General features: G+C 47.4%; 25 protein-coding genes and 1 pseudogene (1 of these 26 running past the window's edge). 17 read left to right on the plus strand and 9 right to left on the minus strand.

Annotated elements, in window-relative coordinates; translation table 11 throughout:
* Nucleotides 1-153: 153 nt before the first annotated feature.
* Together cdaA and folP are read right to left on the minus strand one after the other, a co-directional pair.
* On the minus strand, nucleotides 154-996 hold the full coding sequence (gene cdaA / locus I5M27_RS09905) for a diadenylate cyclase CdaA (RefSeq protein WP_200506052.1): 843 nt from the start codon (nucleotides 994-996) through the stop codon (nucleotides 154-156).
* The gene (gene folP / locus I5M27_RS09910) at nucleotides 993-1,853 is read right to left on the minus strand and encodes a dihydropteroate synthase (protein WP_234462475.1); all 861 of its coding nucleotides are present in this window, start codon (nucleotides 1,851-1,853) and stop codon (nucleotides 993-995) included. Before folP ends, cdaA begins: the two co-directional genes overlap by 4 nt.
* 44 nt (nucleotides 1,854-1,897) lie before the next feature.
* On the opposite strand from folP, the gene I5M27_RS09915 reads away from it, so the two are divergent.
* The 7 genes from I5M27_RS09915 (at nucleotide 1,898) to I5M27_RS09945 (ending at nucleotide 11,719) form a co-directional block, all read left to right on the plus strand.
* On the plus strand, nucleotides 1,898-2,443 hold the full coding sequence (locus I5M27_RS09915) for a DUF1599 domain-containing protein (RefSeq protein WP_200506053.1): 546 nt from the start codon (nucleotides 1,898-1,900) through the stop codon (nucleotides 2,441-2,443).
* A gap of 235 nt (nucleotides 2,444-2,678) precedes the next feature.
* Nucleotides 2,679-3,770, plus strand: coding sequence for a BT_3928 family protein (locus tag I5M27_RS09920; RefSeq protein ID WP_200506054.1), 1,092 nt, complete (start codon nucleotides 2,679-2,681; stop codon nucleotides 3,768-3,770).
* 89 nt (nucleotides 3,771-3,859) lie between these two features.
* Nucleotides 3,860-4,924, plus strand: coding sequence for an ABC transporter permease (locus I5M27_RS09925; RefSeq protein ID WP_200506055.1), 1,065 nt, complete (start codon nucleotides 3,860-3,862; stop codon nucleotides 4,922-4,924).
* Nucleotides 4,925-4,926: 2 nt separating this feature from the next.
* Nucleotides 4,927-5,457 (plus strand): shikimate kinase, encoded by a 531-nt coding sequence (locus I5M27_RS09930; protein ID WP_200506056.1) that lies wholly within the window; start codon nucleotides 4,927-4,929, stop codon nucleotides 5,455-5,457.
* A gap of 60 nt (nucleotides 5,458-5,517) precedes the next feature.
* On the plus strand, nucleotides 5,518-6,126 hold the full coding sequence (locus I5M27_RS09935; protein WP_200506057.1) for a sterol desaturase family protein: 609 nt from the start codon (nucleotides 5,518-5,520) through the stop codon (nucleotides 6,124-6,126).
* A gap of 427 nt (nucleotides 6,127-6,553) precedes the next feature.
* Nucleotides 6,554-8,866: a T9SS type A sorting domain-containing protein gene (locus tag I5M27_RS09940; RefSeq protein WP_200506058.1), complete on the plus strand. Its 2,313-nt coding sequence runs from the start codon at nucleotides 6,554-6,556 to the stop codon at nucleotides 8,864-8,866.
* 648 nt (nucleotides 8,867-9,514) lie between these two features.
* Complete coding sequence (locus tag I5M27_RS09945) at nucleotides 9,515-11,719, plus strand: T9SS type A sorting domain-containing protein (RefSeq protein ID WP_200506059.1); 2,205 nt, start codon at nucleotides 9,515-9,517, stop codon at nucleotides 11,717-11,719.
* 83 nt (nucleotides 11,720-11,802) lie between these two features.
* Here the strand turns inward: I5M27_RS09945 and I5M27_RS09950 are convergent, their stop codons facing one another.
* The 7 genes from I5M27_RS09950 to I5M27_RS09980 all read right to left on the minus strand — a co-directional run bounded on the left by I5M27_RS09950 (nucleotide 11,803) and on the right by I5M27_RS09980 (nucleotide 26,008).
* The gene (locus I5M27_RS09950) at nucleotides 11,803-11,988 is read right to left on the minus strand and encodes a hypothetical protein (protein WP_200506060.1); all 186 of its coding nucleotides are present in this window, start codon (nucleotides 11,986-11,988) and stop codon (nucleotides 11,803-11,805) included.
* Nucleotides 11,989-12,474: 486 nt separating this feature from the next.
* Complete coding sequence (locus tag I5M27_RS09955) at nucleotides 12,475-14,385, minus strand: T9SS type A sorting domain-containing protein (protein ID WP_200506061.1); 1,911 nt, start codon at nucleotides 14,383-14,385, stop codon at nucleotides 12,475-12,477.
* 245 nt (nucleotides 14,386-14,630) lie between these two features.
* Complete coding sequence (locus tag I5M27_RS09960) at nucleotides 14,631-18,839, minus strand: T9SS type A sorting domain-containing protein (RefSeq protein ID WP_200506062.1); 4,209 nt, start codon at nucleotides 18,837-18,839, stop codon at nucleotides 14,631-14,633.
* 211 nt (nucleotides 18,840-19,050) lie between these two features.
* Nucleotides 19,051-21,027 (minus strand): T9SS type A sorting domain-containing protein, encoded by a 1,977-nt coding sequence (locus I5M27_RS09965; protein ID WP_200506063.1) that lies wholly within the window; start codon nucleotides 21,025-21,027, stop codon nucleotides 19,051-19,053.
* 75 nt (nucleotides 21,028-21,102) lie between these two features.
* A complete protein-coding gene (locus tag I5M27_RS09970; protein WP_200506064.1) occupies nucleotides 21,103-22,611 on the minus strand; it encodes a T9SS type B sorting domain-containing protein in 1,509 nt (502 codons plus the stop codon).
* A 582-nt stretch (nucleotides 22,612-23,193) separates the two neighbouring features.
* Entirely contained in the window at nucleotides 23,194-24,930 is a 1,737-nt protein-coding gene (locus tag I5M27_RS09975; protein WP_200506065.1) for a hypothetical protein, read from the minus strand.
* A 232-nt stretch (nucleotides 24,931-25,162) separates the two neighbouring features.
* Nucleotides 25,163-26,008, minus strand: coding sequence for a LexA family transcriptional regulator (locus I5M27_RS09980; protein ID WP_200506066.1), 846 nt, complete (start codon nucleotides 26,006-26,008; stop codon nucleotides 25,163-25,165).
* Between the two features lie 227 nt (nucleotides 26,009-26,235).
* Between I5M27_RS09980 and I5M27_RS09985 the strand changes: the two genes are divergently transcribed.
* The 10 genes and pseudogenes from I5M27_RS09985 to I5M27_RS10025 all read left to right on the plus strand — a co-directional run.
* Nucleotides 26,236-36,051: a Tc toxin subunit A-related protein gene (locus I5M27_RS09985; protein ID WP_200506067.1), complete on the plus strand. Its 9,816-nt coding sequence runs from the start codon at nucleotides 26,236-26,238 to the stop codon at nucleotides 36,049-36,051.
* 343 nt (nucleotides 36,052-36,394) lie between these two features.
* Complete coding sequence (locus I5M27_RS09990) at nucleotides 36,395-43,807, plus strand: SpvB/TcaC N-terminal domain-containing protein (protein ID WP_200506068.1); 7,413 nt, start codon at nucleotides 36,395-36,397, stop codon at nucleotides 43,805-43,807.
* A 409-nt stretch (nucleotides 43,808-44,216) separates the two neighbouring features.
* Nucleotides 44,217-44,462 carry a hypothetical protein gene (locus tag I5M27_RS09995; RefSeq protein WP_200506069.1) on the plus strand — a complete coding sequence of 82 codons (246 nt, stop codon included), beginning with the start codon at nucleotides 44,217-44,219 and terminating at the stop codon, nucleotides 44,460-44,462.
* A gap of 238 nt (nucleotides 44,463-44,700) precedes the next feature.
* Nucleotides 44,701-45,780 carry a hypothetical protein gene (locus I5M27_RS10000; RefSeq protein WP_200506070.1) on the plus strand — a complete coding sequence of 360 codons (1,080 nt, stop codon included), beginning with the start codon at nucleotides 44,701-44,703 and terminating at the stop codon, nucleotides 45,778-45,780.
* Nucleotides 45,781-45,919: 139 nt separating this feature from the next.
* Nucleotides 45,920-46,417 carry a hypothetical protein gene (locus tag I5M27_RS10005; RefSeq protein WP_200506071.1) on the plus strand — a complete coding sequence of 166 codons (498 nt, stop codon included), beginning with the start codon at nucleotides 45,920-45,922 and terminating at the stop codon, nucleotides 46,415-46,417.
* Nucleotides 46,418-46,421: 4 nt separating this feature from the next.
* The gene (locus I5M27_RS10010; protein ID WP_200506072.1) at nucleotides 46,422-49,379 is read left to right on the plus strand and encodes a LamG domain-containing protein; all 2,958 of its coding nucleotides are present in this window, start codon (nucleotides 46,422-46,424) and stop codon (nucleotides 49,377-49,379) included.
* A gap of 111 nt (nucleotides 49,380-49,490) precedes the next feature.
* The gene (locus tag I5M27_RS10015) at nucleotides 49,491-50,294 is read left to right on the plus strand and encodes a peptidoglycan-binding protein (RefSeq protein ID WP_200506073.1); all 804 of its coding nucleotides are present in this window, start codon (nucleotides 49,491-49,493) and stop codon (nucleotides 50,292-50,294) included.
* Between the two features lie 223 nt (nucleotides 50,295-50,517).
* A complete protein-coding gene (locus I5M27_RS10020) occupies nucleotides 50,518-51,525 on the plus strand; it encodes a patatin-like phospholipase family protein (protein WP_200506074.1) in 1,008 nt (335 codons plus the stop codon).
* A gap of 111 nt (nucleotides 51,526-51,636) precedes the next feature.
* A pseudogene (locus I5M27_RS18880) lies at nucleotides 51,637-51,762 on the plus strand (hypothetical protein); the annotation flags it as partial.
* A 1,284-nt stretch (nucleotides 51,763-53,046) separates the two neighbouring features.
* On the plus strand, nucleotides 53,047-57,671 hold the beginning of the coding sequence (locus I5M27_RS10025; RefSeq protein ID WP_200506075.1) for an IPT/TIG domain-containing protein. 10,096 nt of this gene lie beyond the right edge of the window; 4,625 of the gene's 14,721 nt are visible here — the first part of the coding sequence; its start codon is at nucleotides 53,047-53,049; its stop codon lies beyond the right edge, outside the window.

The following is a 57,671-nucleotide window of genomic DNA, read 5'->3' on the forward strand; positions in this document are numbered from 1 at the left end:
GCTTCATAAGTTTCCTCATCAGCTACGCTGGGTCCTCTCGATACTCGTCTCAGGAATGCCTGGAATGACAAGAAAGATGATAAAATCAACAATTGACAATGAACAATTGTCAATACAATCATTCTCTCATTCAAGAACTCAACAATTCAATAATTACACCGCCGGCTGGCCGATCTTTTCGAAAGCGGGTTTGCTGTGGCGGCCATCGAAGAGGAATTGATTTAGTTTGGAACGCAGGTCGGAGGAAGACAGGTTGCGGTACACGGCGCCTTCGTTCACAATACTGATCTGGCCGGTTTCCTCGCTTACTACTAAAATTACGGAATCGGTTACTTCGGAAAGACCGATGGCGGCGCGGTGGCGCAGGCCTAAAGAAGCCGGCACATCGTCGCTTTCGGTTACGGGCAGAATGCAGCGCGCGGCTTTAATGCGGTTGGCGGCAATAATCACGGCACCGTCGTGCAGCGGACTGGTTTTATTAAAGATGGAAAGCAGCAGGCGTTTGGAAATGGCTGCATCCAGGAAATCGCCGGAATCGGCGTAAAATTGCAATTCGGAACTTTTGGCAAAAACGATCAGGGCACCTGTGTTTTTGCCGGCTAAGCTTTTGGCCGCTTCAATAAACGGCGTCAGGTTCATGCGGTCGGTGGTTTCTTCTTTGCGCCACGGAAAACCACGGAACAGCTTTTCGTTGTTGAAAGCCGTGGTTTTACCGATCAGGAGCAGGAATTTGCGGATCTCCTGCTGAAAAAGAATGATGCCCGCAATTACGCCCACGCCCATAAACTGGCCCAGGATAGCAGTCAGCAATTCCATGCCGGCGGCTTTTACGATCAGGTAGGTGAGGTAAATGGAAAGGAAACCGACGAAGATCTTCAGGGCAACGCTGCCCGTCATGAGTTTATAAAGCTGATACAATAGTATGGTAACCAGCAACACATCGAGCACGTCGATCCAGCCGATATCCATAAAACCGATTGTAAACAGCTTTATCACGCAGTTTTTGTTTTGGTATATAATTTAACGGTTTGCACCGCTTCTTTTACGTCGTGCACCCGCAGTATCTTTGTGCCTTTGGTTAAAGCCAGCATGTTCAGCGCAGTAGTGCCGTTCAAGGCTTCTTCCGGGCCAATGCCCAGCGTTTTGTATGTCATCGATTTTCGCGACATACCGGCCAGAACCGGCAGTTCCAGGATCCGGAAAATTTCCAGCTGGTTCAGCACTTCGTAATTCTGTTCTACCGTTTTGGCAAACCCGAAACCCGGATCGATGATAATATCATTTACGCCTAATTGGCGCAGTGCGTCCACTTTTTCGGCAAAATACCGTAGCATTTCCGGCAGCAGCTCGTGGTACTGCGTAAAGGTTTGCATGGTTTGCGGTGTGCCGCGCATATGCATTAAAATGTACGGAACCTGCAGCGCGGCTGTTGTAGCAAACATCTTGCCATCTATGGTTCCGCCCGAAATATCGTTAATAATGGCAGCGCCGGCTTCTATGGCAGCTTCGGCCACTGCGGCCCGGAACGTATCTACTGAAATAACGACATCCGGAAATTCCTGCTTCAGACTTTTTATGGCCGGAACGATACGGTTTTGCTCTTCTTCTTCTGAAATGTCTAACGCGCCGGGACGACTGGAATAACCGCCAATGTCTAAGATCGCAGCGCCTTCGGAGAGCAGTTTTTCAGCCCGTTCGAGCACTGTTTTTTCGGAAGTAGTGCGGCTGCCGGCAAAGAAAGAATCGGGCGTTACGTTCAGGATTCCCATGACTACAGGCTGGTGCAGACTCAGGATTTTTCCCTGGCAGTTGAGCGTAGTTTTAGGAGAAAAAAATGTATCTTTCGCGTTCAAAACCGGTATTTTGGTTCAATTGTTTTAAAAGTAAGATTAAAAACTTGATAAATCAAACCCTTCAGGAATATAATAAGGTAATTGCTGTTTGCCGCGATACTTTTGTGAAAAAAACGCAGGATTACGGCACCGCCTGGCGCGTGCTGCGTCTGCCGAGTATCACCGATCAGATCTTCATCAAAGCCCAGCGCATCCGCTCCATTCAGGAGAAAGGCGTGCAGAAAGTAGACGAAGATATTACCTCGGAATTTGTGGCCATCGTGAATTACTGCGTGATCGCGCTCATGCAAATGAAGCTGCAAAACGATCCGGAAATGACGCTTTCGGCCGAACGCGTGGAGGAAATGTACAACACCGAAATTGCCGAAACTTTAGCCCTGCTCGAAAACAAGAACCACGACTACGACGAAGCCTGGCGCGACATGCGGGTAACGTCCATAACGGATATTATCCTGATGAAACTCTACCGCACCAAGCAGATAGAAGACAACCAGGGTCAGACTTTAATTTCGGAAGGCGTGGAAGCGAACTACCGGGATATGATTAACTACGCCGTTTTCGTTCTGATCAAGCTGGGGTTCGGAAATTAGTATCTGGTAGCAAATATCTGGTATCTGGACTTTTTGAGCCTGAAAGCATAGCGTTTTCAGCTGGCAATAGAAACGGAAATTAAAAACTAACTACTGCCGAAGCTCCCCTCCTGGGCAGGAGGGGCTGAGGGTGGTTGAGACTACAACGGAAGAAACTAAACTAAAAACTACCTGCTCCAAAATTTCCTTCCTCTTGAATTAAGGGAATGGCCGGGGCGGGGTAAAACAAACGATTATGAAGTGGATAACGCGTTTTTGCTGGATCTTTGTCGGAGTGCTTTTTATTTTTTCCGGCTTAATCAAGATCAACGACCCGGCGGGTACTGCTATTAAGCTGGAAGAATATTTCGAAGTGTTCGGGCATGATTTCGGTTCGTTTTTCCTGAATTTCAAACCGATGAGTCTGGTGCTGGCCGTGATTCTGAACGTGCTGGAAATTGTGCTGGGCGTGGCTCTGCTCATGCGCTGGCATTTAAAAACGGTACTGAATTTCCTGCTGGCACTCATTGTTTTCTTTACCTTCCTCACCTTCTATTCCGCGTATTTCAACAAAGTAACGGACTGTGGCTGCTTCGGCGATGCCATTAAACTCACGCCCTGGGAATCGTTTACCAAAGACATTGTGCTGCTGGTCATGATCGTGATCCTGCTGGCTACCAAACGCTATATTCCGGCGCCGAAAAACTATGCTGCCGGCGCTTTGGTTACCGGTATGGCTACGGTATTTTCGCTGGCGGTGGGCATGTATGCCATTCTGCACGAGCCGATTATCGATTTCCGGGCCTATAAGATCGGCAACAACATTCCGGCGCTCATGAAACCTTCCGAACCGCTCCGCTACAAATACATTATGGAAAAGAACGGCGAAGAAAAGGAATTTGAAGTTTACCCGACCGATACCACCTGGGTGTACAAACAAATGGTTGCCCTGAACCCGGAAGCCGGCCCGAAGATCACCGATTTCAGTGTGTGGAACGACGAAGGTACGTTTACCGAAGAAGTTTTCACCGGCAACAAACTGTTGATCCTGGTGCACGCCGTAGAAAAAACCGATAAAGATGCTTATGAGGAAATAAACAAACTGGTTGCCGGTTTGCAGAACGCACCCGTTAAAACCTGGGCCTTAACTTCCAGCAGCAAACAAGCCTTCGACGTTTTCCGCCACGAACAAAACCTGGCCGTGCCTTTCTACTTCACCGATGCTACCGTGCTCAAAACCATGATGCGCTCCAACCCGGGCATTATGCTGTTGAAAGATGGCGTAGTGGTTGGCAAATGGAGTAGAAATGATGTGCCAACGGCAGAGGAGATTAAAGCGAAATTGTAAAGTCGTTGTTCGTTGTTCGAAATCTTATAATTCGGTTTTTCCGAATAACGGGTAACGAACAACGAACAACGAATAACGAACAACGAAATTTGAAAACGGTATCCTTTTTACTTAAAAGACTCGCGCACGGCCTGCTGATCTTGCTGGGCGTGGTGGTAACCGTTTTCTTTTTGTTCAACGTATTGCCCGGCGATCCGGTAGCCATGCTGGCCGGTCAGCGCTCCGATCTTTCCACCCGCGAAGCCATCACCAAAGAACTGGGGCTTGATAAACCGCTGCCGGTACAATTGCTTTACTACGTGAACGATATTTCGCCACTTGGTATTCATGCTGCAGATTCGGTTACGCAGGCCAAATACGAATACACCAAAATGCTAGGGTTTCCGGGCGAAAAAGTGCTGGCCTGGAAAACGCCTTACTTGCGCCGTTCCTTTCAAAGTAATAAAAACGTCACCGATATTTTAGTCGATCATTTTCCCGGAACCCTTTGGCTGGCTGGCGCGGCCATGCTCATCGCTTCGATAGTTGGAATTTTATTTGGCGTTTTTGCCGCCCTGAAGCCGCATTCTTTCCTCGATCACGCGCTTATTTCCACGTCCATTCTCGGAATTTCGGTGCCCAGTTTTGTAGCCGCTATTCTCATTGCCATGACTTTCGGGTTTTACTGGAGCCATTATACGGGCCTGAATTTAACCGGGCAGCTTTTCGAGATTGATCCGTTTGAAGGCCGCCAGCTGGAACTGAAGAACTTGATTTTGCCCGCTTTTGCCTTGGGCATTCGGCCGCTGGCCATTATCACGCAGCTCACCCGCAGCTCCATGGTAGATGTGCTGAGCCAGGATTATATCCGCACGGCCAAAGCCAAAGGCCTTTCCAAACGCAGCATCATTCAGAAACACGCCTTAAAAAATGCCCTGAACCCGGTAATTACCGCCGTTTCGGGCTGGCTGGCTTCGCTCATGGCTGGCGCGTTCTTCATCGAATACATTTTTAACTGGAAAGGCCTGGGTTCGGTAACGCTGCGCGCGGTAGAGAACCTCGATTTTCCGGTGGTAATGGGCGCAACCTTGTTCATCGCCTTCCTGTTCATTCTCATCAACATCCTCGTCGACCTGCTTTATACGGTGCTCGACCCGCGGGTAAAACTCAGCTAGCCATGCACATTTATTTAATTGGAATGCCCGGCGCCGGAAAAACAACCCTGGGCCGGAATCTGGCTGCGCAGCTGGGGCGCACTTTCCTGGATCTGGATGAAGCCATAGAAGAAGCTGCCGGTAAAACCATTCCGCAGATATTCGAAGAAAAAGGCGAAGCTTATTTCCGGGAACTGGAAGCTGAAACGTTAAAAACGGTATCCTTTTCGGCCGAAAAACTCGTAGTTGCAACCGGCGGCGGCACGCCCTGCTTCCACCAGAATATGGCGTTCATGCATGCACACGGCCTGACAGTTTACCTGAAAGTTTCGCCGGAAGTATTGGCAGAGCGGCTGCTGGCGTCCGATTTGTCAGCCCGGCCCTTATTAAAAAATAAAACTAAACCACTTGTAATGAAATATTTACGGGAAACTCTGCGCGAGCGTGCAACTTTTTATGAGCAGGCTGGTATTATTTTTGAGAACCCGTCCGTTCAGCTTACGGCAGGAGCATCGTTGGCGGCATTCATAAACCGCTACGAAAGTACTGCCTGAAAACAGGAACAGCTCTTTAAATTTTTATTCGCTTAATCTCCAACCTTACCATAAACTACTATGAAACCAAATCATAAGGGAACCGCCCAGATCTTCGAAAACCCTTATCTGGAACGTCTGACTAAAACGCACATTGCCGTACCTATTTCAATCTTTATTATTATTGCCATTGGCCTGATCATTTATGGTTTTATGAACGGCTTCCTGAATGTACTTTCGGCGCTGGGTTTGTTTTTAGTTGGCTGGCTTATTTTCTCGCTTATCGAATACATGGCTCACCGCCACGTATTTCACATGGAAACCGATACGCCTATAAAGAAAAATATTCAGTACACATTTCACGGCAACCACCACGACTACCCGAAAGACAAAGACCGCCTGGCTATGCCACCGATCGTAAGTTTATTCATCGCTTCGTTCCTGTTCTTTACCTTTAAACTGATCTTTGGCCAGTTTGTATTTGGTATTGTAGCAGGTTTGCTGTTTGGTTATGCGCTTTATTTGTTCGTGCATTATGCCGTACATGCTTACGCCCCACCCAAAAACTTCCTGAAAACGCTTTGGATCCACCACAGCATTCATCACTACAAAGATCCGAACCGCGCTTATGGGGTTTCTTCCCCGCTCTGGGATTGGGTTTTCGGTACCATGCCCGAGCGGAAAAAATAAATTGCAGCGCAGGCTGTGTAAGGGGAAACTCCATCGGGGTTTCCCCTTTTTCTTTTTCTATCAGGATAAAGCTGGCCTTTGCAAGGGCCTTCCGGCAGAAGTAGTTTGGTATTTTGGTGTATAAAAATTTAAAGAAATTTTCTTTCTGAAGTCATTTGACGGGTAAAAAAAAAAATGAAAGGATTATGCTGTTAGGCTTGGTTTTTCAGCGGTTAAAAATCTGAACATTAAATCTTTGTCTCTAGAAACTTAACATTATAAATTTTCATTGTCTTTATTGTTAAAATAATAAAATATATTTTGTCTGTTACATTATTTTTATAAAATTTTAACATAAGTAATTAAAATTATAAAAATTCGAATGATTGCTTTAGTTTTGTCGTCTCAATTAATGGCTTTAAAATTAAGTCTGGCACCGTAATTATTCATGAACGCTCCAAGCTCTTTTATTAAACTTGTTGGTAAATCTTTTTTAGTTCTTTCTTTTCTGGCAGGAATTCAGGGAGCCAAAGCGCAGGTAAATATTTCAAGCCTCAGCCCTTATTCCCAGAATTTCGATGCCTTGCCACAAAGCGGTACTTTTACCGATAATGCCACCCTACCGGGCTGGTATGTAGCCTTGACCGGCGCAAAAACCATAACCGGCAGCGATGGCAATAATGCTGCAACTGGTATCAGAAGCTTTGGTAATACTGGAGAAACAGATCGCGCTTTAGGCGGCGTAACTTCTACCACTACGGGCACGATCTCTTATGGCATAAGATTCAAAAATACCACCGGGTCTACCATTAGCCAGCTGATTGTTTCTTATACCCTAGAAGAATGGCGCGGCCTTAGCTTCTGGAATTTTGCCAACGCATCCATGAATTTCAGCTATCGCAAAAGCGCTTCCGAAACCAGTCTTATAGCAACTTCGCCGGCCTGGACTACGGTAACGGCTTTAAGCATTTCCGGCTCCGCCAATGGGGGCTGGGCTGCCGGTGCCCTGGATGGAAACGAAAATAAGACCATGGTAACGGCCGCCATCCCGGTAAGCCTTGCCAACGGTCAGGAGATAATGCTGCGGTGGCAAAATCCGGCCGTAAACAGCGGCAACTACCTAGCTCTCGACGATATTTCCGTTACCCCGATTGCCGGTAATACCAATGTGTATTACAATATTTTTGCTACCAGCTGGATCGGCACAGTTACCTTAAATAACATTACGCAAGTAGCCAACTGGAACACGAGTCCTGATGGTTCGGGAACCTCAGCTGCTTCTTTTTCCAATGGCATCTTTATCTTCGACCCGAAAGGCACTTCATATACGTTACCGGCTAACCTGGCAATAGGCACCGGTGCGAAACTGATCGTTACGGGCGCCGGCGAATTAATTGTTCCGAATAATAGCAGCCAGAAACTTACCGGTTTGGTAGACGTGAACGATAACGCCACTTTAACGCTCGAAAATGCTACCCTGCCCACATTGGGTACGCTGGGCGATCTGAGCACCGTAAACTTTAATAGCGCCAGCGATATTCCCAACGTAGATTTTGGCAACCTGCAGATCGGCAACGGCAATAAAAAACTGAAAGCCAACACCCGGGTTAAAAAGAAACTGCGGCTGAATACCAAATTAGACCTGGATAACTTCGACCTGACTCTAGAAGAAGGCGCTACCATCGATAATGCTTCTGCAGTCAATTACGTAATTGCCAAAGGCAACGGCCGCCTGAAGTTAAAAGTTAAGAACAACAGCCAGGAAGTGCTTTTCCCGGTAGGTACGGCTACCGAATACCTGCCGGTTACCCTGACGCAAAACAATGCCGCCACTGCCGACGTTTTCAGTGTGAAAGTGATAGACGGAGTATATGCTAGCTACACCAATAATGTTCCGGTTGGCCAGGCTCTTACCGAAAATGCTTTCGGGAAAACCTGGATCGTAAACGAAGCAGTAAGTGGCGGCTCTAATTTAACCATCGCCTTTGAAGTAAAAACCACCTTGGTGGGCGGCTTGTTGAACGTGATCGGTTCGCTTACCGGCTTCGATGTAAGCCAGGCCAAAATTGTGCATTACGAAAATAACCAGTGGGATTATGCCGCCTCTCTGCCAACTTTATTGTCGGCCATAACCGGCGGCTACACACTTACCCGCAGCGGTATTACTTCTTTCTCTCCGTTCAGCATGATGTCTGGCAACCCGCAGCCGCTGCCGGTAGAGTTAGTAAGCTTTACGGCCAAACGCGCCGAAAACGGTATAGTTTGCCACTGGAAAACTGCCCAGGAACTCAATAACGATTTCTTTACTGTGGAAAGAAGCAACGACGGGCAAACGTTTTCTGAGATCGGCAAGCTCAAAGGGAAAGGCACCACGTCTCAGGCTTTCACCTATTCCTTCACCGATCTGGCTGCACCAACAGAAATGAGCTACTACCGCCTGAAGCAAACCGATTTCGATGGCACAACCACTTTTTCTAAAATAGTTGTTGTTTCGGCAGCGGCGACCGCGGCACCCGTTTTTGAGCTTTATCCAAACCCATCAGCCGGGCAAGCGGTACTGCAGGTGGCGGCAGCGTTTACCGGCACCGTGCAGGTGAGTATTCTTAATCCGCAGGGCCAGCTGATAAAAGAACTGGCAATGGAGGCTTCGGCCTTAAAAAACGGCACCGGAATAGATCTTACTTCGGAAGCAAACGGCGTTTATATTCTTAAAATTGTAACCGGAAATCAGGTAAGCATGTTGCGAATGGTGAAGCAATAAGCAAAAACACTATAGGTTTCAGGCCCGAAAGTCGGTTTGCTGGCCGCGGCTTCTGAATTTGACGCTTTACTTTTTACCCTGAAAACGCTACCGTTTTTAACTCAGAGCAAAGGCAATTTCCGGTAGCCTGGCTGAAAACCAGCTAAAAAGTGTCCGGTTTTGGAATAGCTTGGGGTAGTTTTAGTCCGAAGGCTAGGGAGAAGAAATGTGTCTTGCTTTGTTATTTATGCTGAAATGCTTAAAAAGTTTACTGGATTTTTTCAGGAAATTTTTTAAGCATGCAGGCTATGGTTTCCGGCGGTAAAAGTTATAGTGTAATAATTTGTTTAAAAAGTACCGGATTTTAGAACTGCAATTTTACTTTTCTATAACGATTGGTTATTAGGGTTTTGTTGTGAAATAATGCTAAAAAATCGTTAAAATATTCGATTTTATTTGATCTTAAAAATTAAATTATTCCAATTTTTTTCTGGATAAGAGGACTCTTTATTAAAAAAATAGTTAAAAAATATATTCGTTAAATATTAATAAAATAAGATAAGTGTAGTTTGTTCTTGAATACATTCAATATAATGCAATCTTTTGTTTAGTTTTGCGATGTAAATAGTTCGATTTAAAAACGAAGTATTCTAATTCAAAATTAAACCCATGATCGCTAAGTATCTACTTCTTAATTCTGGTAAAACCCTGCTCACCGCCTTGCTGTGTTTGGGAGGTCTGAATGCTAACGCGCAGGCGCTTTTATCGGGGCCTTATTCCCAGAATTTCGATGGCTTGCCCCAAACCGGAAACTTTACCAATAACACCACCATTCCGGGGGTGTATGTAGCACATAACGGCACAAGTGCTAGCGGTGTTACTGCTATTGCAGGTGGTGATGGTTCCGTTGTAACTACTGGTTTAAGAAGCTTTGGAAACTCTGCTGATTTAGCTTTGGGTGGTGTAAGAGGTGCCGGCACAGCTGTTGGCGATCTGTATTATGGAATGCGTGTTAAAAATACTACAGGAGATCCTATTAAGTCTTTAATCATTCAGTATACAATTGAACAGTGGAGAAGACCAGGTGGTAATCCTAGCGCTACTATAAATTTCCACTATAAAAAGAACGTTACTGACTTAGGTGGCACCGGATGGACCGCACTTACTACAGGAAATACAAGTCTGAATCCAGGAGGAGGAGGAGGAGGAGCAACCGATGGAAGTGCCATTAGAACAGTTCATACTTTCGTGTTGAATATTACTCTTGCAGCTAACGAAGAGGTAATGTTACGCTGGCAAGATGCAAATACAAGCGGATTTTATATAGGTTTAGATGATGTAAGTATTACACCTAGTGTAGATCAAGCAGCACCTATTTACTACAGTAAATCGAATGCAACTGACTTAACTCTGCCAGCTAGCTGGGGCCCAGGTGCAGATGGTAGCGGTACAGCGCCTGCTAATTTCAATTCAGGTATGTTTGTTGTGGCCAATAAAACTACTGCAAGCATTAATTCCAATTGGGGGTTAGCAGCCGGTACAAAGGTTTTGATTTCCGAAGGTACTTTTACCATTCCGGCCGGGTTTTCAATAAACAATGCTATCATTGACGTGGCAGACAATGCTACGCTAAAAATTGCGGGTTCCATACCTTTGCTGGGCACGCTGGGAAGAAACAGTACCGTAGACTACAATGGTAGCGGTCCGCAGGATGTTAAAAATGTAACCTACGGTAACCTGACTATCTCGGGCTCCGGCACCAAGATGTTAAACGGGAAAACTACCGTAAATGGCACGCTCAGCTTTTTGAACAGCGACCTGCTGGCCACCGAAACTGATACGCTTTTCTTAGGGCCGAATGCTACCGTTAACGAAACTTCTTCCCACTATTTTAAAGGAAAAATGTTAAAATCGGCTACCATTAACGGAACTGGTACTACCTCTTTCGGTAATATGGGCGTAACGTTCACCAATACCGGCGGCGGAAACTGGGGCGTGGTAAAAGTAACCCGTACTACCGATGCAGCTATCATTAACCCGAAAGACGCTACCAAAGAAAGCATTAAACGTTCGTGGCATATTTCGCCGCAAACGCAGGCCGGCACTCCGGTAAACATGACCTTTAAATGGCTGGCTACTGAAGACAATGGCCAAAATTTCCCGGCCACTATTAATGCCCTGGCCCAAGCCTGGAAAAGCACCGACAATGGCTTAACCTGGAAACCGGTAGGCAATGTATTTACTTTCGATGCTAGCGGCACGGAACGGACCGTAAGTTTAACTACCAGCTCTTTCTCGATCTGGACGTTCTCCGGGCCGGGCAATCCGTTGCCGGTTAGCTGGTTATATTTCAAAGGCAAAGCGGCCAATAACGGCAATAATCTGAATTGGGCTACTGCTTCGGAGAAAAATACGGCTGCATTTATTGTGGAGCGCTCTTTAAACGGTAAAACGTTCGAAGCAATTGGTACCGTTAATGCCGCCGGCAACAGCAGCCAGGTTTTAACCTACCAGTTCACCGATAAAAAACCTGTTGCAACCGGCACCGCCTATTACCGCCTGAAACAAACCGATACCGACGGCGCCTTTGAATATTCTTCGATCATTGCCATTGCGCAGCAGCAACAGCCAACGCAATTTGCCAATGCCTATCCTAACCCGTTTGAGCAGACCTTAAACCTGGAACTGGACTCAAACCATGGTTTACAAAAAGTAGTGCTGTTGGGCCTGGATGGCAAAGAAATTTACAGCAAAGCGCTTACTTCCGCTTCGGAAGTTGCGCTGCACGATCTGCCAAACCTGAAAGCGGGGGTTTACCTCCTGCAATTGGTAAGCGAAAGCGGAATTAGTACTTTAAAGGTAGTACGTCAGTAAAAAACGCTATACTTTCCAATAAAAAAAGTCTGCCTTGTAAAAGGCAGACTTTTTTTATTGCATTTCATTGGTTACAGCAAGGTTTATGGCCTCGGGCCGCGGCCACGGATCATGCGCAGCAGCCACATAATGATCAGGATCACGATCACGATCAGCACCACGGCCGTCCACATACCGGCCTTGAAAATATCGCCGATCACTTCGCAACTCGAAAGGGTAAACGTAAGCAGCACCAACAGTGCCACAAAATAAGCTCTCAGATCTTTCATAGTTTTATTAGGTTGGTTAAAAATAATTCCGCCGGCAATATTGCCTTCCGGATATATATAACACGTTTACTGTTTCGGCGACAAAAAGGTTGAAAAACGGGCCGATTAGCTTTCAGGATTTTTAGCGTTAAAAATCAATTTCCCGCCTGGTACTTTAAAAAACGCTATGGTTTGGAAGTGAAAAAGTAAAAAGATTAATGCTTTGATTCCCAAAGGGTAAGTTTTTCGGATCAATTTCAGTTCAGGCAGCAGGAATTAGGAAATACTGGCTATTTGAGCGCCTGAATAAAACCGCTGAACGTAAAGGCAAGGCAGCAGCAAAGGGCAGTTTTTATGGTTAAAACCATAGCCTTTTCCCTGGAAAGTGATGCTGATAAAATGAAAAAGAGCCGGCTTAAAAAACCGGCTCTTTTATAGCTTACAGCTGCTAAAACAGTTTAAAACTGTTCTCAACCCCTTTTCGTTTTAACAGCTGCATGGTGTATTTTATCTACCTATCACTATCTGTTTTTGCACGAATTTATCACCCAGCTGGCACTTTAAAATGTAAATACCAGCCGGCAAATGCTGCACCGGAATCTGCATATGGGAACCCTGCGCCTGGGCCCGGTAAACCTGCTGGCCCAGGGTGTTGAGTAATTCCAGCGTGGCGCCCTGCGGTTTATTGTTTTCTTTTATAGTTACATTCAGAGTGGTTTGGGCCGGGTTCGGGAATACTGCCAGGTTAAAGGCGGCTTTTTCTTCTTTCGTTCCCAGGGCTGTCTGAACGCGGAAAGCCTCGGTAAAGCCGCAACCAAAATCGCCGTTAAAGTATCCTTTCAGCGGGAAATTGCCGCTGCTGGTTTGAGATGCCACGCTAAGCGAACCGGTGCCCTCGCTTTGCGCCGCCCACCACGAAAGTCCGTTGCAGCCCGTATCGGTTACTTCCAGGCGGTAGCAGCCGGCCGGCAGTTGAATAGAATCGCTGTAAGTAGTGCGGCTGGCCGTAGTGAGGCGCGATTTTACCACGTTGCCTGCTGCATCGTAAATGCGCCATTTGGTTTGGGAGCCAACGTTGTTTGTGGAAAGTCTTACCACCAGATCGTTCGGCCAGACTGCCATGGGCATAAATTCGGTTTGCATTTCGTTGTTGAGCAGGTTCAGATCCGCAGAGCCGTTTACTTTGGTAAGGCGCGTAATAAATTTTGCCTTGTTGTTGCCCATGGTTACGAACTCGGAATTGCCGGGCAGTAAAATTTCTTCGGTTGTTTCCGGCTGCATGCTTAGCGTGAGCGGCAGGGTGTGCAAGGTGCCGCCTGCCAGCCCATAAGTTATTTCCAGGGAAGTTATAACGGTGTTGCCCGTATTTTTTACCAGTATTTTAGCTTCTTCGCAGGCAGGGTTGGAGCGGAAATAAGCTTCGTGGTTGTTGGGGGAAATAATGGCTTCCAGGGCGGCATCGGTGGTGTAGTTATAAGCGCCGTAATAAATGATCTGCCCTTCCACAATGTAGGAGGCCTGCGAATTGGCTACGTTATAAGCCTGGAAATCTACGTCTACGTTATAATTATTGCCGGGCGTAAGGCCGACTAACGGGTGAAAGTTCGATTGCACCACGTCGCCGGGGCACCAGTTGGCGCGGTCGTATACCCAGGTGCCGGTTTGCGGATACAGGTTATTGAAGCCGCAGTTATCGCGCCAGATGTTTTTCTGCGCGATCATGGCCCCGTTCAGGTTTACGCGGTAATACTTGCTGCAGAATTCCGAACAATAATCGCCTGGGTTGGAGCCGTGGCCCGTAACGTTAAATTTCAGGACGGCGGTTTGCGCGTTTGCCGGCATTGATTTGGTACGGGCATTCATCTGCGTTTCGATGGAAACCGGGTTGCCGTAGCCAAAACCACCATTCCAGAGCCGGTCTATTTTTATTACGTTGCGGGGCGGGGTGCCTTCAATAAAGGTGAATTTAACGTTAGCCGTAAAGCCGCCCGAGTAACCGCTGTAATGGATCCGGATGCTGGTATTGCCTTTCAGGTATTGGGCGTAATCGGTTACATCGAAATTATAACGGTGCTGCCAGTTCCAGGGGAATCGCTGCACGTTGGCATAAGGGGTAATTAAACGGCCGATCTCGAAGGTGTCAGTTGGCGTTATCAGGAAGATTTGGGCGGTATAATCCCAGTCGCCGCAGTATTGCGGGTTGCCCGGACACTGGTATTTGCCCAGGGTAAAAGTCATGGTAATATCGCGGTAAGTAGTGCTGGTAGTAGGGAAAACGGCCGGGGCATCGTAATTCCCGAAATTGGCCAGCTGGGTTAGCGTATGTCCCGATTGCACCACCGAGGTATCGCCGGGGGCCGCTTTCACGCTGCCAAGCAGTAAAAAGAAAAAGAAAAGAAATAGGTAACTGTGTTTCATGCTGAAATGGAATTGAAGGTTTTTTTTAGAGCTGGCAGAAAGTTTTTGCTTCATAACTGAAACTACTTTTTATTAAGGCCTGCTACTGTAAATGCAATTTTCAGAAACCCCGACTTTTAAGCGGTAAAAGCATAGCGTTTGTGCAGTGAAAGCATAGCGTTTTGCTTTGGTGTTTTCAATTTTATAAAAAGTCCCATCGTTTTTTGCAACGGGACTTTTTGAAGTTAAAAGGATAGCGTTTTCGCTTATTGGATGACGAGTTTACGGGTTGCGGTTTTGCCTTCGCTTAGCAGTTGCAGCAGGTAAACACCTTTGGCGGTTCCTTGCAGGTTCAGTTGGTTTGCGCCGCCTGTTGCTACCTGCTTGCGGATCACTTTGCCGGCCAGGTCGGTTACCACGAGTTCGTAAACCTGGTTTTCCGGGAAGGCAAGGTTGAACAAGCCGGCCGAAGGGTTTGGATAAACGCTCAGCTCCAGGCGGGTTTCCGCTTCGTTGATGCCCGTATTCAGAATGGAAACAGGATTGGAAACCGCTGAAGCGCAGCCGTTGGCAGTAACAATTACCGTATAGTTTCCATTGGCCGTAGCAGTGTAAGTGGCAGCAGTAGCACCCGTGATCAGGTTGCTGTCTTTATACCACTGGTTGCCGGTAGCGCTGCTGGAAGTTAAAGTAAAGCCCGCGCGGGTTACAGTAGGCGTAGCGGGCAGGGCGGTAACCGTTACCGCCGTTGCCGTAGAAGTCGAGGAGCAGCCGCCCGCAGTGGCCGTAGCGGTGTAGTTCCCGCTGGTGCTGGCCGAATAAGTAGCCGAAGTCGCGCCGGTAATGGCCACCCCATCTTTAAACCAGGTAAAAGTAGCACCGGTGGTAGCAGAAGCAGCCGTTAAGGTTACCGAGCCGCCATCGCAGAAAGTAGTGGCGCCGCCGGCTGTAAGGGTTGGCACCGCCGGGGCCGGATTTACCGTTACTGCCGTTGCCGCAGAAGCCGCACTTGGGCAACCGTTCGCCGTTGCCACTGCAGTATAATTACCGGCAGTAGTAGCCGAATACGTAGCTCCCGTGGCCCCAGTAATGGCTACCCCATCTTTAAACCAGGAATACGTAGCACCGGTAGTGGAAGAAGCGGCTGTTAAAACGACCGAACCACCGGCACAAACGGTGGTTGCGCCACCAGCGGTGATAGCAGGCGCAGTTGCAATTGGATTAGCGGTTACCACAGTTGCTACAGAAGTGGCCGAGCAGCCGCCGGCTGTAGCCGTTACCGTATAGCTTCCGGATGCATTTGCTGAATAGGTAGCCGAAGTCGCGCCGGTTATGGCTGTACCGTTATTGAACCACTGGAAAGTAGCCCCGGTAGTGGTGCTGGCTGCTGTTAACGTAACCGAACCGCCCGCGCAGAAAGCAACAGGTCCGCCAGCGGTAATGGTAGGAATAGCCGGGGCGGCGTTCACCGTTACCGTAGTGGCCGCAGAAGCAGCGCTTGGGCAATTATTAGCTGTTGCCACTGCCGTGTAAGCACCACTGGTTGTGGCCGAATACGTAGCCGAAGTAGCGCCGGTAATGGCTACGCCATCTTTAAACCAGGTATAGGTAGCACCGGTGGTCGTGGAAGCAGCCGTTAACGTAACCGAACCGCCCGCGCAGAAAGTGGTTGCCCCGCCGGCCGTGATCGTTGGCACCGCTGCGGCAGTAGAAGAAACCACTACTTTGGTAAAGGCATTGTTGGCAGCAACCGCATCGGCCGTAAGGTTGGTACTGGCTACAAGGCTGTAGGAACCCGGCGTGCTCAAGTTGGCAGTTGCAGTGAAGGAATACGTTACGCTGGCGCCAGGAGCAATCGGACCAGAAACAACTGCCGTTACCGGCGTGCCCCCATTGATAGCATACGAAACGGGAATGTTGCTTAAGGCCGCCGTTCCGAAATTATTGACGGTAATGGTGATCACTTCCTGGTTGCTAAGATTGCAACCCGAGTTCGGAGCCGTAATGGCCCTGACGCCGGAGTCGTTGGAAGCTGGCGTAAACGCTCCTATTTCATAAGCCCCCGGATCGGGGGTAAGCGGATTACGGAGCGCGTTGGTAATATCGTGGGTAACGGCAGGTAAAACCGGCACGCCAATATTATTTACCGCGGTTGTTGTAGGCAGAAAATTACCGGTAGAAATGCTGGTAAAAGCCGGGTCAACAGAAACGCTGCTCGTATCATCGCCGCTGGCCGTGCGCCAGTCGGCTAAAGTAACGCGGTTGCTGGAATAATAACCAATGCCGCTGCTGGCGGTAGCTCCGCCCGTTACGTGCAATACGTTGTTGTTCGATTCTATATCGGCCGCAATAGTAGGCGAAGTAAGGGTAGCAAAGTAGATTGCATTTTTTGCCCCGGAAGCCCCGCTTACAATGTTTACAATATTGTTTTTAAAGCGGATATTATTGGCCGCCGTGGTTTGGTTAAAGCCGCGTACCGTGCCGGTATTGGCCGTATTGTCTAAATTAAACGTGTTGTGGTAGTAAAAAATGCCGTTGCTGCCTACGTTGTGAATCCCGTAAATGGTGCTGGTGGTACCGATATTATAGACCAGGTTGTTGGTTACAATATTTTCGGCACCCACCGGCGCATCGTTGCTGTTTGAATAAAAACCGTACACGGTTCCGCCGGTTGCTGCGCCGTTGCTGGTATGGATCCGGTTTTTTCTGATCAGGCTGCTTTTGGTACTGCCGTTCAGGTTAATGCCTTCAAAAGTACCTACGGTGCTGCGGGTTGGCCGGCTGATATCGTTACCTTCCACCAACGTTCCGTTCACGGAGCCCAGTTCAATGCCCGAAGCATAGAAGTTCCGGATCGTATTGTTTAAAACCTGGTTGTTGCCCGCGCTCGTTGCCTGGCCGTAAAGTGCAATGCCTTTATAGCCGCCGTTTATGGTGTTTCCGGAAATAATATTGCTGTTACCGTTGTTACCGGTGGTAGTGGTAGAGGAAGTTGCGTTCGAGAAAATAATGCCGCCGGAATTGCCCGAAGTAGTGCTGGTTGAACCGATCGAAATAATATTGTTGCTGATGGTATTATGATCGGCACCATTTAAAAGGTGAATTCCCCAGCCAAACGCAGAAGTGCTGGTGCCGGTAGTTAAAAGCGTAAAGTTGTTGATCGTTACATGGTCGGCGCCGTTCAGTTTAATGATGTGGCGGGCTCCGGTAGCCGGATTTGCCTGAATGGTATCTGCGTTGCCGTTAAAAGTAATGGTATTTACCGCGCTGGCACCCATTACCGGCGTTATCTCCACCTGCTCGGTATAAGGTCCGGAATTGGCAACCACGTTAAAAATAACCGGCCCTGAAATTCCGCAACTGGTCATGGCTGCAACTGCGCTGCCTATCGACTGGAAATTGGTTGCTGAAGCAGGAGCGTTTTTGTCGATGGTAAAGGTTCCGGTTAAAACGTTGCAGGAATTCAGCGTAACCTGGGCCGAATCGTTGGCCGCAAAGCCGTCGGTGCCGTTGTTCGGGTTCGTGGCGCGGGCTAAAACGGTATGGTTTCCGGGGGTAAAAGTGTAGTTGCCCAACGTAACCGTAGTGCTTTGGTTAAAAGGTAAATTACCGGTCCAGGCGAAGTTGGTTTGCGCTACACCGTCTACTTTCCAGGTAATGGTTGCCGAAGTCAGGTTGCTGGTTCCCTGATTCACCAGGGTTGCCTGCACGGCCTGGCTGCTGTTCTGCATAACCGGCGAAACCGGGGCGGTTACGGCCAGAATCCCGGCGTCGGTCGTAGCCGGGGCAGCGCTTGGTTTAATGGTTATTCCCATCACGTTCAGCACGCTGCCGGTATTGTTGAAGGTGATGCTTTGGATCGGTTTGGTGGTGTTACCAACCTGCAAGGCCAATTCGAACTGGTACAAACGCGGGTTGCTGGCATCATTATCAATGTCGTTATCGGTGCGGTTGGCTCTTCCCAGCGCGGTTATGGCAAAGCCAGTGCCGTTGTACCAGTCGGTCACGGTCTGGTTAAAAATCTGGGATGTGCCATCGGAAAAGTTCACCTGTATCATGGTATTGCTGGTGCCGCTGCCGGAAGTAGCCAGTACATAAATCTTTTCGGCAGCAGCAGGTGCAGGGAAAGTAAGTGTGCCGGTTCCGGTGCCGTTTATCCGCAGCGCGTTATTGGCCGTATAGGAAGCTAATTCGTACGTTAAGCCGGGCGTTGCCGAAACGGCGCTGGTTATAAGGCGGTTTACGGGTAAGCCCTTGGTTGCCGTTTCTACGGGCGTATTGGTATTGGTATAGCCCAGTACCATAAAGGTGAAATCCACCCCATCCACGTCGTGCGTCGTGCTGGCGGCTACGGTTCCGGTGCCATCGGCCACCACGTCGGCGTTATAGCCCGTTACGGCAACCGGGGTGTAGGTCTGGGCCTTAATTCCCTGGCTTGCTGCCAGGGCCAAAGCCATAAATATGAGTTTTTTCATTTGATATCGGTAAAGTTTTGAATTTAAAGCTGAATAGTTTTAAAGCGGAAGGCTTCCGCAAAAAGGAAAAACACTTAGCGTTGTTTTAACCCGGAGCAAGCAGTTTTTGCCCCCGAAACCATAGCGTTTTTGGGGTGAGAAAAAGCCCCGCCACCAAAATGGCAGGACTTTTTCTGGGGAGAGCAACAGGTGTTTTTTGTCTAAAGCACTTTTATTCCACGATCAGTTTGCGGATGGCCGTACCGGTTTCAGTTTTAACGTGCAGCAGGTAAATGCCTTTGGCCGCCTGGTTCAGGTTTAATTGGGTATTTTCAGCTTGCAGGTTTTTCTGGAGAATCAGCTTTCCGGTCAGGTCAGTTACGGTTATAGCCGCGCTTTTCCCTTCCGGTAAGATCAGGTTGAATAAACCTGCCGCCGGATTGGGGAATACGGTAACGGCCAGGTTGTTTTTATCATCAGAAATGCCGGTATTGGTAATGGTAACCGCGTTTGAAGCATCTGAAGTGCAGCCGTTGGCCGTAACTTTTACCGTATAAGCACCATTAGAAGAAACGTTCAGTACCTGGGCTGTTGCGCCAGGAATAGCGGTGCCGTTTTTAAACCACTGGTTACCGGTTGTGCTGCTCGAGTTCAACAGATTGCCGGTCTGGGTAACGATCGGCTGGGTTGGTTTTTGTTTTACGCTAACCGTAGTTCCCAAAGAAGTTGGGCTGCTGCAGCCGCCGGCGGTAGCAGAAGCGGCATAACTGCCGCCGGTAGTTGCGGTATAATTGGCGGAAGTGGCACCCGGAATCAGGTTGCCATCCAGGAACCAGGTAAAAGTAGCTCCTGCAATGGCCGAAACCGCCGTAAGGGTTACCGAGCCGCCGGTGCAAATGGAGGTTGGGCCACCCGCGTTTACACCCGGCGCCGGCGGTGTGGTGTTCATGGTAACCACCGTCGCCGCCGAGGCCGCGCTGCTGCAACCGGTAATATCGGCAACAACAGTATAGCTGCCCGCTGCGGTTGCGTTGTATGTGGCCGCGGTTGCGTTTGCAATAGCAGTACCATTGTTAAACCACTGATAAGTAGCACCGGTAGTGGCAGATGCCGCCGTTAGCATAACCGAGCCGCCCGTGCATATGGTTGTTGTTCCGCCGGCAGATATGGTTGGTGCCGCCGGGGCTGCTGAAAGCACGATTGAGCGGGTTAATGCATCATTGGTAGGAGCAAGGTCACCGGTCAGGTTGGTGCGCGCTTCTAAGCTGTAAGTTCCGGTTGTGCTCAGGTTTGCTTTGGTAATAAAGGAATAACTTGCTGAAGTGTTCGGAGCCAGGGGGCCGGCCATAATTTCGTTTACCGGCGTGCCGTTGTTTATTTTATACGAAACCGGAATGTTGCTCTGCGCCGTAGTGCCGTGGTTTTTCACCGTTACCGTTATTGTTTCCTGGTTGGTAAGCGCGCAGCCGGAATTCGGGGCAGTAATGGCAATAATACCCGCATCGGCGGCCAGGGTAGAGGCAACCGTCCGGATAGAAACGCCCATTACGTTCAGCACACCCGTAGTAGAAGTTTTGTTAAAATGAATGCTTTGAATGCTTTTTCCCGCGTTCGCCGTCGATAAGGTAAGTAAGGTCTGGTACAACCGCGGATTGATGCTAGAATTTTCGATCTGGTCAGTAGCGCGGCTCACCCGGCTTATTCCCTGAATGGCATAGCCGCTGCCGCTAAACCAATCGCTTACAGATAAGCCGGGGAAAACCTGGGTAGTGGCATCGGTAAAATTAACGGTAGCAGTTACAGTGCTGATGCCGCTGCCGGAAGTAAGCAGTAAGAAAACCTGGTCGGCAGATTGAGGGGAAGGAAACGTGAGGGTGCCGGTTCCGGGGGCGCTGATCCGCAGAGAATTGTTGCCGGTATAAGGCGCCAATTGGTAGGTAAGGCCCGGAGTAGAAGTAACAGCACTGGTAATGGTGCCGCTGTTGGGCAATGCGCTGGTAGGAGACTGCCCGGATGGGTTAATGAAATTCTGGGCAACAAAATTAAAAGAGGCGCCATCCAGATCAATTGAAGTGGAAGAAGCCACCGTGCCGGACCCGTTGGCCACGATATCGGCGTTGAAACCGGTAAGGGGAACCGGGGCGTACGTTTGCGCAAAGCCTTTAGCACCAAGCGCAAAAGCGCAGGCCAGGAGTAACGTTTTTTTCATGGAATATGCGGTTATCGTTTATAAAATAATTGAAAGGGGTTGCTTTTTTATTCTTGAAAGGTCTGATAGGCTGAGCTATTTTATCAGCTCTACCCAGCTTTTAAAAGTGCGCTGCTCACCGGTGCAGTCAGCAAATCGTACCAGGTAATAGTAAATGCCGGCCGCACTTTCTGCTCCGGTCCAGCCCTGAGTGGGGTCGTTGTTTTCCCAGACCAGTGAGCCCCAGCGGTTATAAACCTGCAGGTTGTAGGCTGTCAGGTCTGGCACTTTCACCAGCAGGCCTTCATTTTTGTCATCGCCGTTGGCGGTTATAATGTTGGGGAGCAGGATTTCCGGGCTCCCTTCTATTTCCAGTTTTGTAGTGATTTTTTCTACACAAGGTGGTGCCGTTGTATAGGTGATCGTGTGTTGGCCGCGGGTAGATTCGGTAAGGTCTATAATGCCGGTTTTAGCATTTATTACCAGGCCATTGGTTCCGGAAAAAGTGCCTCCCTTTGGGCCAGCAACCGGGGCTTCGGTTAAACCCAGCTGGCAGTAAGCCGCTTTTTTATAAGAAATCTGGGGCGTTAAAAGGGTTAAGGTAACGGTTACCGGTACTGACGTTCCGGTCAGGGTGGCGCAGTTTACTTTTGCCCGGTATTGGGTGGTAGTAGTTGGCGTAGCTGTAAAGGTTGTCTTGGTTGCGCCGCTCACATCGGTCCAGGTAGTGCCGTTATCGGTAGATTCCTGCCACTGATAAGTAAGATCAGTATCGGTAGCAGCGCCGGTCAGCGATAAATTTACACTGGTCGGGGCGCAAATATTGGTAACGCTGGCAACGGCTTTACCGGCGGCTGGCGGCGCGGGGCACCCAACCCCGGCGCTCACGGCCAGTACGTTCAGAGTGCCATAAGCACCGGGTTTGTTTATGGTTATAGAGCGGATCAGTTTTCCATAATTGGCTGGTAATAAAGCGAGGCGTTTCTGATAAAGCGATGGATCTGTGGTACTATTTTCAATTACATTGGTGTCGTAATTTACCCGGCTAACGCCCTGTAAAGCAACCACATCCAGCAAGCCAAACCAGTCCATGAAAAACAGATTGGTAAATGCCTGGCTGGTGCCATCGGTAAAATTTATGGTAGCTATAAAATTAGTAGGCCCTTGCTGGGAATTTCCGGAACCACCCAGTAAAAAAATGGTCCGGGCAGCCTGCGGCACGGTAAAAGTAAGGGTACCGGTGCCAGTACCGTGAATGCGCAGCGTATTGTTCGCATCATAACCGGCTAACTGAAAGCTAAGGCCGGGAGTAGAGCGTTCTTTGCTGGTGAAAAAACCGTTGGCTGGCAGATACGTGCTCGGGGCATCGCCGCTGGGGTTTCTGTAATTTTGGGTAACAAAACAAAAGCGGGTTGGGGCATTTCCGCCGTCCATGTCGTTAGTGGCCGATGACTTAGCAGGGCCAGGTAAATTAGCCACTACATCGTCGGTAAAACCCGAAACCGGAACGGTGTTGTAAACGGTTTGGGCCTGCGTAAAATGGGCAGGCACCCAACTCAATGCGGTTACTAAAAGGCTGAAGATCGTAACTGAAAAGCTTCTCATTATATAGGTTGTTTTTACAGCTGTTATAAAGTATTTCAAACTTGCCCTTCTATTTATTTTACAAAGCGCCGGCAGGTAATTCTAATACAACCGGGAGTAACTCGTTTGCAGGCAACTTTGTGCAGCAGGCTGAAAATGACCCGGGCTTCATAAAGTGTTTAAAGCTATAACATATTAAATGGAAGCGCAAAAAAACAGCGTTTCAAAAACGTTTCAATTTGAAACTTAAAGTATAATGCGTTGATTAGTAGGTTCTTGAATAGAGATAAGGAGGGCGGTGCACTTTTCAGGAAAAACGGTAGGGTTTCAGGTGTTAAAAGTGCATCCGTAAAAAAATACCGGAATTTTCGCAGGATTCTGGAAGCATCCTAGCAGTGTTCTGTAAGTGCCAATGCCGGGTCACGGAAAGTTTCCGGCATAAACGTGTGAGATTTCAGGAGGAAAAAGTTTTGGAGCAGCCAGGGAAAGGAATCCTTTCAGACCCGGGATCGGTTTCAGAAAACGCAAGGTTTCCAGCCCGGAAAACGCTATGCTTTTCAGGGGAAAAAGTATGAGGTGCAGGCAAAGGATCCGGGAAAAAGATCAGATGGATTTGATGAGTTGTTCCAGCTCCTTATCGTCGGTAATGCTGAGCTTTTTGCGTAGCCGGTGGCGGTACAGCCTGATCGCATCCGGCCGGACTCCCAGCATCGAAGCCATTTCTTTGGAAGTAAGGTTCAGTTTGCTAAGTACAATGTAACGGGTGTCGGCGGGGCTTAGAACCGGCAGTTTTTCGCGCAAACGCAATAAATAACCGCCGTGTACCTTGTCGAAAACGTGGCGGAACTCTTCCCACTGGTCATCGGTAAGAATGGTGGCCTGCATTAATTTGTCGCGGGCTTCCTTGCTGGCTTCCAGTTCCGGAGCATCGGCCTGGTCTTTATGCTTTTCAATTTCCGTTGAAAACTGTTCTATCAGTTTGTTCTTTTCCCGGATGTGGTTCGTAAAATCGCGCAGTTGCCGGGTGGCCGTTTCCAGTTCCGATTCTATCACCTCTTTTTCATTTTGCAGTTGCTGTTCTTTCTGCCGGTGCAAAATGCGCTGCCGGTTAATTACCAGCGCCGCAATAATCAGCAGTAAAACAATGCCCATGATCAGGCTGTTGCGCAGCGTTGCCTGTAGAGCATCCTGCGCTTCCAGCCGCTGCATTTCGGCGCGGTGTTTTTCCAGCTCAATTTTCCGCTCGGCCATGGTGGTCATCATGGTTCGCCGGCGGGCATACAAGCTGTCTTTTACAAAGTGCGCCGAATCGGCATAAAGGTAAGCCCGCGCCGAATCGCCTTTGGTAGCCGAAAGCCTGGCCAGCAGCGGATATATTTCTCTTAAATGCTTGTAAAGGTCGCTGGTTTTGGGCAGCATTGCTTTTACCTGCCTGATCTGGGCCTGCGCTTCCGGAAGGTTGTTTTTTTGCAGGCTTATTTTGCTCAGAATGATCAGCGAGGTGGCCGCGTTGTCGAATTCATGGGCTTTTATACTTTCGCGCACGTCAATTTTGAGCAACGGAATAGCCTCGTCGTACTTTTTCTGCAGGTAAAAATTAATGCCAATGTTGCCGGCGGCAATGCCCATCCAAGTGCTGTCATGCAGTTTTTCGGCCATCCGGTAGGTTTTCCAGAGGTAAAAAGCGGCCGAGTCGAATTTATGCTCTTCGCGGTAGATCAGCCCCAGGGTATTGGTAAGGTGTATGGGCAGGCGTTTTTTATAAGAAGGCGCGGCCTGAAAGGCTTCGGTCAGGAATTTTCGGGCATTCATATTATCGCCGAACTTATAATAAGCCGAACCAATGTTGGCGATCATTTCCTGTTTGTCGGGCAGTTCTTTTTCCGGTACCTTTTTCATGAACTGGTACGATTGCAGGTAATTTTCAAAGCCGGGCCCGTATTTATGTTTCGCCGAAAAATAAAAGTAACCCAGCTTCTGTCGCGTTCTTACCTGCAGGTGGCCAATGCCTTTCTGGTCCGCCAGCGCCCGTAACGCCAGCATCTGCACTTCAAATAACCGGTGGTTGATCTGTTTTCCGAACAGGTAATATTCGCAACGCAGCATTTGGGTTTCCAGCTGCAATTCCTCGTCATCGGCCTGTAGGGCTGCCTCCTGCACTTTCTCCAGTTCTCCGAAAAGGTAAACCGAATCGCGGCCCAGATATTTGCTGTTGTAAAAGGTTTTTTCTAAAGCCAGGTAGCGTTGGGCATAGGTTTTATGAAGCAGATGCTGGTATTGCGCCTGGCCGGCAAACCCCGAAAGCAGTAAAAAAAATAGAAAAAAGTAGCGGGCCGCCATTTACGCAAGAATCTGATCTTCTCAAAGTTAAGGATTAACCGCAGATTGCCTATAGCGGCCCAAACTTACATTGGGTGAAAGGCTGTTTTTGACAGGTGAATGACTTGATTAAGGCAGGAAAGGTGCATTCTTAACAAACGGATCTGGAAGAATGACAGAAGGCCAGATACTTAGAAGGAAAAAATAATATCTGACCATTATTATTTAATAATGGTCAGAGTTAATCATGTTTTTATCTGCGCGTATTTTTAAAACTATTAAATGTGTCTTTCAGATCCTGAAGCTCTTCTTCAAGAAAAGACATTTTTTTATAAAGATCTTCATTCAAGTTCGGGAAATAAGCAGATAATTTCCACTCAACGTGCCAGATCTCGATAATTTCATCGTAATTCAGATTAAAAGGAGTATGCGCCCGGTTGTCGGAACGGCAACGGATGAAGCCATATTGTTTCAAGCGGTTTTTTACCCGTTTTAACTGCATGCCTCTGTCTTGAGAAACAAGCACATAGCAATCAAAATCTTGTAGGTTTATCCAGTCTGCCCGGTCAATGTAGCGACATAACACCCAATCCCCATCATGAAATGTCGTTTCCATGCTGTCGCCGGTCACCTGTAGCAGAAAGTGCTGGCCGGGCTTCAGCATGTAATTGGGTAAAATAACCGGATCGAGCTCCTCAAAGTATTCCTGCGTCTGAAAACCGCTCAGGTAATTAGCCGCCGCCCGGCGGTTTATCATGGGAATAGTCGAATTCCCGTGTACATCCTGCGTCGCTACGAGTATTCTTTCTGTACTAACCCGCTCATTAATTCTGGGCAAGGAAACTAATTCCCTATCAATTGATACGTTGGTTTGGTACATTTCTCCCTTGCCTTGTATAAGCCAGCTTAGATTCAGGTTGGGAACCGCGTCTATAATTTTTTCTAGCAGTTCAAAGCTGGGTTTGCTTCTTCTCCCGCTAATTATATTATACAATACCGTTGGCGCTACCCCAATCTGACTACTAAAGGCGCCTACATTTTTTCCGCTAGCCTCTATGAGCTCTCCAATCCTGTCATTTACTAATTTTTCTGGCTGCATATCAAATGATTAGAAAATAATGTTAAAAAATTTAGCATTTACTATTGACTTTAGTAATCAGTTGATCGTATATTTGTATCAATAGATAATAAAAGGCCAAATAATATCTGTTGATTAGAATGTTCAACGTGTTTGTGAAATTTTTTTGCTAATTATATTGGCAATTTTCGTTGGTTGGACAATCAAAGAATAAAATTACTAAATATCCCACCTTTAAAAATAAAAAAATGACAAATTGGAATAATCTCCTGGAGTTCTACTACGATGATATGAATCGTAATCTTATAGGACGTTTAATTGAGGATTACGGAAATATATTACAAGAGGATGACTATCAAGCATTCTCTTTCAAAAGTGAAGAGCAGCTGCTTTCCGATATTTATCAGATCAATGCAACCTGGCAAGGAGGAGATGAAGATCACCCTTTTCTGTATGCTTTCGCTGATTTTCTTCGCTACAAAGCCAGCAATATTTCGGAAGAAGGTACTCGGGCTTTTGAAGAATATCTCAATCAGTTTGAAGCTATCGACCAGCTTTATGTAAAGGAGCTGCTTGCTTATTACAAGGACAAAGACTATGCTTTTGCAAGGCTTAAAAACGGAGTAGAACTGAAAGATATTGTAAAAGATATAGCTGGTTTAACTTTCCCCTATATTTTCTGGGAAGGCTTTGTGAGAAGTTTAAAGCTTAGAATTGAAAAACTTAAAGAAACTTCTCCAGAAGAAGCGGTACAGCAGTTTCGGGAATACTTTCCTTACGGTGAGAGGGAGCAGGTAAATCATATACTTGATCCTATTTATGAAGCAGACCCTTACTTTTCGCTTTACAGCTTATCCAGAAGTGAGGCCCGGAAGTTTGCCAGAGATGTGAGCGCGCATTTTGCTCACTCAGAGGCAATCAAATCATTCTCTAATCTGTTTATTAAACGCCTGCAACACGTACAGGAAGAAAACTATGCCGAAGCGGAGTTTATGGCTGCCTTGCTAAAGCTATATCCGGCCGCAATGCAGGAAGGCGTTAAAGCTTTGGTAGAAGCACTGCTAAAGGAGTATGGAGTAGAAAAAATCAGCCATTTGAGTGAGTATTTATCTCCTGAATCTATTCATAAAGCAATTGATGGATTCGCAGCTAACCACCCGTTTTTTCTGGGAATGGCTGCCTGGCTTATTGAAGCAGCAAAAGCATTTGTTGAAAATAATTCAAAGCCAGCAGACGTATTTGTGCCGGCTAGAAAAGCAGTTACCGGTAAATTAAACAGTGGCAATACCGATAAGCTGGCCAATTATTTAGTAAAAGTTAAAAATGCCGAAACTTCTGAGTTGCTGGATCAGGCCATTACGCAGGCCAATGGTTACTTTACATTTTCATTCCTGCCCCCTTTCCATGTCTTAGAGAATGGCGAGATTGAATATCTTCCGATTACCGTAACGTACGAAATCTCTGCGCTTGCAGCGCCTCAAGAAATCATTGAATCAGGTAGCGAAGAAATTGCCCCCGAACAAACTTATCTGGAAATTGAAACGGCTATTGCTGAACCTGAAGTGCCGGTTACGCCTGTAAATACATTGGCTGAAAATGGCCTGATCGATATTGCTGAGGATACCCAAACACTTTTAGATGGCATAACGCTGCAGGACATACGCCTGGCTGGTGGCATCGCTAACCTGATTGGCAAAGAAGAGCTCGATACAATTCCGGAAAAGGTAAGACTTGATTTGGATGCGCATGCCCGCTTGGAAGCTTTCTCCCCCGACCTGGCTGTTAACGGGAAAGCTATTGCCAATGGCTACGATAGTATCGGGAAAATTACAGCAAATACCCGGGATGAATTTGCGGCGCGATCTGTCGGAGAAAATAATGCAGATTCCAATGCTTTCATTGAAGCAGCTATTTTGCACCAGCAGGCAGTTAATGCCGAAGCGTTCAGTCAGGCGCTGGAAATCCTTTCCCGGAGCGCTGAAGCAAGCAGTTACAAAGTAGTGGGTGGCAGCAGCCCGGCAGCTAACGCCAGAATGGCCTTAACTCCGGAGAATGCCGCTCAGAAATGCAATTGCGATGGTTGCCAGACAGCTGTAAGCCCTTCGGCGTACCTGAATGCTTTGCTTGATTATACGAAAAAGCATGTAAAACAACCTGCTAATCCTGCTAGAAATAACTCCAGAGAAGTATTTGTAGCCGATCTAACTACTTACTTTAAACAGCAGTTTGCCGAACTGGCCAGCTATTGCCAGGAAGCTACCGAAAAACATGTTTGCCAGATCCGGGTAGCAATCGAAACGATCCGTAGGTATATTGTAGGTATCAGCCCTGCCAATCCGGACCTGACGGATACACAGAAGCTTCCATACCTTTCAGGGGTATACGACAGCTTATTACTGAGCCTGGGCACTTCTGCTGCAGAGCTAGCGGAGGTATTTAGCAGCAACGGCTCCGAAAAAGTAGAGGCGCAGAATAAGCTCGCCCAGCGTACCGGCTTAGATGTTGCTTTTATGAAGGATAAGCTTCACTTAACTATTAACGGAAGCGGCCGCAAGAAACTGAACGAGAAAAACCTTGAGATCCTTTTTGGTTTGCAGGATACTACCCGTAATCCTTTTAATTCGGGCGTCTTAATCAACAACCCCTTAATCGGTAATGTAGAAGCTTTATCTAAATGGAATTTTGAAGGGGTAGAGTGGCTGAAAAATACGGATGAAAATGGATACCTGTATATCTTGATAGAGGTCCACAATCCAGGTGAAGTAAATGTTTACAAATCAGATACCTATCCGGAACATGTTGGCAAGGGTAAACTGACTCCAATGAGTCTGACAACTTCTGGCCAACCTGCGGATACCAGAAGATACGCTAAGATTACTCCGGTAAACGGAAGCGGGCTCTATGGAGAGCTTTACTTTAACAATGCCTCCGTAGCGAATGGTAGTATCCATCTTCAGGTTTCGGCTATTCCTGAAGTTGCCGCGCACCGCCTGAAAAAGCAGGAGCAAAGCTTCACAGGCCAACCTATAAATGCTGCATTTAACGGTACGGTTATTATAGATCCGGATCTTATCAGTCCGGACGACATTCGCCACTATAATATTAATACTGCTCCCGGAGGAAAAGTGTATGAAGTCTGGATGAACCGGAGAAATTGGCTTGATAATTTTTTTACAAGTTTAATATCAGCAGAGTCATTGGAAGAACTGTTTGATAAGGCAGTGACAGTAACTGATTATTCCGATGTAGATAATAACGACTATTCGTTCAGCAACCGCTGGAATGTGGAAGAAGGATTAGGCATGGATCCAGCAACAACGCATTTAGATGCCATTAAAACTTTATACACAACTTTTAGTGCAAATAATACAGACAGTACTACCCTTGAAGCCATTCAGACTTTCTTTGGATTTACTGTGGATAGTTTTATTCGCTTAAATGAATTATTAGATAAATTAACAGTTAAGGAGGAAGAGGGTGAAATGCTTACTGCGGAAGATTTGGGCGAAGCCGCACATATTTTAACGCAAACACTTAAATATGAAATCAATGAATTCTGGTTGGCAGAAGAATTAATCCTGCAAGATCAGATAGCGAATGATCCGTTGGTTAATGCCGCTAGTTTTTCTCTGTTTAGTCCTATTGTTTTCCAGACTCCGATTCATGAACCTGCAGAGGGAATCTGGGATAATAGAAAAGAAGGTGTGCCATTTATCGATCCGGACTTAGTAACGGTAAAAGACCTGCCCGACCCGGTGTTTGGTGAGTATGCTATTGAAACCTGGCAAGCTAGAAAAGACGCAATAGAAACAGAAAGAAAGGCGATTCTGAATGCAAAAGGAAGTGGGACTGCCGAGACGCAATCCGATAATATGTTTAAGGCTGCCTACGGCATAATACCCGTATACACGCCTGCTTTCTCATCGATGACGGAAGTTTACGAAGCGCTCAGTTTGACGTCCAGCCCAAAACATCAGCACGCTAAGGATTATATAACGGATAAGCTAGCACTTAAACCGGAAGAGTTTAATATTATTATGGGTATTCGGCAGAAAGTCGCTACCGATAAAGACTGGGAACTGCATGCAGCCTTATTAACCGCCGGTTGGAAACGGAAAACAGCCTATTTAAGTTGGATAGATAAGGAAGCCGAAGATGATCTAAAATATTGGCAGGTATTAAAACAGCGCCTGGTAAAATGGCGTGCCTCTGCTGTGAAGCGCAATGCCTGGAAAGACGCCTTGTTGCTAGCCGTAGAAGCACCGATTATCGACCCGGATCAGTTAGGTGATGCAGATTTTCTGCACCCGGAATTGGACGGGGCTACAGCTAATGATAATGTTGCTTACGAAATATATGTCAATAGGAAAGAAGAAGTTGATTCATGGTTTTATGATGTTCAAACTGATCCTCCACAAGTTTTACCAGCAGGCGTTGATTTGCTTGCTTATCAGGTTAACCGAAATTTATTTGGGCTATCGGTGGCTAATAGCCGGAATAACGATGGACTTGATGAGCTGAAAGAGCTGCATGCACTTAAAATAGCAAATGTTGATGTTACTGCAAGGTTAAACCAGTTAGGTCTCAATTCAGCCGCGCTAGTATTCATTCTCGATAATGAAGTAAAGTATAATGCTACCGCAAATGATGCCATAAGAGCAGAGATCAGTCATATTTTTGTCCAGTGTAAAAAACAGCAGTTCTACAGCATCTGGCAGGCCGAAGAAGCAGCGGCGGGCATTGTTTTAAGCAGTACGTATTTTAAGATTCCTTTTGAAGAAACCGATAAGCTGAACGCTTATGAGGAAGCAATTCTGCTGCCGTGGCGCAGCTCGCGGCGGAGCCGGCAGGAATGGCAAAATCTGTTGCGCGACCGGATCGAGCAGCGAAGCAACCTGGTTGCTCAGTTGGTACAAGCCGTAGAAGATGCCGAAGACCGGCACCTGATCACGCTGCGCGATGCCCTGATCGGGTTTAAGATAAATACCGGGAATGCCCGGGCAACACTGGAAGAAAAAGCGAACTGGCTAAGCGATAAGCTCCTGCTCGATTTTAACGTAAGCTGCTGCCAGAAAACCACGCGCCTGGCCCAGGCCATTGGGGTGCTCCAGCAAATGTATTTCCTGATCCGCAACGGACAGAATACCTTCTCCGGTACCACTTTAACCATTGATCTTGCCAACCTGGAGCAGGACTGGAATTGGCTGGGCTCTTACGAAGGCTGGCGCTCCTTAATGTTCGTGTACCTGTACCCGGAAAACCTGTTGCAGCCGTCTTATAAACCGGTGCAAACCGAGAAGTTCCGGGAGATCGTGCAGCATACCCGGCAAAACCTGAAGCTTACGCCGGAAGATGCCTGCTATCTGATGCACGAGTATGAGGATTATATGCAGGAAATTTCCTCTCTACAATTGCAAGCTGCCTGCCGAACCTATACCGAAAAGAAAAAAGACGGATGTGCAGTATTGCAAACCCTGGTTCACGAGGTGAATTTCCAGTTTGCTGTTTCCAGTAAAAAGAAGGCTTATTATAATGCTTATATTGAAGAGAATAGTCAAACCTATAAAATTAAAGATTGGAAATCAGTACCGGGTTTAGGGAAGGTTGAGTGGCTTGTTGGTGCAACGCCGTATAAACTGGAAAGCGGAGATAGGTTTCTGTATGTTTTTGCTGTAATAAGTAAACAGGAGGAAACAAAAGAGAAAGATGATAAGAAGGAGGCAAAGGGTAAAGCTAAAGGCAAGTTAATCTTAGCTGCTGCCCGGTTGAACCTGCAAACACAGGTTTGGGGAGATGAAATTATAGAATTTGAATTGCCGGATGAGGACAAAATTCTATTTGATCAGCTGGTTATTGGAGAACGTTCAAGTGAATCTGATGTTCCGGTTTTATATGGTTTGAAAAATAAGACTCTTTCATTTTGGCGAAGAAAACGTTTTGTTCATAAGTGGCGTCCATTTAAAGATGATTTGGGTAATGATCTTTGGAACCATCATTTATTTAGCATACCATTGGAGCGGGAGGGAGTAAAGCTTGCGATTGATAATATTATTGAAACACCAATAAGATCTTTGTCCTCGTTAAAATTACATGCCGTTGTTTCTGTTCATAGGAATTCATCTTGCTATATCTTCTCTTATAGAGTAAGCAGTAACGAGGAAACAGCAACGAGAATTGGTTACTGTCTAAGAAAGTATGCAGATAATAGGCCAATTTATGGGCAATATAATGATGTATTAAGTAGGATCAGTTTGCAAGAGCCTAGAAGAGCGGAACTTAAAGCTTATTTGGATGCTGCTGCTAATTCTAGTAATTCAGCCTCAAATAATTATAGTAGGGATTATGTATTTTCGATTATTGAAAGTTTACAAATGCCTATTAAGGATTTACGCATATTAGGTATAACATGCGACTTAAGATTGTCAGAACTTTATAGATTTAAACTCACTTTCTCTAAAGTAAGCACAAATGAGATAGTAACTAAGGAAATCAAGTTTGATTATGATTCCCCAAATTACTCAAATTATCCTCATATCGTTATATCTAATGTGGCAAGGATAGTTCCGGGCAATGTTTTTAGTACAAATATTATAGGCCCATGCTTTCAATTTATGAAAACCGGAAGTGTTCTTCCAAAATATATTGTGTATCAGTCTGCAGGACCTGGGAATACAATATTTATAAGCACAACTGTTCCGACTCGTTTATTACCAGACCTTTCTAAGAAGTTTCAGGTTCTTTCAAGGCTAGACAAAACTAGCCAGCAGACAAGAAAGTCTGAAATAGCCGCTATCTTTACTAACAATGCAATAGCAGAAAAAGAGTTTTTAGCCTATCCTCAAGAGGCTTATTATTTTCTCCCGATGCACTTTGCTTTCGAACTGCAAAAAAACAAGCATTACGAAGAAGCGCTGAAGTACTTCCGCCTGGTGTTCGATTACTTGCTGCCAATACCGGCAATTAGTGCTACATCTGACCCGCGTAAGATCTACCACGGCTTGGAGCAGGAAGCAAGTCCTACTTCCGGCAGCGATCTGTACAACAAAGCCCTGAACTGGCTCGATAATCCGGATAACCCGCATGCAATTGCTGCTTTACGGGCTAACTCCTACACCCGGTTTACGCTCATAAGCATCGTGCGCTGTTTAACCGAGTATGCCGATCAGGAATTCACCCGCGATACCGTAGAATCAGTACCTCGGGCGAAGGAACTCTACGAACTGGCAAAAAGCCTGTTGACTTACGAGATGGAAACGTTTGAGTACGAATCCTGCGAAGCGCTGTTAAGCCAGGTTGATGCATTGGTAACCGATGTGCGTTGGAAACCAGAGTGGGAACGTTTGAAGGAAATGCTCCGGGCCATTGGCTTGAAAAACGAGATAAGAATGCTCTTAGAGGATGGTTTCTCAGCAACCGGACCAAATGGTACTGCCATTACTTATAGGCCTATTATTAGAATCTTCGAACTTTCTGGTACCTGGGAAAATAAAATTGAAGAGGCAGAAGCTGCAATTGAAGCCCGAATGGCCGTATTGCCGAATATGTATACAAATGCAGGGGCAATAGCAGCCACTACGGCAACTCCTCCTCTTGCCCGCCTGGGTGTAACTAACCAGGACGTAGATGGGGTTCTCGGTCAGCTGGCTTACCGGACCGCTGCTAATTACAACGATACGCTTCATATTATTGCCGATCAGTTGCCTTATGCTGACTTTAGCTGGCTTGCAAGTGATGATCTGGAGGTAACTGTAAAGCCGCCATCCACTGCCAGAGCAAAGCAATCCGGAACGCAGTATAATTTCGTAAAGCCAGTGATGCAATTGCATACCAGCGGTATCCTGAACCGGCCTTATGTGCCGTTCCTGGGAGCCAGCTTCTGCGTACCGAATAACCCGGTACCGTACTCCATGTACCTGTACATCCAGTTGAGTTTGTTCAAGATCCGGAATTGCATGAACATTGCCGGTATGAAGCGGGAGCTCGACCCGTATGCCGCGCCAACCGACGCCACCAGCGGTATGCCGATGATCGGGGCCAATGGCCGCCTAACCTTCCCGGGTAAACTGGTTGTGCCTGCTACTCAATACCGTTATGCGGTACTGGTAGAACGTACGAAACAGTTAGTAAACATTGCCCAGCAGGTAGAAGCTGCATTACTCTCCGCACTGGAAAAACGCGATGCCGAATACTACAGTAAACTCAAAGCCCGCCAGGATATTCAAACCGGCAAAGCTACAGTGAAACTGCAGGACCTGCGGATCACAGAAGCGAAAAACGGAGTTGACTTAGCAAGGCTTCAAAAAGAGCGCAGTCAAATAATGGAAACAACCTATCAAGGTTGGATTGATGCGGGGTTAAACGGATGGGAGAATGCAATGATCGAGAATTATTACATTGCTGCTTTTGCCAATTCTGTTTCTGCAGCCTTAGGGAATATTATTAGTGTAAACAATTTTACTGAAGCTTATAAGATTCCAATGGCTATAGCAAAGAGCTACACCGATATCGTTGGCATTATGGCCAACACATCTGCTCAGGTTGCTTCCATTCAATCAGCTCATGCCCGCCGAGTAGATGAGTGGACTCTGCAGAAGAATCTCGCAACCCATGACCTGAAAATCGGCGATCAGCAGATCAAGCTGAGCCAGGACCGGGTGAAGATTACGGGGCAGGAAAAAGTGATCTCGGAGCTACAGTTAACGCACAGCGAAGATACCATGAACTTCCTGCTTACCAAGTTTACGAATGCAGACCTGTACGATTGGATGAGCCGGGTACTGGAAGGGGTTTACAACTACTTCCTGCAGCAGGCTACCGCCATGGCCAAGCTGGCCGAGTTGCAACTGGCCTTCGAGCGGCAGGAATCGCCGCAGGGCATGATCCTTTCGGATTACTGGACCGCGCCGGCCGAGAACTTAAGTTATGATCCGGATGCTGCCAAACCGGCCGACCGCAAAGGCTTAACCGGTTCCGTGCGTTTGCTTCAGGACGTTACCAAGCTAGACCAGTATGCCTTCGATACGAACAAGCGCAAGCTGCAGCTTACCAAAACGCTCTCGCTGGCGCAGCTTTTCCCGGCCGAATTCGCCGTATTCAAACAAACCGGCCGCATGCCGTTTACCACGCTGCAAACCTGGTTCGACCGCGATTTTCCGGGCCATTACCTGCGGGTGATCCGCAAGGTGCGCACCTCGGTAATTGCGCTGGTGCCGCCTACCGATGGCATTAAAGCCACGCTCCAGACTACCGGCATTTCGCGGGTGGTAATAAACGGGCAGCAGCCGCAAACGGCCATTCTGCCAAGGCAGCCGGAACTGGTTGCGTTAACTTCTCCGATGAATGCCACCGGCCTGTTCGAAATGGAGCAGCAGCCGGGCGAACTCCTCTTCCCGTTCGAGGGAATGGGCGTGGAAGCCAACTGGGAATTCCGGATGGAGCGCGCCTCGAACATGATGGACTTCAGCACCATTGCCGACGTGCTCATTTCGATCGACTATACGGCCATGGAAAGCTTCACGCATGCCCAGACCATAAAAGCCGGCTTCGCGAACCAAAAGATGCGTCTGGAACGGAGCTTCAGTTTCCGGAATAACTTCGCCGACCAGTGGTACGACCTGCACCACGCGCAAGCCACGGCCAACCCGTACTCCGTATCGTTCGACATTCACCGCGAAGATTTCCCGGCCAATCTGAAGGATCTCCGAATTAAGAGCCTTTCTTTGCTGGTAGACCTGGATGTAGAACATGAGAACGACAAGATCGGGCATGATGTAACGCTGAAGCGTAGCCAGGGTGCAGCCGTTACGGCAAGCACCAACACCTTTGGCCTGATCAGTACCAGAACCGGCAGCTCCGGCAGCAGCAGCGCTTATAAGATCTACAGCGGCAACAGCGCGCAATGGACGAGTCTGTTCACGGGGAACAGTAACCCGGTTGATACCTGGACCCTGAGCATTACCCAGAATTCGCCGCTGGCGCAGCACTTCGCCAACGGCAAAGTAAACGACCTGGTGTTTATCGTGGAGTTCGAGGGCGAAGGCCCGGAATTCCTGAAGCTCACCTAACCTTTTACTTCTAAAACCCTGCCGTTTTTCCCGGTAATTTTTCTCACCCTTTAGCGGGGCAGGCAGCGCTTTGCCTGTCCCGGCCGGAAAACGGTATCTTTTTTAACAAAAAAACTCAATACAGGATTCTTAGTCCCCCTTCGGAGGGGGTAGGGGGAGGATTTTACAATACCCGATCAAATATTCAGGAATAAGTATTCCTCCTCTAACTCCCTCCAAAGGGGGACATTTTCCTTGAAGCTAAGAATCATTTAGAAGCAGCCCTGCTTTCCGAGGGCTTACCGATTTCATCAAAGCCTTTACGAAAAGGGCTATTCAAAAAATATTTAAGCAGAAAAAAATCATGAGCAATAAAGCAGCCAGCAACGTTATTTCCCTGCCAAAGGGCGGAGGCGCCGTGAGCGGTATGGGCGAAAAATTCAGCCCAGATCTCTTTACCGGCACCGGCAATTTCTCCGTACCTGTTGCCGTCCCACCTGGCCGGAACGGTTTCCAACCCGATCTCTCGCTAAGCTATAGCACCGGCAGCGGCAACAGTCCCTTTGGCCTGGGATGGAATTTGAGCGTGCCCGGCATTACCCGCAAAACCAACAAGGGTATACCCGTGTACGACGATGAAAAGGATGTATTCATTTTATCCGGCGCCGAAGACCTGGTGCCGGTTCACCGCCGGGAGGAGACTATTTCTCCCGGCAGTACATCCGAGAAATTTACGATCACCACCTACCGGCCACGTACCGAAGGCTTGTTTGCCCGCATCGAGCATTACAAGGCCGCCGCTTCCGGTAAGAATTACTGGAAGGTAATGAGCAAAAATGGCCTGACGAGTTATTACGGCCACGAAAACAAAACCGGCGATCTGAATGCCGTGATTGCCGATCCGGAAAACCGCAACCGCATCTTTGCATGGAAACTGACCCGCACGGTAGATCTTTTCGGCAACGAAATTATTTACGAATACACACGTGAACTGAAAGAAGAAGGTCCGCACCATTTCGATCAGCTTTACCTGAACGGTATTAAATACGTGGATTATCTTTCCGCTACGCCGGTAGCCAATACCAAAAAATACCTGGTAAGCGTGGAGTTGGAATACTTCGACCGCCCGGATCATTTTTCAACTTATGATAGTGGTTTCGAGATCCGAACCACGAAGCGTTGTGTTTCCATTAAAACCTTTACCCATCCAGAGCACGAAGACGATCTGCCGGAGTTTTACCTGCCATTCAATCAGGTTGCCGACGACTATAAACTGGCGGTAAAGACCCTGTACCTGAACTATGCCGATGAAATTACCGGCGAAAACCTGCCGCTGAACGGTTCTTCTTTGCTGCACCAGGTGCAGGTGGAAGGCCACGGCTGGTGTCGTAAAGGCCAGGAAAACGAACTGATGCCGCCGTTGGAATTTCGCTACAGCGGTTACCAGCCAGATAAACAGGGTTTCTTTCCGCTAACCGGTAATTTGCCGACCGGCTCTTTGGGAAATGCCGAATATGAACTGGCCGATCTTACCGGCGATGGTTTGCCGGATATCCTGCAACTGAACGGGGTGGCGCGCTACTGGAAAAACCTGGGAAACGGAAAATTTGACTTGCCAAAGAACATGAAGGATGCGCCGGCCGGTTTGCAACTGGCCGACCCGGATGTGCAATTGATCGATGCGAACGGCGATGGCAAAGCAGACTTACTGGTGAACCGCGAAGGTTTGTCGGGGTATTTTCCCCTGAACTTTAACGGAAACTGGGACCGGAATTCCTTCCGGAAATATGCGCAGCGCCCTTCGTTCAGCTTTGCCGACCCGGAAGTGAAACTGATGGACCTGGACGGTGACGGCGTTACGGATGTGTTGCGGAACGGCAGCCGTTTCGAATACTTCTACAACCACCCGGAACAGGGCTTTTACAAAAGCCAGCAAGTAAACAAAAAAGCGCTGGAAGATTTTCCGAACGTAAGTTTTACCGATCCGCGGGTGAAAACGGGTAAGCTGTGCAGCAGTTTGCAGAACATTGTAATGGTGCACAACGGCCGGGTAGATTACTGGCCGAACCTGGGCCACGGTCGCTGGGGCAAACGGGTAACCATGAAAAACTGCCCGCGCTTTCCGTACGGTTATAACCCGGCCCGCATTCTGTTGGGCGACGTGGACGGCGACGGCCTGGACGACCTGATTTACGTGGAAAACAACAAGGTAACGCTCTGGATAAACCGCAACGGAAATTCCTGGTCGGAGCCGATCGAGATTGCAGGCACGCCGGCGGTAACCGATGCCGATGCCATTCGCATTGCCGATATCCTGGGTACGGGCGTAAGCGGTTTGCTTTTTACCCGCGATGCCACGGCTACTAACCAAAAGCAACAGTACATGTTCCTGGATTTTTGCGGGGGCGTGAAACCGTATTTGCTGCAGGAAATGGACAACAACATGGGCGCGCTTACCCGCGTGCAATACACCAGTTCCACCAGGTTCTATACCGAAGATGCCAAGAAAAAAGAAACCCGCTGGCAAACGCCGCTGCCTTTCCCGGTATTGGTAGTGCACCTCGTAGAAGTTTTCGATCGGATCTCGGGCGGAAAAATGACGACGGAGTACAATTACCACCACGGCTACTGGGATGGCGGCGAACGCGAATTCCGGGGTTTTGGAAGGGTAGATCAGCGCGATACCGAAACCTTCGAGCGCTTTAATACCAATGGCTTGCATATGCGGGAATCGTTCCGGCCTTTGCGGAAAGAAAACAGTGGTTGGTCTTCGGAGGAATTCAGCGAAGAAGATTTCCAGACGGATACGGTTAGTTTTCTGCCTTTGCCTGCGCCAACCGGCGACTGGCTGGAAGCGGATTTCAAAGCGGAAGATTTTCTTACAGATGCGGAAGTTGGTCAGGCAGTAATGAATCGGGTGAGCGCTGCGCATTTTTCGCCGCCCACCGAAACGCGCACCTGGTTCCATTTAGGGCCATTGGGCGACGAACACGGCGAATGGTATGAAGCCAATTTTACGCACGAATTCTGGCCGGAAGACCAGCCGGCTTTTACCCGACCGCAGGAAATGGAATTGCTGCTGAAAAAGCTGCCGCGCCGCGCCAAACGCGATGCTTTCCGGGCGCTGCGGGGTTCCGTGCTGCGCACCGAGCTGTACGCCTTCGATGGCAGTTCGCGCCAGAACCGGCCTTATACCGTTACCGAAAGCCTGACCGGCGTAGCGGAAGTGAGAACCGTTTTAGAATCTGGCGTAGTTGCCTCGGAATTCAGTTTTAACGGCACGTACAGTACCAATGCCTTGGAGTACCTGACCGAAATGCGGGTTTTCTTTGCCTGCGGTTTAGGCCAGCGCACCACCCAATGGGAACGCGGCAACGACCCGATGACCCAGTTTTCCTTTACCGGGAACTACGATCATTACGGTCAAGCCAAAGAGCAGATCAGCATTGCGGTGCCGCGCAGAAAAGATTTCCGGGAAGAAGATCCGGGCTTTGCTGATAAATACCTGGCAACGGCTTCAGCTACCGAATATGCTTATAAAAATACGGCTGATTTGTACTTTACCGACCGGGTCCTTAAAACGACTGGTTACGATGTTTCAGGCGAAGCAAAAACGGATGTGTTCAGCTTTAAAAACGGTATCGAAACGGACTTAAAAAGGACAAGCGTGCCGTATGAACTTACCGGGCAAACCATTCATTATTACGACGGCGATCCCTTTGACGGAGAAAAGTATGGGAAGTTAGGTGATAAAGGCGCTTTGATGCGGACGGAAGTGCTGATGCTGACAAAGAACATTGTGAAGCAGGCCTACGGTGCTGATACGGCTTATAATGGCAATACGCCGGAAGCGCTACAGGAAACCCCAAGCTGGGGCAGCGAATACCCGCCGGATTTCCAGACGAGTTATGACAATGCCTTCGCAAAATGGGCCGGCTACACCTTTTCGGATCAAAACCCTCGCGTTTCAGCGCATGAGCCGGAAAGCTATTACGTGCAGGCGGAACGAAAAGCGTATAACGCTATCGGTTTGGTGTTGAAAACTGCCGATCCGCTGCATAGCGCTACGAACAGCCGCCTCACGGAAATTACTTACGATGCTTACCAGTTATTGCCAGTAAAAGTAAAAGACCCGCTGAATCTGGAGACTACCGCGAAACACGATTACCGGGTTTTGCAGCCGCGCCTGGTAACCGATGCCAACGGCAACCGCACCGCCGCGCGTTTCTCGCCTTTGGGTCTGGTAAAGGAACAAGGCGTTTTAGGAAAAGTAAATGCAAACGAAGGTGACATCATTGCGGAAAATCCGGAGCCTGTTTTTGCAGGGATAAATCCGATCCCGGATTTCAAAGCGAGCACCAAATTGAGCTACTGTTTCTTTCAGTTTTACGAGAAAGGTTTGCCGGTTTGGGTAAAAACCACGCAACGCGAACACCATTTTGCCGAAAACCCAACCAATGATGCCACGCTCGTGAAAGTGGAATATTCCGATGGGTTCGGTAGATTGCTACAGACCCGGGCGCAGGCCGAAGATATCATTTTCGGGGCGACGCAATTCGGGGATGCGGGCTTGCCTTTAGATCAGAACCTGAACCAGGAAGCGATTGGGATTGCGGCTTTGCCGGATAACCCGAACGTACTGGTAAGCGGCTGGCAGACTTACAACAACAAGGGCAAAGTAGTAGAAAAATACGAGCCTTTCTTCGATACCGGTTTCGATTACAAGCCGGGCATGGCGCAGGGCAAATGCGTAACCATGCACTACGACCCGCGCGGGCAGGTGGTACGCACCGTAAACCCCGACGGTACGGAGCAACGCGTGATCTTCGGAATTCCGCAGCAACTCAGTACGCCGGATATTTTTACGCCTTCGCCCTGGGAACAATATACTTACGATGCCGCTGACTTAGGAATTGGCAACGGCACGGCTACGACTTTGCATCGGTTTACCCCGAAAAGCGCCCTGCTCGATGCCTTGGGCCGGACGATACAGACCATGGACCGCCTGGAAGAAAACGACGACCCGACTGAAAACGTGGTGATGAAGTACGAGTACGATATTCGCGGAAACCGTATAAAGGTAATAGATGCACTCAATCGCAAAGTTTTTCAACACTGCTACGACCTGAAACCGAAAGCGGGTGAAGATGATCCGGGGGCGAATGTGCTTTATACCTGGCATATCGACAGCGGCGTGAAGACGAGCGTATTTTCGGCGGCGGGAACGGTGCTGGAAAACCGCGACAGCAAAGGCGCTTTGGTGCTGCATGCTTACGATAAGCTGAACCGCCCGGTAAAAATGTGGGCGCGCGATAAAACAATTGAAGGGGTAACCCTGCGCCAGCGCCTGGAATACGGCGACAGTGCGGGCTTAACGAACCCGGCCGCACTGAATCTGAACGGGCAACTGTACCGACATTTCGACGAAGCGGGATTATTGCACCTGGAAGCCTACGACTTTAAAGGCAACCTGCTGAAAAAGAACCGGCAAGTGCTCAAGGACCAGCTTACCATAGATGCCCTGAACAATACGGCTAAAGCCTGGAACCAAAAAGCCTACCTCACCGACTGGAGCAGCATTGATCCGGTACTGGATCTGCCCAATCTCAACTTGTTGAACCTGGTCGAAGATTACATAACCGAAAGCCGCTATGATGCCCTGAACCGGGTAACGGAAATAACCTGCCCGAGCGACGTTTTCGGAAATGAAAAGCAGATCGTGCTGGACTATAACCGGGCCGGGGCGCTGGAAGGCGTAAAACTGGTTGATACAGCTGCGCAAACCGAAGAAACTTACGTGGAGCGCATTGCCTACAACGCCAAAGGCCAGCGCCTGCTCATTGCTTACGGCAACGGCACCATGACCCGCTACACTTACGATACCAATACCTTCCGGCTGATGCGCCTGCGCACAGAAAAGTACGCGAAAACCGAAACTACCAGTGCCGTAACCTACGCCCCGCAAAGCGGCACCACCAAACAGGATCTGGCGTATGCCTACGACCTGGCCGGCAACATTCTCAGCATTACCGACCGTACGCCTGGCTGCGGCATTATAGGAACGCCCGATGGCGCCGATAAACTGAAACGCAGTTTTACCTACGATGCCCTGTACCGTTTAGAAACCGCTACCGGCCGCGAAACGCTGCAAACCGGCACCTTGAGCGGCCTCTGGGACGACAGCATCCGCCCAGTGGATAATACCCAGGCGCAGGCTTATACCCAATGCTACGAATACGACAAGCTGGGAAACATCCTGAACCTGGTGCACACGGCCAACGGCGGCTTCCGGAGGGATTTTAACTACCAGACACAGCACAACAAACTGCAAAGCGTAGCCATTGGAACCTCGCCTGCTTACAATTACCTGTACGATGCCAACGGAAACCAGACGGAGGAAAACCAGAGCCGGTATTTTGAATGGGATTACACTGACCGGATGCGCGCCTTTTATAACCAGGCCTCAGCCGGCACGGAGCCAAGCCTGTACGCCACTTACCACTACGATGCCGGCGGGCAGCGGGTGAAAAAAATTACCCGCAAGCAAGGCGGCACGAATGGAATTTACGAAGTAACCGTGTATATTGACGGTCTGTTCGAGCACCAGTACAAAGGCGTTTACGATTCTTTTGCCAAAGAAATAGTACCCAGCGACGAAAAGACGTTCTTACACATTATGGATGACCAGAAGCGGATTGCGACTATTCGCGTGCGTAATGGTGCAGACCCGGATGATCCGACTCCGAATACGAAGTATTTCCTGGACGACCACTTAGGTAGCAGCAGCGTTGTTTTAGACAGCGCGGGAAGCTTAATAAACCGGGAAGAATACTACCCCTTCGGCGAAACCAGCTTCGGATCTTTTGCTAAAAAAGGCTACCGTTTCTGCGGCAAAGAACGCGATGAGGAAAGCGGCTTGTACTATTATGGAGCAAGGTATTATGCCCCCTGGATTTGTAGATTTGTGAGTGTTGATCCGTTGGCTGAAAAACTTGAAAACTGGTCTCCGTATGTAATGTGTGTTAATAACCCTTTAAAATATAGGGATGAAGATGGGCAATTTCCCCAGTTAATAATCACAACTTTGGTTGGAGGAGTAATTGGAGGAGCTGTTGCTTACTATAAAGCCGAAGGTACTACAAAAGAAAAATTAGATGCAGCCGCCAAAGGGTTTTTAGCTGGCGCTGCTACTGGTTTTATAGCAGGAACTGGTGTGGGCGCTGTAGCATTATTAGCGGAAGCAGGTATTATTACAGGTAGTGCAGCATTAGCCTTTCAAGCTGGATTTGGTTTGTTTGGTGCAGCCGCGGGTTTAACTTTAACAAAGACATTAAATAATGATTTAAATATAAAACCTAACGAATTAGAAACAGAATTAGCAGTCACAGCAGTAACTTTTGGGATTGATAAAATTCTTGGAGGAGTAATATCTAAATCAATTACAAGTGCCCTAGACGAAACAAGTAGTACTTTAGCTTCTGATTTAGCCAAAACTACTACCAAGAATTTTGAAAAGACAGTAAAGAAACAGCTTATTGCAGATAATCCAGCATTGAATGACCGAGCAAATAGAAAGGTTCTTAATCAAGCTATAGATAGAGCAATTGATGAAGTACAGGAATCAATTAAAGAAGCAAATGTTGTAGTAAAATCTGTAACTTATTTCTTCAATAGTAAGACGGGAGAGTTCTTGCACGAAATCGGTATAGGTACTTTAACTGAAATTGAAAAAGCTCAAATTGAAAATTTAAATAATACTAAATCACCAAAACAATAATGCAATACAAACCGGACATTTATAGCACAATATTTATGGTAATAGGCGGAATTCTTGGTGCCAGTTTCTACGAAGTTGATACAATATCTGGAGGGTTGATCCCTACCTTTATAGGTGTCTTAAGTTTCTTAGGAATATACTTTTTTATTAGAGAACGAAATACACTTTTTAAATTAGGGACATTAGCTGTTTTAATAATTTTATGGGTTATATTATTTAACCTTACCTAATAACTAATTGGTAATTATATTGAATCAAGTTTTATAAATTTAAGCATACAACTCAAATTGAGTAGTATGCTTAAATCCCCTTCTTTCTTAACGGTCTGTTCGAGCACCAGTACAAAGGCGTTTACGATTCTTTTGCCAAAGAAATAGTACCCAGCGACGAAAAGACGTTCTTACACATTATGGATGACCAGAAGCGGATTGCGACTATTCGCGTGCGTAATGGTGCAGACCCGGATGATCCGACTCCGAATACGAAGTATTTCCTGGACGACCACTTAGGTAGCAGCAGCGTTGTTTTAGACAGCGCGGGAAGCTTAATAAACCGGGAAGAATACTACCCCTTCGGCGAAACCAGCTTCGGATCTTTTGCTAAAAAACGCTACCGTTTCTGCGGCAAAGAACGCGATGAGGAAAGTGGCTTTTAACCCGTCGCTTTCCGGTCGTTCCTTTAATCTAAAACGCTATTATTTTTCACCTAAAAAGTCTGGTCGGCAACCAGGCCGGCCACGGCTTTGCCTTTTCTTTCACCCAAAGCCAGCCGCTAAAACGGTAGGCAAAACCCCTTAAAAACTACCCCTTTCTTAAACCGCTTATCCGCGCAGGCCTCCTTTCCGGAAGCCCGCGCCTAAGCACCCTTTTGTCAAAATTTTAAACGAAAACATCATGTCCATTATAAATAAAACCCAATTAAAAGCCGAGGTAAATACGGCCATCCGCGTAGGCGGCCATCCCACCAAAACCAAAGCCACCGATGTCCGCAACCTCCTCCACAACGTCATCGATTCCAGCGTCATCACCATCAATAATATTCCGCCGGATGCCAATGGGAATGTAACGCTTAATATTAGTGGTACCGGAGGAACTGTTACCGTGAATGGCATTTCCCCTGATGCGAACGGCAATATCGTGCTGGATCTTAGCGATAAAGTAAACTCGGTAAATGGTATTCTACCAGATGCTGATGGCAATGTTCAGATCGTATTGCAAAACCAGAATCAGGTGGTATCTGTAAACGGCGTACTTCCTGATGCAAACGGCAATATCACGCTCACGATCAATAACAGTGTGGTTTCAGTAAACGGAATATCACCCGATGCCAATGGAAATATCATCCTCGATCTGAATGATGAAACTAAAGTGTCTTCTGTAAACGGAATAACGCCAGATGTTAATGGCAACGTTTTCCTGGACTTAAACGACAAGAGCAAAGTATCCTCTGTAAATGGTATCAGGCCCGATGGCACTGGTAACGTAACACTCAATTTGAACGATCGCACCAAGGTATCTTATGTCAATTGGGTTGCTCCCGATTCTAACGGCAACGTGTATATAGACCTCAGCGATAAAGTAACCGCTGTAAATGGCATAAAACCCGATGAAGAAGGCAATGTAATTCTTGATCTTGGCAATAGTGGCGGCGAAATTCGTCAGGCATTCACCATTCGTCCCGAAGAAAAGTCAACAAGTATTCTCTATTTCGAAACCGGCCCCGTCACTTTCCGGGAATCTTATTTCAGCGCCCTGATCCAGTATAACTATTACCGGGTCAGAGAACTGAAAGAAGATCACTTAGGCGAGTGGAGCGGTTCTATGAAAATAGATGAACTGAATGAATTCGGGAGGCACCTGAAAGAACGCACGCAATACGAAATACGGATAGAATCCGTGTTTACAGATCTGGCAAAAGAAGCCGCCGAGGATGTTCGCGGCCTGCTAATCTACAGTCCGTTTGTTGAGGGTTAAATATATTGACTTCCAACGAATAGTATCTCCATAAAACCAGCAGCCGGCTTATAGCGCTGCCTGATCTTTTAACGTGTCAGCTCAATTTTTCTCACGACACTTTTTAAAACCACTTCTTACAATTTTAAGCAACCTAATCATGTATATAAAAACCAAAACCGAATTATTAACCGATCTGGTAAGGCTGGTGCGCAGCGACGGCAAGGACGGAAAAACCACCGCTGCCGAAGTCCGCACGCTGCTTATCAACCTGATCGATGTGCTTTTCTCCCGGGCCAGAACTGTAAACGGCAACCTGCCCGATGCAAACGGCAATATCAATCTTACGGCTATTCCCACCGAAGTGCAGTGCCAGTTTGTGGTAAACCCCAACCTCGATACCACCGATGTCGTGTACCTGGAAAGCGGCCCCGTCACCTTTCGCGTTTCTTACGACGAGAACAAGATCAGCGCCATGAACTTCCGCACCCGTAAAAAAGGGGAAACCACTTGGAGTGTTCCGGTTACATTAGCTGGTCTGAACAACTTTGCCAATTCTCTTAGCGGCATCACCAAATTCGAAGTGCAGGTAGTACCAGTATTTACTGCTGGTGCGGTTGCTGCCGGCGAAGACATCCTCGGACTTTTAATCTACTAACATCATGGCAAAAACAAAATGGACCCGCAGGCGCCGTCTGAATATGGACACGGCCCTGTTGGTAGATACAATAAATAATGAACATACGCCCACAATACCCCGCGTAGATGACCGGTACGACTTCCTGGGAAAGCCTGATGGTGTAGGCTCAATTTCATTCTACTTTAGCATTAACGATTTTGGAATTGGCCAAGGTCAAAATTATATCCGGCTAATTGGAAATTGCCAGGATGGCGGTGGTACTTTAAATGGTTGGATGGTTGTACTGTTTAAGGGTACCGCCGAAGCTGCAAATGGTAACTGGACGTTAGGATTTTTCAATGGCCAACATCCAGTTAGTTGGAATTGGAATTACTCTAACGTTGAGATCAAAAGAAATGTAACGTATCATTTTGTGGTCACAAAAAATGCGGGCGTTATAAAAAACCACCTAAATGCTGTTGAAATACTCCCGGTTGTAAATGCTGAAAGTTTAGGGACATATTCCGAAACAACAAATCCAATTTTACTGGGTGGTAGGAATAGGATGGAAGGAAATGAGAACAGAGCTGGTTTTCTGATATCTCACGTTTCATTTTTCAATAAGATTCTAACTGAAGGCGAGATTAAACTCATCTATAGGCACGGTGGCGTATTGCCAGAATCTGCTCATGAAAGCTGTATAGGTTATTGGCCTTGTCAGGAAAAGAGCGGTACTAGATTATACGACCGCGTGGAGCAGTACAACAATGCAAAAGAGCATATAGCCGTTAAAAATGGAACCTTTGCAGGCTCCTCCACAGAAGCAAACGACTGGGTACGGGGTTTTCAAGGAGCCTGGTCATTTGCAGGAGGTGTTGCTACTTGTCCTGCTTACACTGGTACAGCCTTATATCAATTAGGCATTCCTATGCAGTTAGGAAGATCGTATAAAATTACCTTTACCTTAATCTCTTTTATAGGAACCGGCAATTTCTATGTAACACTAGGTTATGATACTGTTGCAGGCACTTACAATAGAAGTGGGAATTACACTGACGTTGGTACTTATTCTGTAATTCTTACTACCCCACCTAACTCTAATAATGTTCTGTATTTACAAACAGATGGCGGGGTTGTAGTGTCGGTTAAAGACGTAAAATTAGCTGCGGTCTCTCACGGTCCACTTGAAGCTAACCATATTCACCTGTTAGGCTATAATGGCATTCAGGATGTAATAAACCATCTCGATTTCCAATTAAGCCACCCAGATTGGACATATGACAGTGTAACAGATACGCTTGCACAGGCTGCTACCAGTCGCCAGAACGCGACTTCGGTCGGCGTGGAAATGATGGTGTTCGATACGGAGTATTGCTTGCGGTTCTTCTGCACGCAGGCTAACGGAGCCACGCTGATTTTTCTTAATGCGTACGGTGATTATTCTACAATATCTGGTGTAACGCTTGGGCAGAATGAGATATATTTCAGAGGGCGCGGAGGTAATAGAATTAGTTTTGTAAATAATGCAACGCCTGCTGGTGGTTTCTCCGCGCACTCCTTCTCTTTGGAAAAACTGCCTGACCAGTCCAGGTATCTGTTAGACAAAAAGCAAATATTTTACCCAAAGATAAAGTTTAAAGACCCAAACAAGTACCTTGAATTCCCGCAACGCTATACGGAATCAACTGCCTTGAATAATAGCACAACCGGAGGTACATTTATTATCGATTTCAGTGGTCGGAAATTAATTTCCGGAACGTATCTGTATGTGAATAATGCTTTCTCAATTCAGGTTGTAGATGGTCAGCAAATAGGTTTAACGTCATCACCAGAGTTGCTTATTGTAGCTTCTATCTATCACGATGAGAACGGAAGTATTGCTAGAGCAACTGCTTCACTTGGAACTAGAACCAGCTTGAAAAATACCAGGGTTATTATTACGTATCGGAACGATGTAAGTAACTTCCGTAGGATTAAAATAGCAGTAGATGGTGTAATACTTGCCGACACAGCCGGTGATCCGGCTCATAAAGACGTTCCCATTAAGAGCTTTGGACAGGCTGCTTACGCTTTCAAAGTTTCTGGCTCAGATGAAGTGGAAGGTTCATTTTTTCAGCACTTTATAAGCGCTTTTTCAGATGCTCAGATTGCAGCGTTTGGCGAGTACGGTAAGGAAGTAACAAGTTTAGACTTACTTCAGTACGCGCACGCAAGTACGATGAACGTGGGTAGTTTTGCTGGTACAAATGTTCTAGCTGGTCAGGGTATAACTGCTACTTTCAAGAACTTTACAGAAGAAGAACTTGCAAATTCAATAGTCGATTATTACGGGCAGTTACCTGAACTAAAAAACGCTGTTGCACTTCTACCATCTGTAACTCCTATTGAACTGCCTAAGACTATCTCCAGTAATAGCGAGAATATAGGCATGTATTTTACAATCTATGTGCCTGATGACATCCCAAATACCTTTGATCTGTTCTTTGAAATGAATTGCGATGGTGGCGGATTTAATTTCTATAAAGGTAATATGGTTATATTTTTGGACGTCTACTATTTGTTAATGATTGATGCACCAATGTATCCTGTTTTAAAGAAAGGATTTCATAGTATGGTTTTCCAAAGAAAAGGTAGAGAATTACATTGGTATGTTAATGGTATTAGACGTAATATAGGTCATGCCGGAACAGGAGTAGTTAATGAAATATTTCATACAGCAAATCCTTTCTATTTTAGAAACATTACTACCCATAAGTTTTACAATAATGCAGATGAGATCAAAATTATTAATTACGGTTTGTACGAGGGGAATCTTACTCAGAAACAGGCTTTAGATATGCACAATAATATGCAGTTTTCTAATCCTATAAATTTAACAAACTGGCTTTGCTATTATCAGTTCAACTTGCCTGGTACTTCTTGGAAAGATCAGACAGGGAATTGTGCCAATGCATATTGTGCAGCATCACTTCCTGTAGCAACGTTAGATTCACTCCGATAGAAAAGCATATATTCTTCCTTTCTTGCTGCATCGTGAAGATATCTGCCTTAAAAGCTCATAGCTAAAATGAAGCTTACTAATGGCTTTTATTCATCTTAAAAGATTTCAATCATGCAAAAAACACATTACCTAAAAGAGCTGCAGCTTGCAAAAAGCTGCAGCCTTGGTAGCCGTGGCCCGGATGTAAAACGCATCCAGGAATGGCTGAACCTGTGGGCTTATAAACTGCCTACGCTGCTTCGAATTAAAATCGATGGCGATTTTGGCCCCGCTACGGCCGCAGCGGTTATTGCCTTCAAAAAAACGCTAGGCATTAGCCCGGAAAAACTAACAAGCCAGGTAAATGCCGATGTTTTTGCCGAACTTACTAAACCTATAAAACAGGCTTTTACATTTAAACCGCAAGGATTAGCGGTAAGAAAAAGCTTGTTGCTCTGCGCCGAACAGCATCTGCAGCAAAACGCCCGGGAAATCGGTTTTAACGAAGGCCCTTGGGTTCGGAGTTACATGAACGGACAGGAAGGTAAAAGCTGGCCCTGGTGCATGGGCTTCGTGCAAACGGTTTTTGATCAAGCACTGAGTTTTTCGGATAAAAAGTATACCGATTTTATGCCGGCTACCTTCAGTTGCGATGTTTTGGGGCAACATGCTTTAAAGCAAAAGAACCTCCTCCGCAACAAAGACCTGAAACGAAACAGCGCCCTGGTAAAACCAGGAGATCTTTTCCTTGTTTCCAATACTTCCTTAGACTGGACCCATACAGGCATTATTGAAAAAGTAGAGGGCAACATTTTTTATACCCTGGAGGGCAATACCAACCTGGCAGGTTCGCGCGAGGGCGTGGCCGTGATGCGCCGCCTTCGGAATTTCCATACCAACCCACTTGACGTGATCCGGTTCCCGGAACTTGGCTAAAGTATCATTTACCGGTTTTGTTTCTCTTTGAAAAAGCTTCCATAAGACTTTTCCCATTTTCCTTTCTTGCTTCAATTCCGCACTTGCAAATCATAAAAAAACGGTAGGTTTTTAGCGCTAAAAACTGCTTTTGCTGCCGCTTGTTTTACATTTCTCACATCAATAAATCTACATTAAATCTTAAGGAGCTGCGCTGGCGGCTTCTTTACAAACTTATTTTATTATGAAACCCTTTAGAATATTGAGCATCGATGGAGGGGGCTTGCGCGGCATTGTACCGGTAATGATTTTGCAGGAAATTCAGCGCTTGCTTAATGGCAAACCTATTCACGAGGCTTTCGATTTGATTGCCGGTACCTCTACCGGCGGCCTTATTGCTGCTGGTCTTACCGTTAGCCAGAACGGCCTTACTCCTTTGTATACCCTTCAGGATTTGCAAAATATATACAGTAGCCGCGGCCAGCACATCTTCCCCGTTCGTGGGAAATTCCTCAACGTGCTTGATGGTATTACTTCTCTTTGGAATCCTGAATATAGCGAAAAAGGTATCAGGAAAGTGCTGGAAGAGCTCATGGGGGAATACCGGCTGATGGATTGTTTAACTCCATTGCTGATCACGGCTTTTGATTTGAAACATAATGAGCCGTTACTTTTTAAAAGCCGCACCGCCGCTTACGATCCGGAAGCTAATGCTTGTCTTTTTGATGTTTGCCGGGCTACTTCGGCCGGCCCTACTTATTTGCCGGCGCATACTTTTCGCTTCGAAGGTCGCGAAGTTACCTGCATTGATGGTGGTGTATATATTAATAATCCTACTTTAGGTGCTATTGCGGAGATCAGCCGTTATAAAAAAGATGCTTTCTATAACCGGCCCGATCTGGATTGGTCAGATATTCATGTGCTTTCATTGGGTACCGGACATTACACAGGCCTTGTATCCAATAACCAGGCAAAAGGGTGGGGGAAAGCAAACTGGGCGCGGCCAATCATTGATATTATGATGCACGGTGTAAATAAAACCACGCATTCGCATGCTGAAGAATTATTGGATCATGGAAATTATTTGCGGCTTACCATTGATATCGAAGTCGAAAAATTTGCCCGCATGACTGATGCTTCAGAAGAAGCAAGATTATACCTAACCGATCAGGTAGAAAAGCAATTTCTGCAAAACAGTACATTGCAGAAAAGAGTGAAAGGTTTTCTAGAGAGAGCGGGTTTATTTAACTGACTTTGTTTAAAAACAAAATGCCTGTGAGTTTTTTGAGAAAAAGTTTGCAAACAATACGTCAAAAGGTGACGTTTTTATAGCTTTTAGCCAGCTTGTAGAGAAGTTAAGAAAGGAGTGAGTGATAACTTTGCTGAGAGTTATGTGTCTGCCTTAAGCTCTTTAAAAGCCTTTACTGGGAAAACTACTTTACCTTTTGTAAATGTTACTCCTGGCCTCCTTAAAAAGTATGAGAAGTAGATGCTGGATAAGGGTAATTTACTTACTACAGTGGGTGTTTACCTCCGCTATTTCAGGTCCTTATTTAATGAGGCCATAGAGTCTGAAGATGTTGATAAGGAGCAATATCTTTTAGAAAAAGAAAATGCCAGATACCAGTTGGCAGAAATGTAAAAAAGGCACTTGCTCTGCCAGATATTGAGGAAATGATAAATTATACTCCTGTAAGTAACAGTGAGGAAAAGGTTAGGGATTTATGGCTGTTTTCTTATTTCTGTAATGGCATAAATGTAAAAAAGATAGTGCTAAGGTATAAGAATACAGATTCTACTACCATTACTTTTGTTAGTGCCAAAACTGCCAGAATTACCCGTCTTAATACTAAGACCATAATTGCTATACTCAACCTCAGGTTAGGCAGGTAATTTAAAGGGGGAAGTAAACCAATGTTGTCTCTAATACCTATCTGGTTACACCGATCAAAGCTCTGGTTAAGATGGATTCAGTTATAGTTTTAGTTTGGGCACATTCAAGATAAATTATGATAGAAAAAGCTACTGGCTTTTCGCTAGGTAGTCATTTGTTTCCCTGGATTTTTCCTGGAACAATTACCTGAATGTTGAAAACGCAGCATTAGAGGTATTCCTGAAATGGTTTTAGAAGTTGCTTAAATATTATAAAAATAAATTATTAAGCGTTCATTTCTGAGTTTTCAGGCCTGAAAGCATACCGTTTTTATTAACTGCTGTTTCATTCATAAAAGCCGGACTTTTAGGATAGAGCTTTAGCAAACCTGAATGTTTAAACAGGCTTCTGGATCTAAAGGTACCATTTTAAAAAGAGCTGTTTTTTGAGGTAGAAGTCTCTATGAAGGTAATCACTTGAAAATAGGATAAAATTCGTTTTGTTTTGATAATCTGATTAATGTGCAGTTATAATGTAACTAACTGAAAATTAACCTTTTGTTTTGCATAAAGATGATAATCTTTTTTCTTTTAATATGTTAAGTGGTTTGATGTCAGTTTGTTGTGTTGATGTATAACAAATAGCGGTTCATTGAGATTTATTGCTGATAATTGTATTATAACGATTTAACAAAGGGAATTAAGACTAAATGAAAGTGTATTAATGCTCTGAATGTCAGGGTGAAGGGTGATATATATTTAGTAAAGGTCATTGTTTAGTATGTTAGGCATTTTTAATTTTGTTAATTCAAGATTGCTTAATTCAATATTTTGCTCATCAGGTAGTTAGCCTTAAAAAGCTGAAATATTTTGTTAGTTAACACACCTTAACAGCACTTCTATGCAAAAATTCTACTCCTTCTTCCGGTATTTAATCGTTCCGTTTAAATTTAAATATCCGTTCGTTTTCTGCCAACTAGTAGCATTGTTTTGCTGTCTTGCTGTTAACTCCAATGCACAACAATTGCTGCCGCCCGGCCCCCAGACCGATGGTACTGTAAATGTTACTTACCGCGACGGAGGCATTCAGTACGTGGGCGGCTCATTCAGCACAGTTGGCTACAAGACCGGATCTGCTACGCTTTTCCCAGGCTCGGGAAATACCCCCAACTTAAATTTCCCCCAAATTAACGGCACCGTTTATTGCTCGGCACCAGACGGCACCGGCGGCTGGTACCTGGGCGGTAGTTTCACCCAGGCAGGAGGGGTTTCCAGGAGTAACCTGGTACACATCACCGCAGCAAATACTGTAAATCCATCTTTCCAGCCAAACCCCAATAGTACAGTTTACGCTTTGTTGCTTCATGGCTCTGCTTTGTACGCGGGTGGAGATTTTACTACCCTTGGCGGGTTGGTGCGCAACCGCTTAGGTGCCGTTAACGCTTCTACCGGTGCCGCCTTGGCCTTCGATCCGAACCTGGACAATACCGTAAATACGCTGGCCCTGAATGGTGCCAACCTGCTGGCTGGCGGTACCTTTCAGCGTGTAAGTGGTAACCTTTGCCCTCATCTGGCAGCTTTCAGCACCGCTACCGGCCAGCGAGTTTCCCACACGCAAGCCGATGGCCAGGTGACTTCTCTTTTAACCGACGGAACCACTACCTATGCCGGCGGTGCTTTCCAGGGCTTTGGATACAATACCGGTTACAGCGCCTTGCTCAGTTCCAACTCCAATGCGCCTTCAGCTGGCTGGCCTACTTTTAACGGTACGGTTAACATCACGATCTCCGATGGTAGCGGCGGCTGGTACGTAGGTGGTGCCTTTACCAAAGTAGGCAACGTAAGCATCCGCAATCTGGTGCATATTACTGCTACCAATGATATCGACCCAATCTTTAAACCGGAGCCGAACGGTACGGTAACCACCCTCTTACGAAACGGGGCAACTATTTATGCCGGCGGGGATTTTACTATTATTGGCAAGGAAGTGCGTAACCGGCTGGCTGAACTCGATCCGGTAACCGGTACTGCCACCAGTATTAATCCAGACCTCGACAGCAGACCCAATGCGCTGGCCATTGCCGGATCCAGATTATACGTAGGGGGTGCAATGAACAATGCCCAGGGGAACCCCGCCCGTAATCTGGTGGCGTACGACCTGACTACTGGTCTGCGTACCCCTTATCCCGGCGCCAATGGTGCGGTGCTATCCCTGCTGGCCGATGGCAGCAACCTTTTTGTGGGAGGATCCTTCTCCGGCATTGGTTTTTATACCGGATATTCTGCGCAATTAAGCACTTCTTCTGATGTGCCTTCCGCCACCTGGCCCGTAATTAACGGAACGGTTTACGTAACCATTCCGGACGGCAATGGCGGCTGGTACGTAGGGGGCTCCTTTAGCCAGGTTGGCAGTACAACCATACGCAACCTGGTTCATATTACTGCCACCAATACCATAGACGCGGCTTTTAAACCAGAACCGAACGGAGGCGTTTACTCGCTTTTAAAAAACGGAACTACCCTGTATGTTGGGGGGGATTTCAACACCATAGGCGGGCAAAGCCGCAACCGGCTGGCTGCGGTAAATGCCGGCACCGGCGCTGCCACCAATCTTGATTTAAGCACCAGCAACCGCGTCCGCAGCCTGACCCTTGTCGGAACAACCTTATATGCCGGCGGCGATATGCTGCATACCCAAGGTTTTCCAACCCGATATCTGACCGGTTTTAATGTTTCCACCGGGGAGCTGGTTAAGGTGCCTGGTTTCAATTCCCAGATCAAAGCAATGGCAACTGACGGAACCAATATTTATGCCGCCGGTAGTCATACGCAGACAGGTATTTCGGCGGAATACGCCGCCCTGCTTTCCATTAGCTCCGATGTGCCTTCCGCAAACTGGCCATATTTTAACGGCACCATCTATGCTGTTGCCGGCGACGGCAACGGTGGCTGGTACGTAGGCGGCTCATTCAGCGAAGTGGCCGGACAGCCGCGTCGTAACCTGGTCCGGTTGCTGGCCAATGGTACTATAGATCCGGTTTTTGCACCTGACCCGAACAGCACGGTACACACACTGGCATTAAAAGGCAGCACCCTCTATACCGGGGGCTCCTTTAACCAGATCGGAGGAAATACCCGCACTTACTTAGCCGCTGTAAACGCCGTTACCGGTGCCTTGCTGCCGCTTTTCGATGCCGCCCCTAATTCTACGGTTACTAAACTGGCCGTTTCCGACGATGCCCTGTATGTAGGCGGCAGTTTCTCGCAGATCGGCGGACAAACCCGCAATCGCCTGGCGTCTCTGGATCTGACTTCCGGCAGTGCCGGCACCTGGAATCCTAATCCGAACAGCACGGTAAATGACATACTGGTAGATACTGCCGCCGGTACATTATATGTGGCCGGTTCTTTCTCGCAGATCGGCGGACAAACCCGCCAATATCTGGTGGCGTTCGACCTGCTCACGCATACGCTTTCTGCCTTTGCCCCTAATCCCAACAGTACTGTTTATTCCCTTGCTTTATCCGGCGCCGACCTCTTCGTGGGCGGATCTTTTTCAACTATCGGAGGGCAGAACCGGCAATACCTGGCTGCCCTCAATAAAAATACTGGTACGCCTTCTGCATTCAACCCGCAGCCAAACAGCACCGTGCAGGCAATAGCAACTGATGGTACTTCACTCTTTATAGGTGGTTCTTTTACGCGCATTGGCAATTTGTCAGGTTCGCCTACCCGAAATTACCTGGCCGCCTTTACCCTGAACACCGGCTCCCTGAGCAGCTGGGACCCGGCCGCGAACAGCTCTGTGACCGGAATAACCCTGGCTGGCGCCGGCATGGTAGTAACCGGTAGCTTCAACCTTTTGAAAACCACCACCGACCGGCCGTACCTGGCTGCATTCGATGCCGTTACAGGCCAGTTAAATTCAGGTTTTGCACCGGTCTTCAGCTCTGATCCTGGTCTGGAAGCATTAACCCTGCATGGCGCTACGCTGTATGCGGGTGGTTCCTTTAACATAAATGTAAACGGGCAGAACCGCCGGGGCCTTGCCGCCTTCGATAAAACTACTGGTATAGCCACTTCCTTCAATCCGCAACTAAACAGCCGGGTGAATGCGTTGGCCACGGACGGCACAACGCTTTTTGCGGGTGGTGATTTTACCCAGGCTGGCAGCAGCAGTCCGGTTACCCGCAACCGCCTGGCTGCCTTTGATCTGGGTACCGGCACTTTAACTAATTGGAATCCGAACGCCAACAGCGCGGTGTATGCGCTGGGTATGAGCGGTGCGCAGGTGGTGACCGGCGGGTCGTTCACTTACCTCAAAAGCCATGACCAGAACGGCCTGATCTCTCTGGATGCCGTTACCGGCGCAACCAACACAGGTTTTGCAGCCAACTTTAACTACTATTTTTACGGTTATGCTCCGCAAACCATGGTAATTTCGGGCAATACGCTTTACGTAGGCGGTTACCTGTACCAGTATAAAGGTGCTATGGTAAGCAACATTCTGGGGTTGGATAAATCCACAGGAACCCTTTCCGGTTTTGCTCCTAATCTGAACAACACTGTTTATCAACTGGCAACCGATGGTACTACCCTTTTCGCGGCCGGTGAATTTACGCAGGCCGGCACCATTTCCCGAAATCGTCTGGCATCTTTCACCCTGAGCAATGGTGCCTTAACCAGCTGGGATCCGAACGCGAACAGCAGTGTACGAACCCTGGCTCTGGACGGTACACAATTGCTGATAGGGGGTAGCTTTACCTACCTGAATTATCAGGCCAAAGCCCGGCTGGCCTCACTTACATCTACCGGGCACTTAAATACCGCTTTCAGTCCGCCAGCTTTCAGCAATGCCTATTCCGCTCCGGTTTCAGGTATGCTGATCTCGGGCGGCAAGCTTTATGTGGCCGGCGACTTTTATAGTTATACCAATAGCAATAGCGTAAACCGCAACTTTTCTTCAATAACGGCTTTCGATAAAGTTACCGGTTTCGACGATGGCAGCTTTACCATTGCTTTCGGAGGCGGCTATGGCCAGGCTAAAACCATTACCACCGACGGTACGACTTTGTTTGTCGGCGGCGACTTCACCCAGGTTGGCACCGGATCAGCTGGCATAAAGCGTAACCGCCTGGCAGCTTTTACCATGAGCAACGGTTCTCTTGCCAGCTGGGATCCGGGCGTAAATAATACCGTGCATACCCTGAGCCGCAGCGGCAGCGACCTGTTGGCCGGCGGATCGTTTAACATGTCCAATGCATTCTCGCGGAGTGGGTTGTTTGCATATTCCGTACGCACCGGCGAGATCTTGCCAGGCTTTAATGCAAACCTTGCCGGTCCGGTTTATGCCCTTACTTCCGTAGGCAGCCGTCTGTTTGTGGGAGGCGCTATGTACACGAACGGTAGCAACCCAAAAGGGGGCTTGTTGGCAATCGATAAACTCACCGGTGCCGATACGGGTTTTAATTCCGGTCTTTATTCTTCTCACTCTTACGCTGGCAGTGCCCCGGTACATAGCCTGGC

Source organism: Adhaeribacter terrigena (assembly GCF_016623615.1).
GTDB classification, from domain to species: Bacteria; Bacteroidota; Bacteroidia; order Cytophagales; family Hymenobacteraceae; genus Adhaeribacter_A; species Adhaeribacter_A terrigena.

Excerpts from the sequence above, each read along its gene's own strand:
- I5M27_RS09950 (WP_200506060.1), bottom strand. The coding sequence starts at position 11,988 with ATGAAAGATCTGAGAGCTTATTTTGTGGCACTGTTGGTGCTGCTTACG.
- I5M27_RS09940 (WP_200506058.1), top strand. The coding sequence starts at position 6,554 with ATGAACGCTCCAAGCTCTTTTATTAAACTTGTTGGTAAATCTTTTTTA.
- I5M27_RS09980 (WP_200506066.1), bottom strand. The coding sequence starts at position 26,008 with ATGCAGCCAGAAAAATTAGTAAATGACAGGATTGGAGAGCTCATAGAG.
- I5M27_RS09960 (WP_200506062.1), bottom strand. The coding sequence starts at position 18,839 with ATGAAAAAACTCATATTTATGGCTTTGGCCCTGGCAGCAAGCCAGGGA.
- I5M27_RS09920 (WP_200506054.1), top strand. The coding sequence starts at position 2,679 with ATGAAGTGGATAACGCGTTTTTGCTGGATCTTTGTCGGAGTGCTTTTT.
- I5M27_RS10015 (WP_200506073.1), top strand. The coding sequence starts at position 49,491 with ATGCAAAAAACACATTACCTAAAAGAGCTGCAGCTTGCAAAAAGCTGC.
- I5M27_RS10000 (WP_200506070.1), top strand. The coding sequence starts at position 44,701 with ATGTCCATTATAAATAAAACCCAATTAAAAGCCGAGGTAAATACGGCC.
- I5M27_RS09970 (WP_200506064.1), bottom strand. The coding sequence starts at position 22,611 with ATGAGAAGCTTTTCAGTTACGATCTTCAGCCTTTTAGTAACCGCATTG.
- I5M27_RS10010 (WP_200506072.1), top strand. The coding sequence starts at position 46,422 with ATGGCAAAAACAAAATGGACCCGCAGGCGCCGTCTGAATATGGACACG.
- I5M27_RS09945 (WP_200506059.1), top strand. The coding sequence starts at position 9,515 with ATGATCGCTAAGTATCTACTTCTTAATTCTGGTAAAACCCTGCTCACC.
- I5M27_RS09965 (WP_200506063.1), bottom strand. The coding sequence starts at position 21,027 with ATGAAAAAAACGTTACTCCTGGCCTGCGCTTTTGCGCTTGGTGCTAAA.
- I5M27_RS10020 (WP_200506074.1), top strand. The coding sequence starts at position 50,518 with ATGAAACCCTTTAGAATATTGAGCATCGATGGAGGGGGCTTGCGCGGC.
- I5M27_RS09990 (WP_200506068.1), top strand. The coding sequence starts at position 36,395 with ATGAGCAATAAAGCAGCCAGCAACGTTATTTCCCTGCCAAAGGGCGGA.
- I5M27_RS09935 (WP_200506057.1), top strand. The coding sequence starts at position 5,518 with ATGAAACCAAATCATAAGGGAACCGCCCAGATCTTCGAAAACCCTTAT.
- I5M27_RS09975 (WP_200506065.1), bottom strand. The coding sequence starts at position 24,930 with ATGGCGGCCCGCTACTTTTTTCTATTTTTTTTACTGCTTTCGGGGTTT.
- I5M27_RS09985 (WP_200506067.1), top strand. The coding sequence starts at position 26,236 with ATGACAAATTGGAATAATCTCCTGGAGTTCTACTACGATGATATGAAT.
- I5M27_RS10005 (WP_200506071.1), top strand. The coding sequence starts at position 45,920 with ATGTATATAAAAACCAAAACCGAATTATTAACCGATCTGGTAAGGCTG.
- I5M27_RS09955 (WP_200506061.1), bottom strand. The coding sequence starts at position 14,385 with ATGAAACACAGTTACCTATTTCTTTTCTTTTTCTTTTTACTGCTTGGC.
- I5M27_RS09995 (WP_200506069.1), top strand. The coding sequence starts at position 44,217 with ATGGATGACCAGAAGCGGATTGCGACTATTCGCGTGCGTAATGGTGCA.
- I5M27_RS09930 (WP_200506056.1), top strand. The coding sequence starts at position 4,927 with ATGCACATTTATTTAATTGGAATGCCCGGCGCCGGAAAAACAACCCTG.